General features: G+C 73.4%; 52 protein-coding genes (1 of these 52 running past the window's edge). 19 read left to right on the top strand and 33 right to left on the bottom strand.

Going from position 1 to position 56,298, the window contains the following annotated elements; genetic code table 11:
- Positions 1–672 carry the 5' end (the start) of an FHA domain-containing protein gene (locus tag ACIQ87_RS13945; RefSeq protein ID WP_402405785.1) on the bottom strand. Its footprint begins 1,944 nt before the window's first position, so only the first 672 of its 2,616 coding nucleotides appear in the window; it begins with the start codon at positions 670–672; the stop codon falls past the left edge of the window.
- Positions 673–895: 223 nt separating this feature from the next.
- Between ACIQ87_RS13945 and serB the strand changes: the two genes are divergently transcribed.
- Complete coding sequence (gene serB, locus ACIQ87_RS13940; RefSeq protein WP_402405783.1) at positions 896–2,152, top strand: phosphoserine phosphatase SerB; 1,257 nt, start codon at positions 896–898, stop codon at positions 2,150–2,152.
- 126 nt (positions 2,153–2,278) lie between these two features.
- On the opposite strand, the gene ACIQ87_RS13935 is transcribed toward serB, so the two are convergent.
- The 3 genes from ACIQ87_RS13935 to ACIQ87_RS13925 form a co-directional block, all read right to left on the bottom strand.
- A complete protein-coding gene (locus tag ACIQ87_RS13935) occupies positions 2,279–2,806 on the bottom strand; it encodes a SixA phosphatase family protein (RefSeq protein WP_402405781.1) in 528 nt (175 codons plus the stop codon).
- A 123-nt stretch (positions 2,807–2,929) separates the two neighbouring features.
- Positions 2,930–3,052, bottom strand: a complete 123-nt coding sequence (locus tag ACIQ87_RS13930) for an SGM_5486 family transporter-associated protein (protein ID WP_402405779.1) — start codon at positions 3,050–3,052, stop codon at positions 2,930–2,932.
- A gap of 279 nt (positions 3,053–3,331) precedes the next feature.
- Complete coding sequence (locus ACIQ87_RS13925) at positions 3,332–4,618, bottom strand: CynX/NimT family MFS transporter (RefSeq protein ID WP_402405777.1); 1,287 nt, start codon at positions 4,616–4,618, stop codon at positions 3,332–3,334.
- Positions 4,619–4,741: 123 nt separating this feature from the next.
- On the opposite strand from ACIQ87_RS13925, the gene ACIQ87_RS13920 reads away from it, so the two are divergent.
- On the top strand, positions 4,742–5,419 hold the full coding sequence (locus ACIQ87_RS13920) for a FadR/GntR family transcriptional regulator (protein WP_402405775.1): 678 nt from the start codon (positions 4,742–4,744) through the stop codon (positions 5,417–5,419).
- Positions 5,420–5,593: 174 nt separating this feature from the next.
- Here the strand turns inward: ACIQ87_RS13920 and fabI are convergent, their stop codons facing one another.
- Entirely contained in the window at positions 5,594–6,361 is a 768-nt protein-coding gene (fabI, locus tag ACIQ87_RS13915) for an enoyl-ACP reductase FabI (protein ID WP_402405773.1), read from the bottom strand.
- Positions 6,362–6,363: 2 nt separating this feature from the next.
- Entirely contained in the window at positions 6,364–7,083 is a 720-nt protein-coding gene (gene fabG / locus ACIQ87_RS13910; protein ID WP_402405772.1) for a 3-oxoacyl-[acyl-carrier-protein] reductase, read from the bottom strand.
- Positions 7,084–7,395: 312 nt separating this feature from the next.
- Between fabG and ACIQ87_RS13905 the strand changes: the two genes are divergently transcribed.
- The 6 genes from ACIQ87_RS13905 to ACIQ87_RS13880 all read left to right on the top strand — a co-directional run bounded on the left by ACIQ87_RS13905 (position 7,396) and on the right by ACIQ87_RS13880 (position 13,482).
- On the top strand, positions 7,396–8,541 hold the full coding sequence (locus ACIQ87_RS13905) for an MBL fold metallo-hydrolase (RefSeq protein WP_402405770.1): 1,146 nt from the start codon (positions 7,396–7,398) through the stop codon (positions 8,539–8,541).
- Between the two features lie 287 nt (positions 8,542–8,828).
- On the top strand, positions 8,829–10,391 hold the full coding sequence (locus ACIQ87_RS13900) for a TldD/PmbA family protein (RefSeq protein ID WP_402405769.1): 1,563 nt from the start codon (positions 8,829–8,831) through the stop codon (positions 10,389–10,391).
- A complete protein-coding gene (locus ACIQ87_RS13895) occupies positions 10,391–11,788 on the top strand; it encodes a metallopeptidase TldD-related protein (RefSeq protein WP_402405767.1) in 1,398 nt (465 codons plus the stop codon). The genes ACIQ87_RS13900 and ACIQ87_RS13895 overlap by 1 nt, the downstream gene beginning before the upstream one ends.
- Before the next feature lie 31 nt (positions 11,789–11,819).
- Positions 11,820–12,368 (top strand): RNA 2'-phosphotransferase, encoded by a 549-nt coding sequence (locus ACIQ87_RS13890; protein ID WP_402405815.1) that lies wholly within the window; start codon positions 11,820–11,822, stop codon positions 12,366–12,368.
- A gap of 186 nt (positions 12,369–12,554) precedes the next feature.
- Positions 12,555–12,956, top strand: coding sequence for a DUF3099 domain-containing protein (locus tag ACIQ87_RS13885; RefSeq protein ID WP_392913950.1), 402 nt, complete (start codon positions 12,555–12,557; stop codon positions 12,954–12,956).
- Positions 12,957–13,224: 268 nt separating this feature from the next.
- On the top strand, positions 13,225–13,482 hold the full coding sequence (locus tag ACIQ87_RS13880) for a hypothetical protein (RefSeq protein WP_402405766.1): 258 nt from the start codon (positions 13,225–13,227) through the stop codon (positions 13,480–13,482).
- On the opposite strand, the gene moaA is transcribed toward ACIQ87_RS13880, so the two are convergent.
- The 4 genes from moaA to ACIQ87_RS13860 form a co-directional block, all read right to left on the bottom strand.
- Positions 13,479–14,468: a GTP 3',8-cyclase MoaA gene (moaA, locus tag ACIQ87_RS13875; protein ID WP_402405813.1), complete on the bottom strand. Its 990-nt coding sequence runs from the start codon at positions 14,466–14,468 to the stop codon at positions 13,479–13,481. The genes ACIQ87_RS13880 and moaA overlap by 4 nt on opposite strands.
- 76 nt (positions 14,469–14,544) lie before the next feature.
- Positions 14,545–16,152, bottom strand: coding sequence for a cation acetate symporter (locus tag ACIQ87_RS13870; RefSeq protein WP_402405764.1), 1,608 nt, complete (start codon positions 16,150–16,152; stop codon positions 14,545–14,547).
- Positions 16,149–16,505: a DUF485 domain-containing protein gene (locus ACIQ87_RS13865; protein WP_402405762.1), complete on the bottom strand. Its 357-nt coding sequence runs from the start codon at positions 16,503–16,505 to the stop codon at positions 16,149–16,151. The genes ACIQ87_RS13870 and ACIQ87_RS13865 overlap by 4 nt, the downstream gene beginning before the upstream one ends.
- 283 nt (positions 16,506–16,788) lie before the next feature.
- Positions 16,789–17,832, bottom strand: coding sequence for a zinc-dependent alcohol dehydrogenase family protein (locus tag ACIQ87_RS13860; protein WP_402405760.1), 1,044 nt, complete (start codon positions 17,830–17,832; stop codon positions 16,789–16,791).
- 125 nt (positions 17,833–17,957) lie between these two features.
- On the opposite strand from ACIQ87_RS13860, the gene ACIQ87_RS13855 reads away from it, so the two are divergent.
- Together ACIQ87_RS13855 and ACIQ87_RS13850 are read left to right on the top strand one after the other, a co-directional pair.
- A complete protein-coding gene (locus ACIQ87_RS13855) occupies positions 17,958–18,953 on the top strand; it encodes a DEDDh family exonuclease (protein ID WP_402405758.1) in 996 nt (331 codons plus the stop codon).
- A gap of 31 nt (positions 18,954–18,984) precedes the next feature.
- Positions 18,985–19,782, top strand: coding sequence for an SURF1 family protein (locus ACIQ87_RS13850; protein ID WP_392878277.1), 798 nt, complete (start codon positions 18,985–18,987; stop codon positions 19,780–19,782).
- On the opposite strand, the gene trxA is transcribed toward ACIQ87_RS13850, so the two are convergent.
- Together trxA and ACIQ87_RS13840 are read right to left on the bottom strand one after the other, a co-directional pair.
- A complete protein-coding gene (trxA, locus tag ACIQ87_RS13845; RefSeq protein ID WP_392878278.1) occupies positions 19,779–20,111 on the bottom strand; it encodes a thioredoxin in 333 nt (110 codons plus the stop codon). The two genes, ACIQ87_RS13850 and trxA, sit on opposite strands and share 4 nt — an antisense overlap.
- A 3-nt stretch (positions 20,112–20,114) precedes the next feature.
- Positions 20,115–20,522, bottom strand: a complete 408-nt coding sequence (locus ACIQ87_RS13840; RefSeq protein WP_402405812.1) for a MerR family transcriptional regulator — start codon at positions 20,520–20,522, stop codon at positions 20,115–20,117.
- Between the two features lie 134 nt (positions 20,523–20,656).
- Between ACIQ87_RS13840 and ACIQ87_RS13835 the strand changes: the two genes are divergently transcribed.
- Positions 20,657–21,418: an SDR family oxidoreductase gene (locus ACIQ87_RS13835; RefSeq protein ID WP_402405756.1), complete on the top strand. Its 762-nt coding sequence runs from the start codon at positions 20,657–20,659 to the stop codon at positions 21,416–21,418.
- A 74-nt stretch (positions 21,419–21,492) separates the two neighbouring features.
- Here the strand turns inward: ACIQ87_RS13835 and ACIQ87_RS13830 are convergent, their stop codons facing one another.
- The 9 genes from ACIQ87_RS13830 to ACIQ87_RS13790 form a co-directional block, all read right to left on the bottom strand.
- Entirely contained in the window at positions 21,493–22,140 is a 648-nt protein-coding gene (locus tag ACIQ87_RS13830) for an alkaline shock response membrane anchor protein AmaP (protein ID WP_402405755.1), read from the bottom strand.
- The gene (locus ACIQ87_RS13825; protein ID WP_402405753.1) at positions 22,137–22,841 is read right to left on the bottom strand and encodes a DUF6286 domain-containing protein; all 705 of its coding nucleotides are present in this window, start codon (positions 22,839–22,841) and stop codon (positions 22,137–22,139) included. The genes ACIQ87_RS13830 and ACIQ87_RS13825 overlap by 4 nt, the downstream gene beginning before the upstream one ends.
- Positions 22,838–23,164, bottom strand: a complete 327-nt coding sequence (locus ACIQ87_RS13820; protein WP_402405751.1) for a hypothetical protein — start codon at positions 23,162–23,164, stop codon at positions 22,838–22,840. The genes ACIQ87_RS13825 and ACIQ87_RS13820 overlap by 4 nt, the downstream gene beginning before the upstream one ends.
- Positions 23,165–23,253: 89 nt before the next feature.
- Positions 23,254–23,445, bottom strand: a complete 192-nt coding sequence (locus tag ACIQ87_RS13815) for a hypothetical protein (RefSeq protein ID WP_402405749.1) — start codon at positions 23,443–23,445, stop codon at positions 23,254–23,256.
- Between the two features lie 110 nt (positions 23,446–23,555).
- The gene (locus ACIQ87_RS13810; RefSeq protein ID WP_402405748.1) at positions 23,556–24,071 is read right to left on the bottom strand and encodes an Asp23/Gls24 family envelope stress response protein; all 516 of its coding nucleotides are present in this window, start codon (positions 24,069–24,071) and stop codon (positions 23,556–23,558) included.
- 188 nt (positions 24,072–24,259) lie between these two features.
- Positions 24,260–25,066 (bottom strand): enoyl-CoA hydratase/isomerase family protein, encoded by an 807-nt coding sequence (locus tag ACIQ87_RS13805; RefSeq protein ID WP_402405747.1) that lies wholly within the window; start codon positions 25,064–25,066, stop codon positions 24,260–24,262.
- Between the two features lie 322 nt (positions 25,067–25,388).
- Positions 25,389–25,622, bottom strand: coding sequence for a helix-turn-helix domain-containing protein (locus ACIQ87_RS13800; protein ID WP_030059940.1), 234 nt, complete (start codon positions 25,620–25,622; stop codon positions 25,389–25,391).
- Positions 25,623–25,949: 327 nt separating this feature from the next.
- Positions 25,950–27,548: a ribosomal protection-like ABC-F family protein gene (gene abc-f / locus ACIQ87_RS13795; protein ID WP_402405745.1), complete on the bottom strand. Its 1,599-nt coding sequence runs from the start codon at positions 27,546–27,548 to the stop codon at positions 25,950–25,952.
- Between the two features lie 329 nt (positions 27,549–27,877).
- Positions 27,878–28,906, bottom strand: coding sequence for a hypothetical protein (locus ACIQ87_RS13790; protein WP_402405743.1), 1,029 nt, complete (start codon positions 28,904–28,906; stop codon positions 27,878–27,880).
- 370 nt (positions 28,907–29,276) lie between these two features.
- On the opposite strand from ACIQ87_RS13790, the gene ACIQ87_RS13785 reads away from it, so the two are divergent.
- The gene (locus ACIQ87_RS13785; protein ID WP_402405741.1) at positions 29,277–30,497 is read left to right on the top strand and encodes a glycoside hydrolase family 26 protein; all 1,221 of its coding nucleotides are present in this window, start codon (positions 29,277–29,279) and stop codon (positions 30,495–30,497) included.
- A 4-nt stretch (positions 30,498–30,501) separates the two neighbouring features.
- Here the strand turns inward: ACIQ87_RS13785 and ACIQ87_RS13780 are convergent, their stop codons facing one another.
- The 9 genes from ACIQ87_RS13780 to ACIQ87_RS13740 all read right to left on the bottom strand — a co-directional run bounded on the left by ACIQ87_RS13780 (position 30,502) and on the right by ACIQ87_RS13740 (position 41,729).
- Positions 30,502–31,662 (bottom strand): GNAT family N-acetyltransferase, encoded by a 1,161-nt coding sequence (locus ACIQ87_RS13780; protein WP_402405739.1) that lies wholly within the window; start codon positions 31,660–31,662, stop codon positions 30,502–30,504.
- Positions 31,659–32,753: a Wzz/FepE/Etk N-terminal domain-containing protein gene (locus ACIQ87_RS13775; RefSeq protein WP_402405738.1), complete on the bottom strand. Its 1,095-nt coding sequence runs from the start codon at positions 32,751–32,753 to the stop codon at positions 31,659–31,661. Before ACIQ87_RS13775 ends, ACIQ87_RS13780 begins: the two co-directional genes overlap by 4 nt.
- Positions 32,754–32,802: 49 nt before the next feature.
- On the bottom strand, positions 32,803–33,918 hold the full coding sequence (locus ACIQ87_RS13770; RefSeq protein WP_402405736.1) for a glycosyltransferase: 1,116 nt from the start codon (positions 33,916–33,918) through the stop codon (positions 32,803–32,805).
- Positions 33,915–34,766, bottom strand: coding sequence for a polysaccharide deacetylase family protein (locus ACIQ87_RS13765; protein ID WP_402405735.1), 852 nt, complete (start codon positions 34,764–34,766; stop codon positions 33,915–33,917). The genes ACIQ87_RS13770 and ACIQ87_RS13765 overlap by 4 nt, the downstream gene beginning before the upstream one ends.
- Entirely contained in the window at positions 34,756–36,501 is a 1,746-nt protein-coding gene (murJ, locus tag ACIQ87_RS13760; RefSeq protein ID WP_402405733.1) for a murein biosynthesis integral membrane protein MurJ, read from the bottom strand. Before murJ ends, ACIQ87_RS13765 begins: the two co-directional genes overlap by 11 nt.
- Positions 36,498–37,919: an O-antigen ligase family protein gene (locus ACIQ87_RS13755; protein WP_402405731.1), complete on the bottom strand. Its 1,422-nt coding sequence runs from the start codon at positions 37,917–37,919 to the stop codon at positions 36,498–36,500. The genes murJ and ACIQ87_RS13755 overlap by 4 nt, the downstream gene beginning before the upstream one ends.
- 6 nt (positions 37,920–37,925) lie before the next feature.
- Positions 37,926–39,440, bottom strand: coding sequence for an exopolysaccharide biosynthesis polyprenyl glycosylphosphotransferase (locus ACIQ87_RS13750; RefSeq protein WP_402405729.1), 1,515 nt, complete (start codon positions 39,438–39,440; stop codon positions 37,926–37,928).
- Positions 39,441–39,836: 396 nt separating this feature from the next.
- Complete coding sequence (locus ACIQ87_RS13745; RefSeq protein WP_402405728.1) at positions 39,837–40,991, bottom strand: glycosyltransferase; 1,155 nt, start codon at positions 40,989–40,991, stop codon at positions 39,837–39,839.
- A gap of 297 nt (positions 40,992–41,288) precedes the next feature.
- On the bottom strand, positions 41,289–41,729 hold the full coding sequence (locus ACIQ87_RS13740; RefSeq protein WP_402405726.1) for an SRPBCC family protein: 441 nt from the start codon (positions 41,727–41,729) through the stop codon (positions 41,289–41,291).
- A 91-nt stretch (positions 41,730–41,820) separates the two neighbouring features.
- On the opposite strand from ACIQ87_RS13740, the gene ACIQ87_RS13735 reads away from it, so the two are divergent.
- Positions 41,821–42,720, top strand: coding sequence for a HipA family kinase (locus ACIQ87_RS13735; RefSeq protein WP_402405724.1), 900 nt, complete (start codon positions 41,821–41,823; stop codon positions 42,718–42,720).
- 309 nt (positions 42,721–43,029) lie between these two features.
- Here the strand turns inward: ACIQ87_RS13735 and ACIQ87_RS13730 are convergent, their stop codons facing one another.
- The 3 genes from ACIQ87_RS13730 to ACIQ87_RS13720 all read right to left on the bottom strand — a co-directional run bounded on the left by ACIQ87_RS13730 (position 43,030) and on the right by ACIQ87_RS13720 (position 47,354).
- The gene (locus ACIQ87_RS13730) at positions 43,030–44,514 is read right to left on the bottom strand and encodes a S8 family peptidase (RefSeq protein ID WP_402405722.1); all 1,485 of its coding nucleotides are present in this window, start codon (positions 44,512–44,514) and stop codon (positions 43,030–43,032) included.
- A gap of 254 nt (positions 44,515–44,768) precedes the next feature.
- Positions 44,769–45,887: an amidohydrolase family protein gene (locus ACIQ87_RS13725; protein WP_402405721.1), complete on the bottom strand. Its 1,119-nt coding sequence runs from the start codon at positions 45,885–45,887 to the stop codon at positions 44,769–44,771.
- Positions 45,888–45,890: 3 nt separating this feature from the next.
- Positions 45,891–47,354 (bottom strand): glutamine synthetase, encoded by a 1,464-nt coding sequence (locus ACIQ87_RS13720; RefSeq protein ID WP_402405719.1) that lies wholly within the window; start codon positions 47,352–47,354, stop codon positions 45,891–45,893.
- 538 nt (positions 47,355–47,892) lie between these two features.
- Here ACIQ87_RS13720 and ACIQ87_RS13715 point away from each other — a divergent pair.
- The 6 genes from ACIQ87_RS13715 (at position 47,893) to ACIQ87_RS13690 (ending at position 56,105) form a co-directional block, all read left to right on the top strand.
- A complete protein-coding gene (locus tag ACIQ87_RS13715; protein WP_402405717.1) occupies positions 47,893–49,668 on the top strand; it encodes a 3-hydroxyacyl-CoA dehydrogenase family protein in 1,776 nt (591 codons plus the stop codon).
- A gap of 257 nt (positions 49,669–49,925) precedes the next feature.
- Entirely contained in the window at positions 49,926–50,849 is a 924-nt protein-coding gene (locus ACIQ87_RS13710; RefSeq protein WP_402405715.1) for a TetR family transcriptional regulator, read from the top strand.
- A gap of 368 nt (positions 50,850–51,217) precedes the next feature.
- Entirely contained in the window at positions 51,218–52,555 is a 1,338-nt protein-coding gene (gene ccrA, locus ACIQ87_RS13705; protein WP_402405713.1) for a crotonyl-CoA carboxylase/reductase, read from the top strand.
- Positions 52,555–54,585, top strand: coding sequence for a protein meaA (locus ACIQ87_RS13700; RefSeq protein ID WP_402405711.1), 2,031 nt, complete (start codon positions 52,555–52,557; stop codon positions 54,583–54,585). The genes ccrA and ACIQ87_RS13700 overlap by 1 nt, the downstream gene beginning before the upstream one ends.
- Before the next feature lie 42 nt (positions 54,586–54,627).
- Positions 54,628–55,590 carry an HpcH/HpaI aldolase/citrate lyase family protein gene (locus tag ACIQ87_RS13695; RefSeq protein ID WP_392878332.1) on the top strand — a complete coding sequence of 321 codons (963 nt, stop codon included), beginning with the start codon at positions 54,628–54,630 and terminating at the stop codon, positions 55,588–55,590.
- An 11-nt stretch (positions 55,591–55,601) separates the two neighbouring features.
- The gene (locus ACIQ87_RS13690) at positions 55,602–56,105 is read left to right on the top strand and encodes a MaoC family dehydratase (protein ID WP_402405709.1); all 504 of its coding nucleotides are present in this window, start codon (positions 55,602–55,604) and stop codon (positions 56,103–56,105) included.
- The last annotated feature ends 193 nt before the right edge of the window (positions 56,106–56,298 follow it).

The raw sequence follows: 56,298 nt of genomic DNA, 5'->3' as shown, positions 1-56,298 counted from the left end.
CACGACGTCGTTGTCGAGCGCACGGCCGATCCGGACGGTGCGCATCGCCGACGTCAGGTTGCGGATGATGGTCGGCTGCGGCCCGCCGTCGTGCTGCGGCGGGGCCGGAAAGCCCTGCTGGGGGAAGCCACCGTGCTGGGGCTGGAGCTGCTGCGGGGCCGGCTGCGCCTGCGGCGGCCCGTACTGCTGCTGCGGGAACGCCGGCTGGGCCTGCACCTGCCCCTGCCAGGCCTGCTGCTGCGGCTGCTGGTACGGGTCGTGCTGCGGCCAGCCCTGCTGCGGAGCGGGCTGCTGGGGCGTGGGCGCCGGGCCGCGGCTGGTGGCGGCCTCGTGCACCGGGGCGGCCTGCGGGGCCGGGGCCTGCGGCGCCGCGGCGTGCGCGGGTGCGGAGAAGCCGAGCCGGGGGCCGTTCTCCGGGTTGCCCAGGTTGACCACGGCACCGGGGAACAGTTGGGCCTGCATGGTGCGGGCGCCGGCCACGTACGTTCCGTTGGTGCTGCCGTGGTCGTCCAGCTGCCAACCGCTGCCGTTGAAGCTGATGGTCCCGTGTTGCCAGGAGACCCTGGCGTCGTCGAACGTGAAGTCCGACTGCGGGTTGCGCCCGATGGTGTAGGACCGCCCGGGCTCCAGAGTCCGCTGCTGTCCGTTGATCTCGATGACGAGTTGCGGCACTGCTCGCCTGCCCCGCTCTCTCGGTTCCCCCGAATTGTGGCCCCCGGCCGGGGCTGCGATGTTCCTGTGACTGACGGGGGGAATCATTCCAGCCTGCCGACCGCCGGTGAAAGTCAGCCCTGGCGACTGTGACCAGGCTGCTACCGAGCCCTGACCCGCGGCGTCCCGCGAGGTGGGACGGGTGCTCCCGGGCCCTCGGCCGCCCGGTAGCGTGGGAGGCACCATGAACGCATCGCCCCTGGCCGCTGAGCCCCTCCCCGCCGCCCAGCACCGGACCGCGGACGAGCGCACCCTGCTCGTCAAGGTGTTCGGCAAGGACCGCCCCGGCATCACCGCCGGCCTCTTCGCGACGCTGGCCGGCTTCGGCGTCGACGTCATCGACATCGAGCAGGTCGTCACCCGTGGCCGCATCACGCTGTGCGCCCTGGTCACCCCGCCTCCCACACCCGGTGCCGAGGGTGGGCTGCGGGCCACCGTCCACCGCTGGGCCGACGAGCAGAAGCTCCAGGCCGAGATCCTCTCCGGCATCGGTGACAACCGGCCGCGCCGTGAGGGCCGTTCGCACGTCACGGTGCTCGGCAACCCGCTGACCGCCGCCGCCGTCTCCGCGCTCACCTCCCGGATCACCGCCTCGGGCGGCAACATCGACCGTGTCTTCCGGCTCGCCAAGTACCCGGTGACGGCCGTCGAGCTGGCCGTCTCCGGCGTGGCCACCGACGAGCTGCGGGCCGCCCTGGCCCAGGAGGCGGCCACCCAGCGGGTGGACGTCGCGGTGGTCGCCGCCGGGCTGGAGCGCCGCGCCAAGCGCCTGGTGGTCATGGACGTCGACTCGACGCTCATCCAGGACGAGGTGATCGAACTGTTCGCCGCCCACGCGGGCTGCGAGGAGGAGGTCGCCGAGGTGACGGCGGCGGCGATGCGCGGCGAGCTGGACTTCGCCGAGTCGCTGCGGGCCCGGGTGGCGCTGCTGGCCGGGCTGGACGCCTCGGTGACCGAGAAGGTCCGCGCCGAGGTCCGCTTCACGCCGGGCGCGCGCACTCTGATCCGTACGCTGCAGCGCCTCGGCTACCAGGTCGCGGTGGTATCCGGTGGCTTCACCCAGGTCACCGACCACCTGGTGGAGCAGCTGGGGCTGGACTTCGCGGCCGCGAACACCTTGGAGGTGGTGGACGGCAGGTTCACCGGCCGGGTGGTCGGCGAGATCGTGGACCGGGCGGGCAAGGCCCGCTGGCTGGCTCGCTTCGCCGAGCAGGCGAAGGTGCCGCTGGAGCAGACGGTGGCGATCGGCGACGGCGCCAACGACCTGGACATGCTGAACGCGGCCGGCCTCGGGGTGGCGTTCAACGCCAAGCCGGTGGTGCGCGAGGCCGCCGACACCGCGGTGAACGTGCCGTTCCTGGACACCGTGCTGTACCTGCTGGGCATCACCCGCGAGGAGGTCGAGGCGGCCGACGCGCTGCACGGCACCCCGACCGAATAGGCGCGGGCCCGGCGACGACCGATGGAGTGAGGCCCGCCCAGGAGCGCCCGCGGTCTGCGTCCCGCAGCCGCGGACACACGAGGGGCGCGCGGATCAGCCCGCGCGCCCCTCACGTACATTCCGGGGTCAGTCCTGCGGCGTGTGGTACGAGACCAGCTCGGCCACGCCCGGCTCGACGCCCTTCCAGGAGCCGCTGAAGCTGAGCACCGCGATCGCCGCCGTCGGGAAGCCCCCGAGCCGCAACCGCTCCAGCGCGTCCCGGTCGCCCGCGTCCCCGGCCAGCACCTGGGTCAGGCCCAGCACTCCCGGGTTGTGGCCGACCAGCACCACGTCCGAGTACTCCTCCGGGGTCTCCTGGAGCACCGCGATGATCTCGCCGGGGCTGGCCTCGTAGACCCGCTCCTCGTAGACGGTCTTGAGGGGCCGCTGCGGCAGCTCGTGCACGGCCAGCTTCCAGGTCTCGCGGGCGCGCAGTGCGGTGGAGCAGACCACGTAGTCGGGGCTGATGCCGGAGTCCACCAGCCAGCGGCCGGCGTCCGGGGCCTGGTGACGGCCCCGGTCGGCCAGCGGCCGGTCGTGGTCGTCCACGCCGTTCGGCCAATCGGCCTTGGCATGGCGGAGAACGATGATCCTGCGGGGCGTGTCGGCGCTCATACCCAGCAAGCTTGGCAGAAAAGCGGCTCGGCGGCGCGATGCTCCCGGATGCCGCCACTCCGAGGGACGACGAGTGTCATCATGCCCCGTTCACCGGGGCGTCGGATGGCGTACGGGCGTCCGTCAGCCCATGGTGGCCGCGACGGTGGCGATGACCGCCACCAGCACCACGATGGCGCCGAAGGCGAGGGCGATGCGGCCGAGCTGCTTGCGGCCGTCGGTGGGATTGGGATCGAGAACGGGCATGTCCGGAAGTCTCGCATCCCGAACACGCCCGTCCTCCGCTGGCCCCTCCCCCTTGGCCGGACCTTGACCTTCCCCACCAGGCCCGGCCTTCCCCACCAGGCCCGGCCTTCCTCACCAGGCCCGGCCTTCACCGCCGCGTCCGACCGCCTCTCAGCCTCACGCGCCCCGCCACGGCGTCACACGCCCGTCCACTGCCATACGCGCCCCACCATGGCGTCACGCGCTCCTCCGAGCCATCGCACGCCCTGCGCGAGGCATCGCACGCCCTGCCTGGGGGCGTCACGCCTTGGCCTGCTCCGCCGGGTGCACCGCCTCGTCCTCGATGTGCCGGGCCCGCGCCGCGCGCAGACCGAACAGCATCTGCGGCACCAGCAGCAGCGCCAGGAATCCCAGCGGCCAGTACCACTGGCCGGTGATGTCGTAGATCCGGCCGATCAGGATCAGGCCGGGAACGGAGATCAGGTAGCCGACGCCCTGGGCGAAGGCGGACAGCTGCGCCACCCCGCCCGCCGTCCTGGCACGCAGTCCGATCATCGTCAGCACCAGCGGGAAGGCGCAGTTGGACAGACCCACCAGCACGGCCCAGACCCACGCCCCGCCGGCCGGGGCGAACGCCAGCCCGGCGTACCCGGCGATGCCGCAGGAGGCCAGCACGACCACGAACGGCCGCTGGTCTCCGCGGCGGGCGGCCAGGTTGGGCAGCACGAAGGAGACCGGCACGCCGATCACCATGGTGACCGCGAGCAGCACCCCGGACGTGCCCTTGTCGACGCCGGCGTCCTGGAAGATCTTCGGCAGCCAGCCCATCACCACGTAAGCGCCGGTGGCCTGGAGGCCGAAGAAGCAGGCCAGCGCCCAGGCCGTACGGCTGCGGGTGATGGGCAGCCGGGCGAGGGCGGCGCCGTCGGCGCGCTCACCGCGCTCGCGCTTGGCGATCAGCACCGGCAGCCAGAGCACCAGGGCGAGCGCGCCCAGCGCGGCCCAGACGCCCAGTCCATGGCGCCAGTCACCGCCGAGCGCGTTGGTCAGCGGCACGCTGACCAACGCGGCCAGCGCGGTGCCGGCGGACAGCGCCATGGAGTACAGGCCGATCATCGGACCGACCTTCTCCGGGAAGTACCGCTTGATGACCACCGGCAGCAGCACGTTGGAGACCGCCACACCGGCCATGGCGAGCGCGGTGAGCAGCAGGAACACCGCCGTGCCGCCGGCGAAGGAGCGGGCCAGTACGCCGGCCGTGATCGCGCCCATCCCGGCCGTGACCACCGCGATCGGGCCGATCCGGCGGGCCGCGGCCGGTGCGGCGAAGCCGAACAGCGCGAAGCACAGCGACGGGACGGCGGTGAGCAGTCCGGCGAGCGTCGGGTTCATCCCGAGGTCGTCGCGGACCTGGTCGAGCAGCGGCCCGAGGCTGGTGACCACGGGGCGCAGGTTGAAGGCGGCGGCGGCGATCGCGATGGCGAACAGCCAGCCCAGGTACTTGTCGGAGCCGGAGGTGGCGGACCGCTCGGCGGCCGGCGTCCGGCTCTCGGTCCGGGCGGAAACGGTGGTGTCTGCTGCGGGCATGGAGAGCATCATAGAATGATGGGATGAATTGATGCACCTCGTTGTTGGCATGATGTGCCGACCGTTCATCCGCCGGCCATCTCCCACCCAGGCCCCACCGAGCCGTAGTCGCAAGGAGTCCCCGTGGCGCTGTCCTCGCCGAGGCGCACCCCGCTGTCCGACCAGGTGATCGCACAGCTGCGTGCCCAGATCACTTCCGGGGAATGGCCGGTCGGCTCCCGCATCCCCACCGAGGCCGCCCTGGTCGAACAGCTCGGTGTCGCCCGCAACACCGTCCGCGAGGCCGTCCGCGCCCTCGCCCACAACGGGCTGCTCGACATCAGACAGGGCTCCGGAACGTACGTCCTGGCCACCAGCGAGCTGGCCGGCGTGATGCACCGCCGCTTCGCCGACGCCGACCAGGCCCAGGTCGCGGAGCTGCGGGCGGCGCTGGAGACCTCGGCCGCGGCTCTCGCCGCCACCCGCCGCACCGCGCGCGACCTGGAGCTGCTGGACGGCGCCATGGCCCGCCGGGAGGCCGCCTGGCTCTCCGGCGACGCCGAGGACTTTGTCCAGGCCGACGCCGCCTTCCACCAGGCCGTGGTGGAGGCCGCCCACAACGACGTCCTGCTCGCCGTCTACGCCGACCTCGGCGAGGCCACCCGCGAACTCCTGCGGCACGACATCGGCCCCGAGCTGATCCCCGAGCGCTACATCGGGCACCAGGCCATCCTGGAGGCCATCAGGGACGGCGACGCCCAGCGCGCGTCCGTCGAGGCCGGCCGCGCCGCCCCCGGCCCCTGCGCCACCATCGAGGCCTGACCGCCCGCACACCGGCCTCCGACGCCACCCCACCCCCCGCCCACGGCTCCGGCTGCCCCGTCCCTCGGCCCCGGCCCCCATCCAGAAGCACCCCGGGCCGCACCGAACAAGAACAGAACGCCGCTGCCCGGCACCCCCACGAGGGGTGCCGGGCAGCGGCGTACGGGCGGAGCGTCAGGCGCCGATGGCGTGCAGACCGCCGTCGACGTGGATGATCTCGCCGGTGGTCTTCGGGAACCAGTCCGACAGCAGCGCGACAATGCCGCGGCCGGCCGGCTCCGGGTCGCTCAGGTCCCACTTCAGCGGGGAGCGGTGGTTCCAGGTGTCGGCCAGGTCGCCGAAGCCCGGGATGGACTTGGCGGCCATCGAGCCGATCGGACCGGCCGAGATCAGGTTGCAGCGGATGTCCCGCTCGCCCAGGTAGCGCGCCAGGTAGCGGTTGGTCGACTCCAGGGCGGCCTTGGCCGGGCCCATCCAGTCGTACTGCGGCCAGGCGAACTGCGCGTCGAAGGTCAGGCCGACCACCGAGCCGCCGTCCTGCATCAGCGGCAGCAGCGCCGTGGTCAGCGACTTCAGCGAGTACGCCGAGACGTTCATCGCGGTGGCCACGGACTCCCACGGGGTGTCCAGGAAGTTGCCGCCCAGCGCGTCCTGCGGGGCGAAGCCGATCGAGTGGACGATGCCGTCCAGGGTCGGCAGGTGCTCGCGGACCTGGTCGGCGATGCCGGCCAGCTGCTCCGGGTTCGAGACGTCCAGCTCCAGCACCTTGACCGGGTGCGGCAGCTTCTTGGCGATCCGCTCGGTCAGGCTCGGGCGCGGGAAGGCGGTGAGGATGATCTCCGCGCCCTGCTCCTGCGCGAGCTTGGCGGTGTGGAAGGCGATGGAGGACTCCATCAGCACACCGGTGATCAGGATCCGCTTGCCCTCGAGGATTCCGCTCATGATCAGTGACCCATGCCCAATCCGCCGTCGACGGGAATGACGGCTCCAGTGATGTACGCGGCCTCGTCCGACCCGAGGAACCGCACGGTGGAGGCGACCTCGGCGGGCGCCGCGTAGCGGCCCAGCGGCACGCCCGAGACGATCTCCGCGCGGCGCTCGTCACTGAGCACGGCGGTCATGTCGGTGTCGACGAAGCCGGGGGCGACCACGTTGACGGTGATGTTGCGCGGGCCGAGCTCGCGCGCCAGCGACCGGGCGAAACCGACCAGGCCGGCCTTGGAGGCGGCGTAGTTGGCCTGGCCCGGGGAGCCGGACAGGCCCACCACGGACGAGATGAGCACGACACGGCCCTTCTTGGCACGCATCATCAGCTTGGACGCGCGCTTGACCACCCGGAAGGTGCCGGTCAGGTTGGTGTCCACGACGGAGGTGAAGTCCTCCTCCGACATGCGCAGCAGCAGGGTGTCGTGGGTGATGCCCGCGTTGGCGACCAGTACCTCGACCGCGCCGTGCTTCTGCTCGATCTCGGTGAAGGCGGCGTCGACCTGCGCGGCGTCCGTGATGTCGCAGCGGACCGCGAGGACGTCGTACTTGGCCAGCGCCTCGGGCACCTCACCCGCGCGACTGGTGATGGCCACCTTGTCGCCCGCCTCGGCGAAGGCCTGGGCGATCGCGAGGCCGATGCCCCGGTTTCCTCCGGTGACGAGAACCGAGCGGCTCAACGATCCACCTCTCTCCGTGTGTGAGCGCGTACGTCGGAATGCGCACGCAATGTGACGCTATCGGGCGGTCGGCGGCGGCGGCGCATCGGTCTCCCACAGCGCGACCCCGGCGGATCTGTCGCAATCCGACAATCCGCACCCGCTCACGCCGCCCCGGCGACGGACATCGCCCAGGCCGGGGCGCTGCCCGGATCGGGGCGACTGTACGGGAACAACACGGGCGGGCGCACCCGTTGCCCCCGTGGTGCGGGCCGGCCCGGGACCTGCCGTACCGATCCCCGACCATCCCGGTGAGCGACGAAGGCAGAGCGGATGACCAAGGCACGGCCCGGGAGCACCCACCGACGCGGACGACTGCTGGCCCTCACCGCCCTGGCGGCCGGCCTGGGGGCGGCAGCCTGGTCTCTGCGCGACCTCCCGGCGGCGTTCGGGCGGCGGCCGGACGGCGAGCGCGAGGAGCGGGTGCGCAACTCCCCGCAGTACCGCGACGGCGTCTTCCACAACGCCCCCTCCACGCTCGCCCGCGCCGCCGGCGCCCCCGGCTTCGACGGCGCCACCGCCCGCCGGATGCTGTTCGAGCGGGCCGGCCGCGTCCCCTCCCGTCCGGTGCCGACGGTCCGCCCCGCGATCCCGGCCGGGCCGGCCGCCGAGGGCGTGGAGGTCGTCTGGTACGGGCACGCCTCCGCGCTGGTGGAGATCGAGGGCTTCAGGGTGCTGTTCGACCCGATCTGGAGCGACCGCTGCTCCCCCGCCGCGCACGTCGGTCCCAAGCGGCTGCACCCGGTGCCGGTCGAGTTGGAGGAGCTGCCGCAGGTCGACGCGGTGCTGATCTCGCACGACCACTACGACCACCTGGACATGGCGACGGTCAAGCGTCTGGTGCGCAGCCAGTCCGCGCCGTTCGCGGTGCCGCTCGGCATCGGCGCCCACCTGCGCCGCTGGGGCGTCCCCGAGCACCGGATCATCGAACTGGACTGGGACGAGACCTGCACCCTGGGCGACCTGGTACTCACCCTCACCGCGGCGCACCACTTCTCCGGCCGCGGGCTGACCCGCAACACCACCCTGTGGGGCTCCTGGGTGGTCGCCGGCCCGAACCGCAAGGTCTTCTACACCGGCGACTCCGGCTACTTCGAGGGCTACGCCCGGATCGGTGCGCAGCACGGGCCGTTCGACGCCGCTCTGGTCCAGATCGGCGCCTACGACGCGGCCTGGGCGGACATCCACATGACCCCGGAGGACGCCGTCCTCGCGCACCGGGACCTGGCCGCCGGCCTGCTGGTGCCCGTCCACTGGTGCACCTTCAACCTGGGCCTGCACCCGTGGTCCGAGCCGGTCGAACGGCTGGTGAAGGCCGCCAAGGAGCAGGCCGTCCCGCTGGCCGTGCCGCGGCCCGGCGAGCGGGTCGACGTCGACAACCCGCCGGAGCTGGACGGCTGGTGGGAGAGCGTCGGCTGACGGCCCGCACCCACCGGCCGGGGGCACCGGCCCCGCCGGTCGGACAAGGCCGCCTGCCGACCGGCGCCGCCGACCATCCGGGCACCACCGGTCGGACGGCCCCACCGATCGGACGGCGCGCTGGTCAGACGGCCCCACCGGTCGGACGGCGCCGGTTTCGGACGGCGCCGTCCGAAACCGGCACAGCGGTCGTAATGCGCTGGCCGGAAACCGGGTGGACGGGAAATGATGCGGTGCGGGCGCCCCTGTGGCGCCACACCGCCACCCTCCGCGACCTGGGAGCCCGATTGCCTCCGATTCCTCCGGCCGATCGCTCCGGCGCCCCGCACGGGCGCGCCGTCGACCCGCTGTTCCTCGCCCTGCCGCTGCGGCCCCTCGCCGACGCCGCCCTCACCCGGGCCCGCGAACTGGGCGTGAGCCACGCCGACTTCCGGCTGGAGCGGATCCGCAGCGCCTACTGGCGGCTGCGTGACGCGCGTCCCGCCGGCACTTCCGACAGCGTGCAGCTCGGTTACGCCGTCCGGGTGCTGCTGGACGGCGCCTGGGGCTTCGCCGCCGGCGTCGACCTGACCCCCGACGCGGCGGCCAGGGTCGCCGAGCAGGCCGTCGCGGTGGCCCGCCTGTCCGGCGGGATCAGCCGGGCGGCCGGCACCGCCGAGCGGGTCGAGCTGGCCGACGAGCCGGTGTACCGCGACGTCACCTGGGTCTCCGCGTACGAGGTCAACCCCTTCGAGGTGCCGGACGCCGAGAAGACGGCGCTGCTCGCCGAGCGCAGCTCCCGGCTGCTGGCGGCCGAGGGCGTCTCGCACGTCCAGGCGGCCCTGCGCACCGTCCAGGAGAACAAGTTCTACGCGGACACCGCCGGAACGGTGACGACCCAGCAGCGGATCCGGGTGCACTCGGACCTGGAGGCCACCTCGGTCGACGAGCGCACCGGCGCCTTCGACTCGATGCAGACCCTCGCCCCGCCGGTCGGCCGCGGCTACGAGTACGTCACGGGCACCGGCTGGGACTGGGACGCCGAGCTCGCCGAACTGCCCGTCCTGCTGGCCGAGAAGATGCGGGCCCCGAGCGTCGAGGCGGGCCGCTACGACCTGGTGATCGACCCGACCAACCTCTGGCTGACCATCCACGAGTCGATCGGCCACGCCACCGAGCTGGACCGCGCGCTCGGGTACGAGGCCGCCTACGCCGGCACCTCCTTCGCCACCTTCGACCAGCTCGGCTCGCTGAAGTACGGCTCCGAGCTGATGCACGTCACCGGCGACCGCACCGCCGAGCACGGCCTGTCCACCATCGGCTACGACGACGAGGGCGTGGCCACCCAGTCCTGGGACCTGGTCAGGGACGGCATCCTGGTCGGCTACCAGCTGGACCGTGGCATCGCCGGGTTGAAGGGCTTCGAACGCTCCAACGGCTGCGCGTTCGCCGACTCCCCTTCGCACGTCCCGGTGCAGCGGATGGCCAACGTCTCGCTGCAGCCCGCCGCCGACGGCCCGGACACCGAGGGCCTGTTCGCCCAGGTCGAGAACGGTCTCTACATCGTCGGCGACCGTTCGTGGTCGATCGACCAGCAGAGGTACAACTTCCAGTTCACGGGGCAGCGCGCCTACGCGATCAAGGACGGCGAGCTCGCCGGCCAGGTCAAGGACTTCGCCTACCAGGCCACCACCACCGACTTCTGGGGCTCGATGGCGGCGGTCGGCGGACCGCAGACCTACCTCCTGGGCGGTGCCTTCAACTGCGGCAAGGCGCAGCCCGGTCAGATCGCGGCGGTCAGCCACGGCTGCCCGTCGGCGCTGTTCCGCAACGTCAACGTGCTCAACACCCAGCAGGAGGCGGGTCACTGATGACCGCGAAGCAGCCCCACGAACTCGTCGAGCTGGCGCTCGGTCTCTCCCGCGCCGACGGCTGCGTGGTGATCGCCGACGAGGAGTCCACCGCCAACCTGCGCTGGGCCGGCAACGCGCTGACCACCAACGGCGTCACCCGCGGCCGCCGCCTCACCGTGATCGCCACCGTGGCGGGCGCCGAGGGCACGGCCTCCGGCGTGGTCTCCCGCGAGGCCGTCACCGCGGAGGAGGTGGAGGGCCTGGTGCGGGCCGCCGAGGAGGCCGCCCGCGCGGCCGGACCGGCCGAGGACGCCCAGCCGCTGATCGCCGACCAGCCCTCCTCGCCGGACTTCACGCAGCCGCCGGCGCTCACCTCCATCGAGGTGTTCGACGCCTTCGGCCCGGCCCTCGGCGAGGCCTTCGCCCGCGCCGCCGCCCAGGGCGAACTGCTGTACGGCTTCGCCCGGCACGAGATGACCTCCAGCTACCTGGGCAGCTCCACCGGCCTGCGGCTGCGCCACGACCAGCCCACCGGCATGGTCGAGATCAACGCCAAGACCGCCGACCTCTCCGGCTCGGCCTGGGTGGGCGCCGCCACCCGGGACTTCGCCGACATCGACCTCACCGCCCTGCACACCGAGCTGACCAGGCGGCTCGGCTGGGGCGCCCGCAAGGTGGCCCTGCCGGCCGGCCGGTACGAGACGCTGCTGCCGCCCTCGGCCGTCGCCGACCTGCTGGTCGTCCTCAACTGGAACGCCGGCGGCCGGGACGCCCAGGAGGGCCGGACGGTCTTCTCCAAGCCCGGCGGCGGCACCCGGCTCGGCGACAAGCTCAGCTCCCTGCCGCTGACGCTGCGCTCGGATCCGCGCGAGCCCGGCCTGGAGGCCGCGCCGTTCGTGCTGACCCACTCCACCGGCGGGGACTTCTCGGTCTTCGACAACGGCCAGCCGATCGCCGCCACCGAGTGGATCCGCGACGGCGTGCTGAACGACCTGATCACCAGCCGCCACGCGGCCGCCCTCACCGGCCTGCCGCTGCGCCCGGCGATCGACAACCTGGTGCTGGAGACGGCCGACCAGGAGTCGGCGCCGACGCTGGACGAGATGATCGCCCGCACCGAGCGCGGCCTGCTGCTCACCTGCCTCTGGTACATCCGCGAGGTGGACCCGGCGACGCTGCTGCTCACCGGCCTCACCCGGGACGGCGTCTACCTGGTGGAGAACGGCGAGGTCGTCGGCGAGGTCAACAACTTCCGGTTCAACGAGTCCCCGGTGGACCTGCTGGACCGGATCACCGAGGTGGGCCGCACCGAACGCTGCCTGCCCCGCGAGTGGAGCGACGTCGTCACCCGCACCGCGATGCCACCCGTGCGTGTCACGGACTTCAACATGAGTTCGGTCAGCCAGGCCTCTTAGCCACTGACCTACGGGGGATACGAGAGACATGATGGACGAGAAGCGCCTGGTCAGGTCGAGCAAGATGCTGTCGCGCATCCTGCGGCACGAGCCCGGGCTGGTGGGGATCACGCTGGACGGGGCCGGCTGGGTCCGGGTCGACGAGTTGCTCACCGCGCTCGCGGCCCGGGGCAGGCCGCTCACCCGGGCCGAGCTGGACCACGTCGTGGCGACCAACAACAAGCGCCGCTTCGGCTACTCACCGGACGGTCTCTCGATCCGCGCCAACCAGGGCCACACGGTGGTGGTCGACCTCGGTCTGGCCGCCGCGGTTCCGCCGCCCGTGCTCTACCACGGCACCGCCGGCCGGCACCTGGCGGCGATCTTCCACGAGGGGCTGCGCCCGATGGCCCGCCAGGACGTCCACCTCTCGGCGGACACCGAGACGGCGACCAGGGTCGGCGCCCGGCACGGCCGTCCGGTGGTGCTGACCGTGAACGCGGCGGCGATGGCGGCGGCCGGCCACGAGTTCCGGCTCAGCGAGAACGGCGTCTGGCTCACCGACGCCGTGCCCCCGCAGTTCCTCTCCCGGCGCTCGTAGCCGACCGGGCCGCGCCGCCTCGCCGGCGCCCCGACCGAAGGGCCTGTCCGCTCCGCCGGACAGGCCCTTCGCGTACCCGACCGGGTGGGTCCGGCCCACCCGGTCTCGTCGCCGCCCGTGCCCGGGCGTACCGTGAGGAGGCCGCGCGGCCAGGCGCGCGGGTGCGCGACGAGGGCGGTAGGACACATGGGCAAGAGCGCCGACGACGGGCAGGTCTTCCGGATCACCGGGGCGCGCAGCAGCCTCACCGAGGACGTCCGGGGACGCCAGCGCCGCTACGTCATCTCGATGCTGGTCCGTACGGCCTGCGTGCTGCTCGCCGTGGTGCTGTGGGACGTCCAGCGGATCCTGGCGTTCGCCGCGCTGGCGGGCGCCGTGCTGCTGCCGTACTTCGCGGTGCTGATCGCCAACGCGGGCCGGGAACGGGCCCCGGGGCTGCCGAGCACCTTCGACATCCCGCTCGACACCCCGCTGATGCTCGGCCCCGGCGGGAGGGGTGGGACGGGTGGGATGGGTGGAGCGGCTGCGAAGGCCGGTACAGGAGAGGCAAAGGCCGCTCCCACCGATCCTTCACAGGACGTGGACTGACCGTCCGTTTCATGCCGCTTCACCCTTGTCCGGCCCGGAGAAAGCTCAAAAGAAGCTCAGATTAATCATGCAAGACCTCCCCATCCCCGGGTCTTCGCGTGACATACTGCGTACGCGCTCCGCATCCCCCGTCGGAGCGACGGACCGACGCCGGGCAGCTCCCCCCGTGGCTGCCCGGCGTCGCCATGCCCGGACGGATCCGTTCGGCCCGGGCGGGCGTGACAGACTGGCGGCGCAGACGTACCCGCCAATCGTTGAGGACGGCCCGATGGAAACCCCGCAGACGCCGATCTGCTCCGCCAAGGGCTGCCGGGCGGACGCCGGCTGGGTGCTGGTGTGGAACAACCCCAAGCTGCACACCCCGGACCGCCGCAAGACCTGGCTCGCCTGCGACGAACACCGCGAGCACCTGTCCCAGTTCCTCGGGGTGCGCGGCTTCCTCAAGGAGGTCGTCGCCTTCGCCGAGTGGACCCCCGAGGCCTCCGAGAACACCGCGAGCACCGAGGATTCCGGGAAGCCCGCCTAGCCGCCGATCGCGGACATCGGCCGCTCGGGCTGGAGGAACTCCGGGTCGTCGATCCCGGCCCCGGCCTTCTTGCCCCACATCGCCGCCCGCCACAGCGCGGCCAGTTCGGCGTCGTCCGCGCCCGAGCGCAGCGCGGCGCGCAGGTCGGTCTCACCGGTCGCGAACAGGCAGTTGCGCACCTGGCCGTCGGCGGTCAGCCGGGTGCGGTCGCAGGCCCGGCAGAACGGCCGGGTGACCGAGGCGATCACGCCCACCCGGCCCGGGCCGCCGTCCACCAGCCAGCGCTCGGCGGGCGCCGCGCCCCGGTGGGCGGACGGCTCGGGGGTGAGCGTGAAGCGGGCCCGCAGCAGGTCCAGGATCTCCGTCGCGGTGACCATCGACGCGCGGTCCCAGCCGTGCTGGGCGTCCAGCGGCATCTGCTCGATGAAGCGCAGCTCGTAGCCCCGCTCCAGGCACCAGGCCAGCAGGTCGGCCGCCTCGTGGTCGTTGACCCCGCGCATCAGCACCGCGTTGAGCTTCACCGGCGCCAGCCCGGCGGCCTCGGCGGCGGCCAGCCCGTCCAGCACGTCCTGGTGACGGTGGCGGCGGGTGAGGGTGTGGAACACCTCGGGGTCGAGGGTGTCCAGCGAGACGTTGACCCGGTCGAGGCCGGCCTCGCGCAGCGCCGTGGCGGTGCGGGCCAGCCCGATGCCGTTGGTCGTCAGCGAGAGTTCCGGGCGCGGCTCCAGCTCCGAGCAGGCGGCGACGACGGCGACCAGCCCGGGGCGCAGCAGCGGCTCGCCGCCGGTGAAGCGGACCTCGCGCACGCCCAGGTCGCGCACGGCGACGGTGACCAGCCGGACGATCTCCTCGTCGGTCAGCAGGTCCGGCTTGGCCAGCCACTGCAGGCCCTCCTCCGGCATGCAGTAGGTGCAGCGGAGGTTGCACCGGTCCGTGAGGGAGACCCGCAGGTCGACGGCCTGGCGTCCGAAGGTGTCGAGCAGCACGTGCGTCCTTCCCCGAGATGCGGCCGGCCCGGCCACCGTCACGGCGGGCCGGGCCAGCATAGTCATCGCGGGACGATCAGTGGGCGCCCAGCCCGGTCAGTGAGCGGACTTCCAGTTCAGCGTACTTCGCCGGATCGGGGCGTTCCCTGGACAGCAGCGTGCCGAGCCAGCCGGCCAGGAAGCCGACCGGGATGGAGACCAGGCCGGGGTTCTCCAGCGGGAACCAGTGGAAGTCGGAGTGCGGGAAGAGCGAGGTCTTCGCGCCGGAGACCACCGGCGAGAAGACCACCAGCACCACCGAGGTGACCAGGCCGGCGTAGACCGAGCTGACGGCGCCGACGGTGGTGAACCGCTTCCAGAACAGCGAGTAGAGCAGGGTGGGCAGGTTCGCCGAGGCGGCGACCGCGAAGGCCAGGGCGACCAGGGCGGCGGTGTTGAGCTTGTCCGCGAAGAGGCTGAGCACGATCGCCACCGCGCCGATCGCGACCGCGGCCCACTTCGCCGACAGCACCTCCTCCCGCTCGCTCGCCTTCCCGCGCCGGATCACGTTGGCGTAGAGGTCGTGGGCGAAGGAGGCCGAGGAGGCGAGCGTGAGCCCGGCGACGACGGCCAGGATGGTGGCGAAGGCGACGGCCGAGATCACCGCGAGCAGGATCGCGCCGCCGGTGGTCCCGACGCCTCCGCCGAGCGCCTCGGCCAGTTGCGGGGCCGCGGTGTTGCCCGCCGCGTTGGCCGCCTTGATCGCCTTGGAGCCGACCAGCGCGGCCGCGCCGAAGCCGAGCGCCAGGGTCATCAGGTAGAAGACGCCGATGATGCCGATCGCCCAGAGCACCGACTTCCGGGCCGCCTTGGCGGTGGGCACGGTGTAGAAGCGGACCAGGATGTGCGGCAGGCCGGCGGTGCCGAGCACCAGCGCGATACCCAGGCTGATGAAGTCGAGCTTGGCGGTGCCGGTGCCGTACTTCTGCCCCGGTTGGAGGAAGGCCTCGCCCTTGCCGCTCGCGCTCGCCGCCGCGCCGAGCAGTTCGGAGGGGTTGAAGTGGTACTTGGCCAGCACCAGGACGGTCATCAGCGCGGCGCCGACGATCAGCAGCACCGCCTTGACGATCTGCACCCAGGTGGTGCCCTTCATCCCGCCTATCACCACATAGACGATCATCAGCGCGCCGACCCCGACGATGGTCCAGCGCTTGGCGGCACTGCCCTCGGCCCCCAGCAGCAGGGCCACCAGGGTGCCGGCCCCGACCATCTGGGCGAGCAGGTAGAAGATCGACACCACGATGGTGGAGACGCCCGCCGCGGTGCGCACCGGGCGCTGGCGCATCCGGAACGCGAGCACGTCCGCCATCGTGAAGCGGCCGGAGTTGCGCAGCGGTTCGGCGATCAGCAGCAGGGCGACCAGCCAGGCGACCAGGAAGCCGATCGAGTAGAGGAAGCCGTCGTAGCCGCTGAGCGCGATGGTCCCGGCGATGCCGAGGAAGGAGGCGGCGGACATGTAGTCGCCGGAGATGGCCAGGCCGTTCTGGAAGCCGGTGAAGCCGCGGCCGCCCGCGTAGAAGTCGGAGGCGCTCCTGGTCTGCCGCCCGGCCCAGACGGTGATGCCGAGGGTGGCCAGGACGAACACGCCGAACAGGGCCATCGTCAGGCCGCGGTGCTCGGTGGCGGAGCTGGCGAGCAGAGTCATTCGGCGGACTCCCGGGGGGCGTGGACGACGGCGCCGTGCGCCTCGCGGATCGCCGCGGCGGCGGGGTCGATCCGCCGGTCCGCGTAGCGGGCGTACCAGGCGGCGATGGCGAAGGTGGTCGCGAACTGCAGCAGCCCGAGCACCAGGGCCACGTTGACGTGCCCGAGGACCTTGGCGCGCATCAGTCCCGGGGCGTAGCAGGAGAGCAGAACGTAGAGCAGGTACCAGAGCACGAAGCCGATCGTGACCGGGAAGGCGAAGCTTCGGAACGAGCGCCGCAGGGTGCGGAACTCCTCGCTTTCGTCGATGAGTTGGGCTTCCGTGGCGGCGGTGGTGAGCGGCGGCGATTCCACGCTGTCTCCTCACTCCTTCGGCGTATTTGTCACACGGGGGAACGGTCGAGCGTGAGGGGCGTCACAGGTCTGGTGCGCGCCGCGCAATGCTAGGAGCGTCCTGCCCACCCCGGAAGGGGTTGGCCGCGATCAGTCGACCGTTCGCCCCCTCGCACCATCCGATTGGCCGAAAAACAGCCCATCCCAGTGATGCCACACCCCTCCAGCCCCACCCGGAACACGGCACCGGCCCGTGCCGCACCCCATACGGGGCGGCACGGGCCGGTGCCGGGAGGCCGAGGACTCAGAACGCGATCCGCACCTTCAGGGCCGAGCGGTCGTCCATCGCGCGGTAGCCGTCCGGAACGCCGTCCAGGCCGACGGTGCGGTCGAAGACCAGACCCGGCTCGATGGCGCCCGAGAGCACGTCCGGCAGCAGCTCGGGGATGTACGCGCGGGCCGGGGCGACACCGCCGTTCAGTGAAACGTTTCGGCCGAACATCTGACCGATGTCGACGCCCGCGCTGCCGCCGTGCGGTACCCCGACGTAGCCCACCGCGCCGCCGTCCCGGGCGATCGAGACGGCCGTCCGCATCGACTCCTCGGTGCCGACCGCCTCCAGAACGGCGTGCGCGCCCTGACCGCCGGTCAGCTCCTTCACCGCCTCGACCGCGGCCTCGCCGCGCTCCGCCACCACGTCCGTCGCGCCGAAGCGGCGGGCCAGCTCGGTACGGGCCGTGTGCCGGCCCAGCGCGATGATCCGGCCCGCGCCCAGCCGGTGCGCCGCCAGGACGCCGCACAGACCCACCGCACCGTCGCCGACCACCGCGACCGTCGCGCCGGGCCGCACCCGCGCCGAGACCGCCGCGTGGTGCCCGGTCGACATCACGTCGGACAGCGCCAGCAGCCCGGGCAGCAGCTTCTCGTCACCCGCCGCCTCCTTCGGCAGCTTCACCAGCGTCCCGTCCGCGAACGGCACCCGCACCGCCTCGCCCTGGCCGCCGTCCGAACCGACCTGCCCCCAGAACCCGCCGTGCGGGCAGGACGTCTGGAGGCCTTCGAGACAGAAGTCACACGTCCCGTCCGACCAGACGAACGGTGCCACCACCAGGTCGCCCTTGGCGAAGCCGCGCACCTCGGCGCCGGCCTCCTCGACCACCCCGAGGAACTCGTGCCCGATCCGCTGGCCGGCCACCCGGTGCGCCACACCGCGGTAGGCCCACAGGTCGCTGCCGCAGATACAGGCGTTCACCACCCGGAGCACCACGTCCGTCGGGTACTGGATCACCGGGTCCGGGACTTCCTCGATCCGGATGTCATTGGGGCCGTGAATCACAGTGGCACGCATGCGCTGTTCCTTAGCTGAACGGTTTCGACCAGGTGTACGACGCCCCCGGCGACCACTCTATTCCTGCCGGTCCATCGGATCATTCCGGCCGGAACCCCCCGCCCGGCCCCTTATCCTGTTGGACCATGCAACCGATCCAGCCCGAGACGTACGGAGTGCCGCGGACCGCACCGGTCCCCGCGCAGCGCTCCGCCGACCCCTCCCGGGGCTTCGCGGTCGTCGACGTCGAGACCACCGGTCTCGGCCGCTCCGACCGCGTCATCTCGGCGGGCGTCTACCAGCTGGACCCGGACGGCGACGTCGTCGACCACTGGTACACCCTGGTCAACCCCGGACGGGACCCGGGCCCGGTCTGGATCCACGGCCTCACCGCCGAACTGCTCTCCACCGCCCCGACCTTCCCGCAGATCGCCGACGAGTTCGCCGCGCGTCTGCGCGACCGCGTCCTGGTCGCGCACAACGCGCTCTTCGACTGGAACATGATCTCCCGCGAGTTCTCCCGGGCCGGCCTGCGCGCCCCGGTCGAGCAGCGGCTGTGCACCATGGTCCTCTCCCGCGACCTGCGGCTGCCGCTGCCCAACGGCAAGCTGTCCTCGCTCGCCGCCCACTTCGGCGTCCGGCAGCGCCACGCCCACAACGCCCTGGACGACGCCCGGGTACTCGCCGAGGCCTTCCGCCCCAGCCTGCACCTCGCCCGTGACGGCGGCGTGCCACTGCCGCTGCAGAACTGCGTCGCGGTCACCGACCTCGGCGAGGAGGAGCCCGCCAACCCGGGCCGCGCCGGCTGGACCGGCGCCACGTACCGCCAGGCCAAGAAGCGACCGCCCTGCCCGTACCCCAACCCGGGGCGCTGGGAGGACGGCAAGCCGCTGGTCCAGGGCATGCGGGTGGCCATCACCGGCGACACCGCCACCGACCGCGAGATCCTGGAGGACCGCGCGGTCGAGGCCGGACTGCACATCGCCACCTCCGTGAGCCGCCTCACCAGCCTGCTGGTCACCAACGAACCGGACGGCTGGAGCGGCAAGGCCCGCAAGGCCCGCGAGGTCGGCACCCCCGTCGTCGGCGAGGACGCCTTCCTCCAGCTGCTGCGCGAGGTCGCCCCGCACCCCGGTGCGTGAGCCCGTTGTGAGGTCGGCGTACCGTTCCCATGTGTACCGTTTTCTGCTGACCCGACAGTGGCTGATCACCATGTTGATCGCACTGCTGCTGATCCCCGCGACGATCAAGCTGGGCTTCTGGCAGCTGCACCGCCACGAGGCACGGGTGGCCCGGAACGAGCTGATCGGCCAGGCCCTCACGGCCGCGCCGGTCCCCTTCGACACCCTGTCGCCGACCCCCGGCTTCGCGGTCCCCAAGGACCTCACCTGGCGCGCGGCGACCGCCACCGGTCAGTACGACCCGGCACACGAGTTCGTGGTCCGCAAGCGGACCGACTCCAGCGGGACCATCGGCTACTTCGTCGTGACCCCGTTCCAGCTCGCCGACGGCAAGGGCACCGTCCTGGTCAACCGCGGCTGGGTCGCCTCCGGCGACGGGGCCACCGAGTACCCCCCCGTCCCGGCCGCCCCCGCCGGCGAGGTCTCCCTCACCGGCCGCCTGCGCGCCGAGGAGACGTACGGCGCCAGCGGCATCAAGGACCGCACCGGCCTGCCGGACCGCCAGTTCAACCTGATCAACACCGACGAGCAGGCCAAGCGGACCGGCGTCCCCCTCCTCGGCGGCTACCTCGAACTCACCGGCACCACCCCGGCCCCGGCCGACCAGCCCCAGCTGATCCCCGAGCCCAACCACTCCGACATCGGCCCGCACATGGCCTACGCGATCCAGTGGTGGCTGTTCACCGCGATGATCCCGGTCGGCGTCTGGGTCCTCGCCCGCCGCGAGGCCAAGGACCGCGCCAAGCAGGCCGCCGAAGCCGAGGTCCCGCTCGAGGCCGTCCCCGCCTAGAGCACGTCGTCCAGCTCCCGCAGCAACCGCGCCTTCGCCCGCGCCCCCACCACCGACCGCACCGGCTGACCGCCCCGGAACACCATCAGCGTCGGCATCGACAGCACCCCGTACGCCGCCTGCGTCCGCGGGTTGCGGTCCACGTCCACGCTCACCACCCGCAACCGGTGCGCCTCCTCCCGCGCGATGTCCGCCAGCACCGGCGCCATCATCCGGCACGGCGGGCACCAGTCCGCCGTGAAATCCACCAGCACCGGTCCCTCGGCCGCCAGCACCTCCGCGGCGAACGTGTCGTCCGTCACCGCCGGCACACCCGTGATCTCCACCACCGTCTACTCCTTCACCAGTTCACAGAGAGGCGGCTCCCGGTCGGCGGCCAGCTCGTCCCGTGCCCGCACGGCCCGATCGAACTGCCCCGCCACCTGCGCCCGAACCTCCTGGAGCCGGGCGATGCACTCGTCCAGCTCCCCCAACTTCCGCCGGTACACCTCCAGAGAGGCCGGACACGAGTCCCCCTCCGGGTGCCCCGCCCTCAGGCACTCCACGAACGGCCTGGTCTCCTCCAGCCCGAACCCGAAGTCCTGCAACATCCGGATCTCCCGCAGCAACCGCAGATCCCCCTCGTCGTACGCCCGGTACCCGTTGCCCGCCCGCCGGGCCGGCAACAACCCCAACTGCTCGTAGTACCGCAACGCCCGCGTGGTCGTCCCCGCCCGCTCCGCCAACTCCCCGATCCGCACGCCGAACCACTCCTCCCGCACTTCCGGCAACGACCGTAAACCTTCCCCCCGACGTCAACGCCAGCCCTGCCCCACCCCCGCGATCCCGAGAACCCACCCCCCAGACCCCAACCCCCACCGGGCACTATGTCCCCATGGATCTCGGACTGAAAGACAAGGCCTACATCGTCACCGGCGCCACCCGAGGCCTCGGCCTCGCCGGCGCCCGCGAACTCGCCGCCGACGGCGCCCGCGTGCTCATCAGCGGCCGCACCCAGCAGGCCGTCGACACCGCCGTCGCCGAACTCGGGACCCTCGGCACCGCCCGGGGCCTCGTCGCCGACAACGCCGACCCCGACACCCCCGAGCGCCTCATCGCCGAGGCCCGGCACCACTTCGGCCGTCTCGACGGCATCCTGATCAGCGTCGGCGGCCCCCAGGCGGGCCCCGTCGAGACCACCCCCGAGGACGCCTGGCGCGACGCCTTCGAGTCCGTCTTCCTCGGTGCCCTCCGGCTGGCCCGCGCCACCGCCGCCGTGCTCCCCGAGGGCGGCGTGATCGCCTTCGTGCTCTCCAGCTCGGTCCGCCAGCCGATCCCCGGCCTCGGCATCTCCAACGGCCTGCGCCCGGGTCTCGCCATGGCCGCCAAGTCCCTCGCCGACGAGCTCGGCCCCCGCGGCATCCGTGTGCTCGGCCTGCTACCGGGCCGGATCGACACCGACCGGGTCCGTGAGCTCGACGGCCTCGCCCCCGACCCCGATGCCGCTCGCGCCAAGGCCGCCGCCACCATCCCGCTGGGCCGGTACGGCACCCCCGAGGAGTTCGGCAAGGTCGCCGCCTTCCTGCTCTCCCCCGCCGCCTCCTTCCTGACCGGCCTCATGGTCCCCGTCGACGGCGGCGCCCTCCGCACCCTCTGACGCCCTCGCATCTCTCAATCGCTCATTCCTGACCAATCGATCCCGATCAGTCAGTCCCGACCAATCCGTTCCGACTACTCCACCCTCGGCTGCCTACGCCCCCGCCGCCCCCGCCCGTGCCGCGGCTCGGCGGGGGCCGCCTGCAGGACCCGGATCCGCAGATCGGCCGGCAACTCCGCCAGCCGCAGGCTCCCGCACGCGTCCGCCCGGGGCCCGTACTCGAAGTGCTCCACCAGCGCGGCCGGATCCCCGCCCGGCCGCAACCGCACCGCACCACGCAACCGCGGATGCCTCGGTGCCCGCACCAGCCGCACCCCGGCCCGCTCGACCTCCGGCAGCACCGCCGTCCCGTTCTCCAGCGCCTCTTCCAGCGCCCGCGCACCGACCCGCAGTCGAAGCCCGCTCACGCCCGGCGTCGGCACCGCGATGCTCGGCAGCCCGCTGCGCCTCAGCTGCGCGACCAGCCACCACGCCATCCCGGCCACCAGCACGGTCAACCCGCCGATCACCGTCGGCCACCACCACGCCGACGCCACCCACTGCCCCCGCGAACGCGCGCTCACCACCGGCTGGTCGGGCGAGGTGAGCGGCCACCAGTGCGGCGGATGGACGCCCAGTCGCCGGTACAGATCGAGCCCGCCCGCCAGCACCAGCACCCCGACGCCCAACAGCACCGCACCCACCAGCCCCAGCAGCACCCGATTGACGACCGTCCTCCTCACCCCGCCACCCCCTCGCCGCCACCCGCCCCGGCACCCGTCCCCGCACTCGTCCCAGCCCCCGCGCCGCCTCCCGTCCCCGCACCGGTCCCCGCGCCGAAGTCCTCCCCCACCGCGCCGGCGGCCCCTCGTGCCATCCGCACGTCCAGCCGCAACGGCCGCCCCAGCCCCACCCGCTCCAGCTCGTCCCGCAGCTGCCGCTGCACCAACGCCGGATCCGCCACCCCCGCCAACGAGATCCGGACCCGCCGCCGACCGACCCGGATCCGCAGGTGGTCGATGCCGTCCAGGCCCGCCGCCCGGTCCGCCAACAGGTGCCCGACCCCGGCCCGGTCGATGGCCGCCGACGTCCCTCCGTACGGACGCAGCACGAGCCACCGCCGCAGCCCGGGCGCGAGGGCCAGCCACAGCAACCACCCGCCGAGCGCGGTCACCACTCCGGCCCCCACCAGCACTCCCAGGTCGTCGAGGTGGCGTGTCGCCAGCTCGTCCGCGATCTGCGCCCGCCAACGCCGTGCCGGCTGCCCCAGCCGCACCGCGATCACGTCGTACAGCAGTGCCCCCGCCACCACCAGCACCCCGGTCGCCACCAGCGCCGCCGCGGCCGTACGCGGTGCCCGCAGCCGTCTCACCTTCCGCGGCCGGGACTGCGGCGCCGCCCCTGCCATGCCCGCCGTCGCGGAATCCTCCGCGTTCACGCTCACGAGGCGCCCCCCGTCACCAACTTCTCGACCACGACGACCACCTCCGACACCCTGGTCCCGGTGAGCCCCGTCACCCGCTCGGCGATCCGCTGCCGCACCGCCCCGGCCAGCGCCGCGATGTCCGAGGGGAACGGCAGCTCGAGCTCCACCCGGACCGTCACGGTGCTGCCCGGTACGGTCACCGAGACATGCGGCGGTGCCCCCTTCGCCCGCCCGGCGGGCCAGGCGTCGGCGACCACCTCCCCGGCGGCCCTGGCCGCGATCCGGGCGTACACCCGGTCGGCGACCCGGAGCCGCCCCCGACGGCCCGGCAGTGATCCCACGGCGGAACCCGCCCCGGGGACCGCCGGGGAACCCGCACCGGAACGGGAAGAGACCGCGACCGGCCCCGGACCGGGCGCAACGCCCGCCATCAGTGACGCCGGTCGCGGCCGCGGAGCAGGTCCCCGAGGTCGCCCAGCTCGATGTCCCCCTCCAGGAGGCGCCCGACCACGAAGCCGACCAGCCCGAGCGCGGCCACCAGCAGGAAGGCCGCGAATCCGCCGAAGTACCCGGCGAAGCCGAGGGCCATACCCGCCGCCAGGCCGACGATGGCCAGGTTCATCCGCTACTCCCTCGTCTCCAGCTACCTCGTCCGGCCCTGATCCGCCCCGCCGCCGGCCCACCGCCGAGCCGCCGACAACCCACCGCCGCCCCGCCGCTCCGCCGAACGCGCTACTTGAGCTTCGGCCGCTGCCCGGGCGGCGTCTCCGGCACCTCTTCCTCCTCGTACTCCGGTTCGTCCGGGAGGTGGACGTCGTTGACCGCGATGTTGACCTCGACGACTTCCAGGCCGGTCATCCGTTCGACCGCGTTGATGATGTTCTCCCGCACCTGGCGGGCGAGTTCGGGAATGACCACGCCGTACTCGACCACCAGGGCGATGTCGATCGCGGTCTGCTTCTCGCCGACCTCGGCCTTGATGCCCCGCCCGACGCTGGGCTTGCCGCCGGGCACCCGGTCCCGCATCGCGCCGAAGGTACGGGCGAGCCCTGAGCCGAGCGCGTGGATCCCGGCGACCTCGCGGGCGGCCATCCCGGCGATCTTCTCCACCACGCCGACGGCCAGCGCGGTGCGGCCGCGCTCGCCGGCCGGCTTGGCAACGCCGCCGGCCCCCGGCGGGCCGGCTGTCGCGGCGCTGCCGCCGCCGGGGTGCTTGTGCATGGTCGCGGGCGTCGGAGTGTCAGGCATGGGTGCTTCTCCTGTCGTGCGGCTCCAGCTATATCGCAAACCTCCCTAACTCTGGCATTTCGCCACGAACCCCGCCCGCTGAGCGTCGGCGGCCGGCGCCCCGCGCGGAAGCTCCCACCCCGCGCAAGGGAAAGGGCCCGACCCCGGGAGATCCTCCCGGGGCCGGGCCCTGCGTCGTCACCTCGCGGTCAGTCGCCGATCCCGGCGAGTTCCCGAAGCCGACGGGCCTGCGCCGCCCGTTCGGCCGAACGCTGCTCGTCGAAGGAGCGCCCGGCAGCCCCCTGCAGCAGGGCCTTGGTCTCGATCACGGCCCCGCGCGGAGCGGCCAGCAGGGCCGCCGCGAGGTCGCGGGCGGCGCCGTCCAGCTCCTCGCCCGGCACCGCCAGGTTGGCCAGCCCGATCGCGGTGGCCTCCTCGGCACCCACCCAGCGGCCGGTCGCACAGATCTCCAGTGCCCGCGCGTAGCCGACGAGGTCGGTGAGCGGCTTGGTGCCGGCCAGGTCCGGGACGAGGCCCAGCGAGGTCTCCTTCATCGCGAACCGGACGTCCTCGGCGACCACCCGCAGGTCGCAGCCGAGGGCCAGCTGGAAGCCCGCACCGACGGCGTGGCCCTGGACCGCCGCGATGGAGATCAGGTCCGGGCGGCGCCACCAGGTGAAGGCCTCCTGGTACGAGGCGATGGCGTCGTCCAGCTCCTGGTCGCCGGAGGCGGCGAGCTGGAGGAAGGTGGGCTCGCCCGGGATGCCCTCGGGGGTGAACATGGCCCGGTCCAGCCCGGCGGAGAAGGAGACGCCCTCCGCGCGCAGCAGCACCACCCGGACGCTGCCGGGCAGCTCGCGGCCGGCCGCGGTGAGGGCGCGCCAGAGCGCGGGCGACTGGGCGTTGCGCCGCTTGGGCAGGCACAGGGTGACGACGGCGAGTTCACCGTCGATCTCCAGGCGGACGCCGTCGCGCTCCCAGCTCGGGGCCTGCGGGTCGGTGGCGGGAGCGGTCATGCGGGAACCTCCGGTGGCGAGGGACTTGGCTACCGGAGAGTAACAAAACTCGAGACGCGAGGGCAGGGGCCCCGACCCGAAAAGATCGACGGGGCCCACGGCGCTCGACGAAACGCGAAAGCGGAGCGAAGCGAAGCGAAGCGAAGCGAAGCGCGAAAGGAAAACGAACGGACATGAGGAACGGGGGGCGGACGACACCCCGGACATGACGATCGGCGGCCGGTCCACACGACCCGAGGGCGGACGCCCAGCTGGTGGTCAGCTGCCGTCTCCTCGGCCGGCGCCCTGCCGCCGCGTCATCCAGCCGGTGGCTGACGAACCGTCAGGACCCGGCCCCGGCAGTTGCCTTGTTCTTGCCCCGCGTGGCACCGCCGCGGCCCCGGAGAATGACTCCGGATTCGCTCAGCATCCGGTGCACGAAGCCGTACGAACGACCGGTCTCCTCCGCGAGAGCGCGAATGCTCGCCCCGGAGTCGTACTTCTTCTTGAGATCGGCCGCGAGCTTCTCACGCGCGGCACCGGTCACCCGGCTGCCCTTTTTCAGAGTCTCGGCCACCCGTGCCTCCTCGTAGCGTTGCTCGGTCAGATTCCCATGATCACCCATCCATCGCGTCCTGGCCACCCATTCGACAAGGTCGATGTCGGAAATGCGTGGTCCTACGGTGGTGATCCGAGCGCATCAGGGCGCTCACGCAGAGTGCACGCCCCCAGGTGGAAGTCGCCGTTCGCCGAGAAATAGCTGATCAGCAGCGTCGGCCCGACCACGATCGAGTGGCGGGCCGACGGAAAGTCCTTAAACGGAATCCGGGTCTACTTCATTCCCGGACACGCCGAAAGGACTAGATATTCTCATCCGAAAAGCGGATCTCGCGTCTACTTCCGGTCAGGCCAAGGAGACCAGATCGGCGTAGGACGGGTTCCAGAGGTCCTCCACGCCGTCCGGCAGCAGAATGATCCGCTCCGGGTCGAGCGCCTCGACCGCGCCCTCGTCGTGGGTGACCAGGACGACCGCCCCGGAGAACTCGCGCAGCGCGCCCAGGATCTCCTCGCGGCTGGCCGGGTCGAGGTTGTTGGTGGGCTCGTCGAGCAGCAGCACGTTGGCGGAGGAGACCACCAGGGTGGCGAGCGCCAGTCGGGTCTTCTCGCCACCGGAGAGCACCCCGGCCGGCTTGTCGACGTCGTCGCCGGAGAACAGGAAGGAGCCGAGGATCTTGCGGATCTGCACCAGGTCGGTGTCCGGCGCGGCCGAGCGCATGTTCTCCAGCACGCTGCGGTCCGGGTCGAGCGTCTCGTGCTCCTGGGCGTAGTAGCCGATCTTCAGGCCGTGGCCCGGGATCACCTCGCCGGTGTCCGGCTGCTCCACCCCGGCCAGCATCCGCAGCAGGGTGGTCTTGCCGGCGCCGTTGAAGCCGAGCACGACGACCCGCGAACCGCGGTCGATCGCCAGGTCGACGTCGGTGAAGATCTCCAGCGAGCCGTAGGACTTGGACAGGCCGCTGGCGGTCAGCGGGGTCTTGCCGCACGGGGCCGGCTCCGGGAAGCGCAGCTTGGCGACCTTGTCGCTCTGGCGCACCTGCTCCAGGCCGGAGAGCAGCTTGTCGGCGCGGCGGGCCATGTTCTGCGCGGCCACCGTCTTGGTCGCCTTGGCGCGCATCTTGTCGGCCTGGGCGTTGAGGGTCGCGGCCTTCTTCTCGGCGTTGGCCCGCTCGCGCTTGCGGCGCTTCTCGTCGTCCTCGCGCTGCTGCTGGTACTGCTTCCAGCCCATGTTGTAGACGTCGATGCAGGAGCGGTTGGCGTCCAGGTAGAACACCTTGTTGACGACCGTCTCGACCAGGTCGACGTCGTGCGAGATGACGATGAAGCCGCCCTTGTACGTCTTCAGGAAGTCCCGCAGCCAGACGATCGAGTCGGCGTCCAGGTGGTTGGTGGGCTCGTCGAGCAGCAGCACGTCGGAGTCCGAGAAGAGGATCCGGGCCAGCTCGACGCGGCGGCGCTGACCGCCGGAGAGGGTGTGCAGCGGCTGGTTGAGGATGCGGTCCGGCAGGCCCAGCGCGGCGGCGATGGTGGCGGCCTCGGCCTCGGCGGCGTACCCGCCCTTGGTGAGGAACTCGGTCTCCAGCCGGGCGTACTTCTTCATCGCGTTGTCCCGGGTGGCGCCCTTGCCGTTGGCCATCCGTTCCTCGTTCTCGCGCATCTTCTTCAGCACGGTGTCGAGGCCGCGGGCGGACAGGATGCGGTCCTTGGCGAGGACGTCCAGGTCACCGGTGCGCGGGTCCTGCGGGAGGTAGCCGACCTCGCCCGACCGGGTGACGGCGCCGGCGGCGGGCAGGCCCTCACCGGCCAGCACCTTGGTGAGCGTGGTCTTGCCGGCGCCGTTGCGGCCGACCAGGCCGATCCGGTCGCCGGCGGCGACCTTGAAACTCGCGGACTCGATCAGGATCCGGGCACCGGCACGCAGTTCGAGGGCGTTGGCGGAAATCATGGCTGCGGACTACTCCTGGGACGTGGGCGGGCGGCCGGGTACGACGGACCCGGGGCCGGGTTGGCGTGAGGGGGGCTTCAACGGCGGTCGGCGCGGCCCTCGTGGCGCCGCCGCCCGCTATTGCCCGGAGAAGATAGCCATGGCGGCAAGTCTACCGGGCCCCGTGTGTCGCCTCCGGAGAAGTACCGGCCTGGGGTATCCACCGGGCACCGGGGCCCGCGCGGTCCCGGCCGAGGGCCGCCCGGACGGCTGCCGGAGGTTCCTCCCGCAGCACCCGTGGCTCCACCGGTTGCCGCGACCGGAGACGACCGCGGCCGCGGCTACCTCGACTACTGCGGCTGGCCGGTCGGCTGGTCCCCAGCGGGCGCCGCAGGGTCCGCCGTCGGGGCGTCCGGGGCGGTGCCGGCGGCCGCCGGGTCGCCCGCGGCCGGGAGGAGCGCCGACGGGTCCGCCGCGCAGCCGCCCTGCGGACGGACCGCGGCGAACGGCGCGTCCACGCTGCCGCAGGGCGTCTCGGGCGCCGCCGCCTTGGTGTCGAACACCTTGGGCGGGACGATCGGGCCGTCGGTGATCTCCACCCGGCTGCGGTCCAGCACCTTGACCGTGGCGTTCGGGCCGGTGCTCGTCGCCCAGCCGTTGCTGTCCAGCCGGTAGCCGGTGATGCCGCCGGACACGGCCTGCCCGCTGCTGTTGGTGCAGGTGCGCGGGATGAGCACGGCGTAGTCGGTGTGGACGGCGCGCAGCGGGTCGTAGACGCAGCCGCCGGAGGGCTTGTCGTTGTAGCGCAGGTCGCCGTCGGCGTCGCGCAGGCCCATGGTCAGGTTCGGCGTGACCAGGGCCAGCCAGGGCGAGCCGTCCCGCTGGACGGTGTGCAGCGCGCCCGCGGCCCGCTGCATGGCGAGCGCCTTGCGCTGGGCGTCGGTCCGCTTGTCGGCGCCGGGTTCGCCGTCGCCGTGCAGCCAGTCGGCCAGGCCGGGCACCGCGCGGTGCCAGCGCACCTCGTGGTCGCCGGGGCGCACCGAGGTCACCATGCCGTCGTCCCAGACCACGATGGCGTTGTCGCCGGCCATCGCCAGGTAGAGCGCCTCGGCGCCCTCGCGGCGGTAGGACCAGGCGTGCTCGCCGGTCTGCTTGTGGAAGGCCTCCAGGCCCGGGCCCACCCGCAGGTCGAGGTCGGCCGAGCTGAGCGACTCGGAGTTGACCGGGGTCGCCCCCGCGTCACCCGGTCCCGCCACCCGGTCGCCGAACGGCACCGGCTTGTTCGCGTGTGCCGCCGCTCCGGCCGCAAGGACCAGCACCACCGCCGAGGCAGGCAGGATCGAGCGGGGGGTCAGTACACGCAGCGGCTTCCAGGACACGGCCGGAGCGTACCTTTCACCGGGCACGCGAGTCAGCCCGGTTCCGCCGCCGACACCTCCCGCCCGGCGTCCGCCCGGCCCTGCGCGCCCTCCCCGCACGTCCGCCCGCCCACCTGCGCCGGAGCAGGCCACAGCCGCTCCGGCGGACGCGCCGGAGCGGGCCGCAGCGGCCCGGCGGGACCGTTACAGAGCTGATACATGACCGCCGGCCGCCGGCCGCCGTGGCAGCCGACGTTCGATCGGCGCCCACTTTGGGGTGACATTCGGCCCCTTCGTCCCTCTTCGGGCCTACTGTCAGCGAGCGGGGCGCCACGGTCCGTCCACGCCGTGACCGTGGCGCCCCGCCCACGAGACTCCGGAGGAGAGCACCATGCGAATCGGCCGCCTGACGCTGGCCGCCGCCACCCTGCTGCTGATGGCCACGGCCAGCGTCCCGGCCGGGACGCCGTTCAGCCAGACCGAACGGCACACCCTCTCCTCGGACGCCGTCGAGCCGCGCGGCCCGGCCCCGCGCCCACCGGTCCAGCGGCCGAACCACGAGCCGCCGTTCGGCGCGTTCGTCGGCTCCTGGGACGACTACATCCCGCAGATCGGCCGGTACGCGCAGTGGCTGGGCGACGCGAACATCCAGGTCGGCCACACCTACCTGGCGGGCAACGGCTGGAGCGACATCGAGGGCGAGCCGATGGTGCTCGGCCTCTGGTCGCAGTGGCGGCAGGCCGACCCGTCGCGGCTGCTGGTGCTCGGTGTGCCGATGCTGGTGCCCAGCGAGGCGAAGGTGTCGGACGACGAGGTCGCCGAACTGCTCGCCCAGGGGGCGCGCGGTGACTTCGACGGGCACTTCCTCAAGCTCGCGCGCCGACTGGTCGCGCTGGGCAGTTCGGACACCGTGCTCACGCTCGGCTGGGAGATGAACGGCACCACCTACACCCACCGCTGCAAGCCCGACCCGTCGGCGTGGAAGACGTACTGGCGGCGGATCGTCGAGGTGATGCGCTCGGTGCCCGGGCAGCACTTCCGCTTCGACTTCGCCCCCAGCCGCGGCCTGGACGCCATCCCCTGGACCAAGTGCTACCCCGGCGACGACGTGGTCGACATCATCGGCATGGACAACTACGACCAGCCCGCCGGCGGCACCTTCGACGACTACGTGCGCGAGCCGTACGGCCTCCAGGACCAGGTGGAGTTCGCCGCCAAGCGCGGCAAGCCGGTCTCGTACCCGGAGTGGGGGCTGTTCCGCAACGGCGACAACCCCGAGTTCGTGCAGCGGATGGTCGACTGGATCCGCACCCATGACACCGCCTACCAGACCGTCACCGACTACTGTCCGCACGGCTTCTTCCAGTGCGAGCGCAATCCGCGCTCGGCGGCGACGTTCAAGGGGCTGATGGCCGGGTCGAAGGGGGCGCCGGCGGCCCCCGCCGCGGCGGCGCCGGGCGTGCCCGCGGCGCCGGGCCCGGCCGGCCCGGTGGACTCGCCGGCCGCGCCCGGGGGCGGCGCCGCGCCGAGTGCGACGCCGCACCCGGCGGCCCGTCCGACGACTCCCAAGGCGACGGCCGCCCCGACGGGCACGAAGCACGCCCGGCACTGAGCGGTCAGCCGCGGCGGCGGGCCAGCAGCGCCTCCTTGAGCCGGGGGAAGCGGGTGCGCAGCTGGTGCGCCGCCGCCTGCCGGGCGCGCACCGCCCCGGCCCGGAGGGCGGCCGCCGGTGCCGCCCCGGCGGGGCCGAGCAGCAGCCGGTGGTTGGACAGCTGGTCCGGCCGCCAGCGCTGCTTGTACGGTTCCTGCCCGCGCAGCAGGCCGAGCACCGGGACACCCGCGTCGACCGTCTCGTCCAGGGCCGCGCTGAACAGCAGCCCGGCGATGTCCAGGCGCTCGCGCAGCACCGGATGGGCGCCGTACATGTACAGCCCCCCGAAGGACGGGCAGAGCAGTAGCAGGTTCACCGCGACCAGCTGGCCGTCCAGGTGGAACTGGTGGACGGCGGCCCTGCCCGCGGCGACCAGTCCGGTGGTGGACTCGGTCAGGTGCCGGGCGAACCGGTCGGTGCGGTGCTCCGGCGTGACGCCGCGCGCCTGCCACTGCAGGAAGTGCAGCCGCAGCAGCCCGTCCAGCGCCTGCGGCACCTCGGCCACCGGGGTCGTGCGGACCTTCACGCCGGCCTCGGCGATCTTGCGGAGCTTCACCCGGCTGCGCTGGGCGGTCTTGCCGGACACCCGTTTGAGCAGCCGGTCCATCGGGACGGCCGGCAGGTACTGGCAGAGCGAGTCGCGGTAGCGGCGGCGGCTGCCGCGCCAGTGCCCGTACACCCGGTGCACCGCCGCGTCGGGGTGCACCTCGCGCAGCTCCAGCCAGTGCCACGGGCGGGTGAGCGGGAGGGCGGCGGCGAGTTCGGCGGCGGCCCGGTCGGCGTACTCGTCGTCGAGCAGGACGTCGGTGTAGTCGGCCAGCCCGACGCCGAGACCGGTCAGGCCACCGAACGGTCCGCCGCGGCGCACGAAGGCGCCGGCGCCGACCAGCCGGCCGTCGCGGCGGACCAGCACCACGAGCAGGCCGCCGGGGCGGCCGTAGTGGCGCCACCAGGAGCGCTGCCAGTCGGCGGCCTGGAAGAAGGTGGCGGTCCGGCAGCGGGCGGCCAGGTCGTCCCACTCCTGGGCGAGGACGTCCAGGGCGTCGTCCTCGCCGCGCAGTTCGGTGGTCCAGGCCGGCGCCGTCGCCTGGGCGGGCAGGCCGCTTCCGCGGGTGCGGGTGCTCACCGGCCGCTCCCGGCCGGGGCCTTCTTCCGGGCGGGGGTCTGGTTCCCGGGGGCCGGGGCCTGTCCCCCGGCGGCGGGGGCCTGCCCCCCGGCGGCGGGGGCCTGCCCCCCGGCGGCGGGGGCCTGCTCCTCGGCCGGGGGCTGCTCCTCGGCTAGGGGCTGCTCCGTCGCGGGCTGCTCGGCAGTGGGCTGTTCGGCGGCTGCGGGCTCGGCGGCCGCGGACTCGGTGCCGGTCTGCTTGTCGGCCTTGTCGCCGGTCCTGGCGTCAGTCTTCTTCTCGGCCTTCGGGCTCTCCTTCTTCACTCTCGTGGTCCTGGCGCTCTCCTTCTTCGGGCTCGCGGCCTTCGCCCCCTCAACCTCAGGGGCGGCGACAGCCTCGGGCCCGGCCGCGACCGGCTCCTCGCGACGCGGGCGCGGCTGCGTCGGGACCGCCACCGACACGGCGGCGGCGGGGACAGCGGTGGCGGCGGGGACCTCCGGTGCCTGCTCGGCCCGCGGCGCTTCGGGGCTCGCGTCGGCCTCGGGCGTTCCCGCGCCGCCCCGACGGCGGGTCATCATCACCAACGCGCCCAGCAGCAGCCCGGCGGAGCCGCCGACCGCGACGTCCAGCTTCCCGGAGGGCGTGGTCGGCCTGTCCGGCGCGGCGGCAGGGGCCAGCGTCACCAGCCGGACGTTGGTGTCCTTGCTGCTGGTGTTGGCGAAGGCGACCAGCGAGCGGGCCACCGCGTCGGCGGTCCCGGCCGCGTCCTGGGGGCGCCGCCCGGTGCCGGTGATCTCGATCATCGGGGCGTCCGGCGAGGTCGTCCCGTGCACCAGGGTCTCCAGCTCGGTCCGGGTGTGGCCGGTCTCGTCGGCCGCCACGGCGAGCACCTGCGGCTGGCCGGCCAGCCGCCCGTACGCCTGGGCGAAGTTGGTCGCGATCGCGGCCTCCCCGGGGTTCTGCGCGACCACGAGGACGTAGGCGTTCGCGGAGTACGACGGGTGCGCGACGACGGCGTACCCGGCGCCGGCCGCGGCGCCCAGCGGAACCGCGAGCACCACCGGCCACCAGCGGCGGACCAGGCGGCGGGCGCTTCGGCGCGGTGTGGTCATGGGTGTTGCTCCTTGGGTCTGGTACGGCGGTTCCGGCGGTGGCGGGCGATCAGACGCGGGCCAGCCGGTCATAGAGGGCGCCCAGGTCGGAGGCGACCCGGGCGATGTCGTAGTGGCCGATGGCCGGGGGGTGCGGCAGCGGGTCGGCGATGTGCCCGCTGAGCGGCCGCAGGTCGCGCAGCGCGGCGGCGTAGGCGGCCGGTTCGGAGGGGACGCGGCGGGCCTGCGGGGCGGCACTGGGCGGGAGTTCGTCGAGTGCCGGGCAGGCGCTGTGCCGCACCGGCAGCCCGGCCGCGAGGCCCTCCAGGACGCCGAGGCCGAAGGTCTCCGCGGTCGAGGGGGCGGCCAACACGTCCAGGGCGGCCAGCAGTTCGGGCACGTCGTCGCGCTCACCGGCGAGCACAAGACGGTCCCGCACGCCGGCCTCGTCGGCCCGGCGCTCCAGCGCGGCGCGCTCCGGGCCCTCGCCGACCAGCACCAGCCGGGTGGCCGGGTCGAGCTCGGCGAGCGCCTCGACCAGCACCTCGAAGCGCTTGCCCGGCACCAGCCGGCCCACCCCGCCGACCACCCAACTCCCGTGCGGCAGCCCGAGCTCGGCCCGCAGCCGACGGCGGACGGCGGCCCGTTCGGCGGGCGGGAGGCGGTAGCGGGAGGCGTCGATGCCGTTCGGGATCAGCTCGATCCTGGCCGGCGGGACACCCCAGGAGCGCAGCGTCTGGGCGACCTGGCGGGAGACGGCGACGGTGGTGCTGCCGAGCCGTTCGGCCCCCAGGTAGAGGCCCTTGACGCCCCGGGTGACCGGGCGGCCCTCGATCACCCCGGCGTGCAGCGAGTGCTCGGTGGAGACCACCGCGCGCACCCCGGCCAGCCGGGCGGCAAGCCGGCCGTACAGCTGCGCCCGGTAGAGGTGGGTGTGCACCAGGTCGTAGCGGCCGGCCCGGACCAGCCGGACCAGCCGGGGCAGTGCCCGCAGGTCCCGGTTGCCGCGCATGCCGAGGTGGTGGACGGTGACGCCGTCGGCGCGCAGCGCGGCGGCGACCGTGCCGGGCTCGGTCAGGGCGAGCACCTCGCACTGCTGGTGCGCCGGCAGGTGCCGCAGCAGCAGGTGGAGTTGGCGCTCGGCACCGCCGGCGGCCAGTCCGGTCACGATGTGCAGCACCCTCATGGCCGGGGCTCCCGGCGGGCGTGGCGCAGCTCGGTGACGGCGTCGCGCAGCCGCTGCCGGACCCTCTTGGCCCGCAGCCGCCAGGCGCCGTCGCGGGCGCCGACGTAGCAGCGGGGCAGGGCGAAGCGGCCGGTGAGCGGGGAGTGCCCGATGGCGCAGGCGTAGTCGTACCCGGCGTCGCGCACGGCCAGGGCGGCGGGAAGGTCGACGGCACCGTACGGGTAGCAGAATCCGGTGACCGGTCCGTCGACGGCCTCCTCCAGCAGGCGCCGGCTCTCCCGGGCCTGGACGGCGAGGGCCTCGGCGGGCAGGCCGGGCAGCGCCTGGTGGCCGAGGCCGTGCGAGCCGATCTCCCAGCCGGCGGCGGCGAGTTCGGTGACCTCCTGGACGGTGAGCAGCTGCTTGCGCGGGCCCTCGGTGTCCCAGTCGTTGTCCCGGCCGAGCAGGTCGGCGACCACGTACGCGGTGGCGGTGAAGCCGTACGCCTGGAGGATCGGCACCGCGTACCGGGCGAAGTCGGCGTAGCCGTCGTCGAAGGTCAGGCCGACCAGGCCGTCGTCCCGGCCGAGGGCCCGGGCCCTCATCAGCTCGCGGACACTGACGCCGCGCAGGCCGCGCCGGTACAGCCAGGCGATCTGTTCGACGAACCGCTCGGGGCTGACGGTGAGCCGGTAGGGGTCTTCCTTCTCGACCGCCACCGAGTGGTACATCAGGATCCATGGCGAGGCGGAGCCGGGGACCGGTGGTTCACCGAGCGGGAGGCGGCTCCCGGGCACTGGTGCCCGGTGCGGCGGGGCGCTGCCGACGCCCGCCCGGGCCGAGCGGACGGCTCCCCGTTCATCGTCCATGGGGACGCTTCCCTTCTTCGGCGACGGTTGGCGGGTTCCGCCCGGGCCCCAGGGCCCGGGCTGCGGCGAGGACGGGGCCGCGCACCTCGCGGGCGCCGAGCCCGGTGCCGAGGGCGGCGAAGGCCAGCGCCACGGTGAGGCCTCCGAGGAGGGTCGAGAGCAGCGGGTCGGCGGCCAGGGCGGCGGCGGCGGTGCCGAGCACGGTGGCCCCGGCGGCGGCGGCCACCAGCCGGCCGTGTCCACCGAGCACCCGGTGCAGCCGCAGCGGGATTCCGCGCAGCACCAGTCCGTGCAGCAGCAGCGCGGCGGTGGTGGTGATGCCGGCGGCGTTGCCGGCGGCCAGCCCCAGGGCGCCGAAGCGGGGTGTGGCGAGCAGGCCGGTGGTGACGGTGACGCCGAGGCCGAGCAGCATGACGGCGACCGGGTACCAGTCCAGGAGCCGGCTGCGCCCGTCCTCGGTGCCCGGGTCGTCGGCCCGGCGGACCACCGGGCGCAGCGAGAAGTACGGGCGGATCATCACACCGATCAGTGCCTGGGCGGGCAGGCCGAAGCTGTAGACCCGGATGACGTCGGCGGTGGCGGCCGTGTCGTGCGGGCCGAAGGCGCCGCGCTCGAACAGCAGCGAGACCACCGAGGGGGCGCAGGCCATCAGGAAGGCGGTGCCGAGCAGGACGACGGCCGCCGCCTGGCCGAGGTCCTTCTCCACCCGGTCGCGGGCGGCGGTGAGGTCCCCGGCGGCGAGGGCCCGGGCGACCAGCGGGAAGGTGACGGTGCAGATCAGGATGCCCGCCGTCATGGCGAGCTGGGAGACCTTGGCGGCGTAGTTGAGGTGCGAGATGGTGCCGGGCGGCAGGGCCGAGCCGAGGTAGCGCTCGACGAAGACCTGGGACTGGCGGGTGAGGGTGAAGGCGGCCACCGGCAGCAGGGCGAGCGGCATCAGCACCAGGGTGCGGCGCGAGCGGCGGCCGCGGCCGGTGCCGGGCGGGCCCTGGCGCAGCCGGCGCAGGAACGGGCCGACCAGCAGGCCGGCCATCAGCAGGCTGCCGGCCGCGACGCCGAGGGCGGCGGAGCGCACCCCGAGGTGGGAGTGGAGGCAGAGCAGGACGGCGAGGATGCCGAGGTTGTGGGCGACGTAGATGCCGGCCGGGGCGGTGAAGCGGTGGTGGGCGCGCAGCGCGGCGGCCAGGTAGCCGGCCACCCCGAAGGGCAGCACGGTGATCGCGGTGATCCGGGTGCAGGTGACGGCCAGGCCCGGGTCGGTGAGACCGGGGGCGAGCAGTGCGACCAGTTCCGGGGCGCCGAGCGCGGCGGCCAGGGCGAGGCCGCCGAGCGCAAGCAGCAGCCACGGCAGGGAGGCGCGGACGAGTTGGCGGACCGGGTCGGGGGCGTCCGGGTCCTCCTCGCGGAGCACCAGGGCGAGGGCGAAGGCGGGCACCATGAGGAAGGACATGGCGTCCTCGATCAGCAGCGGTGCGGCCGTCTCGGGGACGGTCCAGGCGACCAGGAAGGCGTCGGTGCCCTGGTTGGCGCCGAAGTAGCGGGCCAGCAGGAGGTCGCGCAGCAGGCCGAGGCCGGAGCCGGCGGCGCTGAGGACGGCGGTGATGCCGAAGGCCTTGGCGAGGAAGCCGCGCCGGGGGCCCGGGAGGGGCTCGGCGGCGGGGTCCTCGCCGGTGGCGCCGCGGGGTGCCGGAAGGGCGGAGGGCGCGACGGCGGCGGCCGGCTGGTCGATGGTCACCGGGCCGCTCCGGCGGCGGGATGCCCGGTGACGGGGTGCCCGGTAACGGGGTGCTCGGGGCGGTGGGTGGCCGCGTGGGCGGCGAGGCCGAGGACGACGGAGGTCAGCACGGTGGTGGTGCCGCCGATGTCGGCGTACAGGAAGTCGACCAGGACCCAGGTGAGCAGGGCGAGTGCGGCGAGCCCGGGGCCGTGGCGATGGCGCAGGCAGCCGAGCAGCAGGGCGAGGAAGAGCGCGGCGTAGGCGGTGATGCCGATCAGGCCCTGCTCGCTGAGCACCAGGAAGTACATGTTGTGCGGGGAGAGCAGCGGTTCGCGCTGGAAGCCGATGGTGGCGTCGGCGGCGTCGCTGCCGGAGGACAGCCGCAACGGGGCGTGGCTGTCCCGCAGTTGCTGGAAGGCCTTGGGCCCGGCGCCGTGCACGGGGTGGTCCTGCCAGATCCGTCCGGCGGTGGACCACAGGTCGTACCGGTCGGAGACGGACTGGTCGGGGGCGGCCGAGACCGAGCCGATCGAGCTGAGCCGCTGGGTGACGCCGGAGCCGCCGAGCCCGAGGCCGCCGACCAGGACGACGACGGCGGCCAGGCCGATGACGGCGCCGCGCACCAGCAGCCGGGCGTCGGCGCGCAGCAGCAGCACGGTGGCGGCGAGGCCGGTGGCGATCCAGCTGCCGCGGCTGAAGGAGACGGCCAGCGGGAAGACGAGGAAGGCGGCGGCGGCGAACATCGCGCGGCGCAGGCGGGGGTTGCCGTCGGGGCGCGGCGCCGGACTCCCGTCCGCCGCCCGGCGGGCGGGGGTGCGCCGCCCGGCCCTTCGTCCGCGCTCGGCGAGGGCCAGGGCGAGGGCGGCGAGCAGGCCGTAGCTGACCACGCTGGACATCGCCATGACGTCGAGTGCGCCGAAGGTGCCGACGGCCCGGATCGGCTGGCCGGTGTAGGAGGCGCCGGTGTGGGTGAGGTACTGCTTGGCGCCGACCGCGCCCTGGATCAGCGCGGCGAGCACGAAGGAGCCGAGGACCAGGCGCTGGTCGGTGCGGTCGCGCAGCGAGCAGAGGACGGCGGCGGGGACCAGGACGAACACCTGGGTGAGCCGGACGAAGCCGGTGACGCCGGCGGCCGGGTCGATCGAGCCGACGGTGGCGACGGCGGCGGCCACGACGATCCCGCCGAACAGCGCGCAGGTGGTGCGGCTGATCGCGGGCAGCCGTCCGCGCAGCAGGTCGAGCGCGGTGAGGGCGACCAGGACCAGCGAGGCGAGGTCGGCGGCGGTGATGTGGACGGCCGCGGCGACGTCCTTCTGCCCGGTGGGCACGCAGACCAGCAGGACGGTGGCCGCGGCCAGCGGGCTGGTGCGCTCCGTGAGTACGGGCAGGGCCTTCCGTAAGACGGGGTGGGGGAAGGCGGGGAGGGTCAGGGCCACGCGGGGTCAGCTCCCGTCCGGGTGGAGCATCAGGGCCGCGGTGCGGCACAGGATCTTGACGTCCTGCCAGAGGCTCCAGCTCTCGATGTAGCGGTTGTCGAAGCGGGCCCGGTCCTCGATGGAGGTGTCCCCGCGCAGGCCGTTGACCTGGGCCAGGCCGGTGAGGCCGACCGGGACCCGGTGGCGGTCGGCGTACTCGGGGTAGGCCTGGCCGAACCTCATGACGAAGTACGGCCGTTCGGGGCGGGGGCCGACCAGGCTCATGTCTCCGCGCAGGACGTTCCACAGCTGGGGCAGCTCGTCCAGCGAGCTCTTGCGCAGCAGCCGGCCGACGGCGCCCATCCGGTGGTCCTGGGCGATGTTCCAGCGGGTGGCGGACTCGTGCTCGTTGCTCGGGCGCAGGGTGCGGAACTTGAGGAGGGTGAAGACCCGGCCGTCCAGGCCGGTGCGCTGCTGGCGGAAGAGCACGCCGGGGCCGGTGTCGAAGCGGACGGCGAGGGCGCAGAGCGCCAGGACGGGGGCGAGCAGCAGCAGGCCGACCGCGGCGGCGGTGAGGTCCAGGGTGCGCTTGGCGATCCAGCCGGGGCGGCGGCGGGCGGGGCGGCCGACCCGCAGGCAGGGGAAACCCCACAGGTGGTCGCCACCGGTGACCGGGGTGACGGGCAGCGAGCCGTACTCCCGCAGGGCGGGCACCAGCCAGGCCTGGCAGCCGAGCCGCGTGGCCTCGCGCAGGGCGGCGGCGGTCTCGGCCTCGTCGGCGCCGCCGGCGGTGGCGATCACGTGCTGGACGCCGTGCCGGCGCACCTCGCGCTCCAGCGCCTCGCGGCCGCCGAGCACGGGCAGGTCGGTGTCGCCGGGCAGCAGCGGCGGGGCGGCGTCGAGGAAGCCGACCGGGCGCATCCCGTACTCGCCGTGCTCGCGCAGGACGGCGGCGACCCGGTGGCCGAGCCGGCCGGCGCCGAGCACCAGGACGGGGCTGGGGCGGCTGCGGCGGATCCGCCGGGCCAGGTGGTACAGGACGGCGCGGCCGGCGGCGGCGATCAGCAGCTGGGCGCCGAGCAGGAGGGTGAGCCTGGCCGGGCCGCAGTCGGGCCAGCGGCCGCCGAGGCAGCCGGACAGGGTGACGGCGAGGGCGGTGGCGATCACGGCCCTGGCGGCCAGTGCGGGCAGTTCGTCCAGGACGGAGAGGGTGAGGCGGGAGCGGTAGAGGCCGCCGGTGAGGTTGAGCAGGAGCAGCAGGGGCAGGACGGCGGGAACGCCGAGCAGCGGGTCGAGCGGGCCGGCCGGGTCGATGACGCGGCCGGCGATGCCGCCGGCGGAGCAGAGCGCGATGACGTCGGCCTGGACCAGGGCGAGCGACAGGGCCGGCCGGGGTCGGACCGTGCCACGGGACCGGCGCGGCGTGGGGACCGCCCGGTGGTGTGCCGCTCCCGCCGGACGGTCGAGCAGCCCGGTGCCGGGCCGGCGGGGGCCGGACAGGGGTCCGGCGGATCGCGGCAGACTGTCGTGGTCAATGGTCATCAGCGCACGATCTCCCCTGCTGTGTGCCCGGGGTGACGGTGCCCCGGCACCGGCTGGCGCGGGGCGGCCGTCCCGGCCCGGTGGGCGCGGTCCTGACAGCGCCTGCTGCCGCTGACGGCTTTCGGACGTCCGGTGGCGGGGCCGATCGCCGAGGGACCAATCACGAGGGAATCGGTCGCGCGGGGCTCTGCCGTGAATTCCCGGCATGGAATCTGAACGAAGCAGGCAAAATCCGACAATACAGAACCTGGCCTTACCGGACGGAAGTTGACTTGCCGTTTCATTCCAGCCGCCCAGTAATAGGTATTTCGGATTTGACTCCTCGCCTCCATATCCGGCCGAAGGCGCGAATACGACAACGCCGGAAACGACGGGCATTCACGGCATGTGAAACGATCAGATCCGCTCTGGGACACGGGCCCGGCGCCGCCCCGACGCCGGACCGGCACCCAGCAGGTGGCGGTAGAGGACGTCCACCTGTTCGACCACGGTGCGCACGTCGTGCCGGCCGACCACGTGGTCGCGCAGCCGCGCACCGCGCCGCTCGCATTCGATCGGATCCGACAGCGCGTCCCCCATTCGGGTGGCGAGGGCCCGCACGTCCTCGGACGGGACCACCGCGTGCGCGAGCTCGGACGGCGGCAGGCACTCCCGGGCCCCGGACACGTCGGTCAGCAGCACCGGGCGGGCGGCCGCCATCGCCTCCAGCGGGGCCAGCGCCATCCCCTCCCAGCGCGAGGGCAGCACCACCAGGTCGGCCGCCGCCAGCCACGGGCGGGGGTCCGGCACGTCCCCGACCAGCCGGACCCGGGCGGGCTCGGCGGTCCGCCTGACCAGCTCCGCGACCCGCTGCTCCTCCGGCCCGCCGCCGACCAGCGCCAGCCGGGCCCGCGGCACCCGGCGCAGCACCTCCGGCCAGGCGGCCAGCAGCACGTCCTGGCCCTTCTGCCGACACAGCCGCCCCACGCACACCGCGAGCGGGGCGTCCAGGTCCAGGCCGAGCGCGATCCGGGCGGCGCGGCGGTCGGCGGGCACGAAGTGGCGCACGTCCACGCCGTTGGGCACCACCGCCCAGTCGGCGTGCACCCCGGCCGCCACGCCGTCGGCCCGCTCCTGGACGCTGACGCACAGCAGCCGGTGCGACCAGCGGGCCGCGAAGCGCTCCCAGCGCAGGGTGGCGGCGGCGAGCGCGCCGTCGACGGCGGCGAAGGACCAGGCGTGCGGTTGGAAGACGGTCGGCACCGTGCCGCGCACCGCGAGCCGCCCGGCCAGTCCGGCCTTGGCGCTGTGCAGGTGGACCACGTCGGGCGCGGCGGCCCGGACGATCCGGCGCAGCCGCCAGGCCTCGGCGGGGGTGCCCGGGCCGGGCGAGCGCCGCGCGGGCCAGTCCTGGACCAGCGCGCCCACCGCGCCGGCCTCCTCGGCCAGCCGCCCGCCGCGCGGGCAGGCGACCATGACCCGGTGCCCGGCCTCCCGCTGGCCCCGGACCAGATCGGCGACGACGCGGGCGACCCCGCCGTCCACCGGTTGCGAAATGTGAAGGATCGTCATATGCACGGCGGCGAGCCTAGGGTGGCTCCCCGGTGCCGGGCGGCCCTCGTCACCCGCAGGTGGTGGTTCGGCCACCCGTACGGCTTTCGGCTCGTACGGGAGACCGAACCGCTCGAATTCCCGGGCGATTCGAGCGGTTCGATGGATCTAACCGCGCGAATCGCGCGGTTGGCGATTCCGCGGCCCCGGCGGACCGCGGACGATTCGACGGGCTCCAGTGGCCCCGATGGCCCCAGTGGGCCGTGGCGGCCGTGGCGGCCGTGGCGGCCTCGGTGGCCCCAGTGGGCCGCGGATGCCTCAGCGGACCTCGGCGGCGAGGTTGGCGAGCACCTGGTCGTGGATCCGGTTCAGGCCCTTCGGCGCGAAGGTGCGCTCGAAGAAGCCGCCGATGCCGGTCGCGCCCTGCCAGGTGGCCGTCACGGTGACCTTGGAGCGGCCCTCGCCGACGGCCGAGACGATCCAGGTGATCACCATGCTGGAGTTGGCGTCCTTCTCCACCAGCTGGTCCGGGGCGGGCGCTGAGACGGTGAACAGGCAGTCGCGCACCCGCTTCTCGGTGGCCTGGAGCCTCCAGTGCACCTGGGTGCCGGCGCCGGTGCCGCCGACCCGCACCTCGTACTCGCTGTACTGCGCGGGCAGCAGCTTCGGGCGGGTCACCTGGTAGTCGGCCAACGCCTCGTACACCCGCTCGGGGGCCGCGTCGTAGACCCGCTCGGTGGTGGCCTGCACCTGTCCCATGACCGTGCTCTCCTCGTGTGGTGGGAACCGCTCTGTCCGGCAAGCCAATCACAGGCTCACGGCCGCGACGCGGCGGGATAGGGTGGCCGGTGTGCTCGATCTGGTGACTGCTGTGCGCTATGTCGACCCGCTGCGGGCCGGAGGCTCCGTCCCCGGCGTGGTGGAGACCGACGACCTGGGAACGTACGTGGTCAAGTTCACCGGGGCCGCGCAGGGCCGCAAGGCGCTGATCGCCGAGGTGATCGTCGGCGAGCTGGCGCGGCGGCTGGGCCTGCGGGTGCCGGAGCTGCGGCTGGTGGACTTCGACCCGGCCGTCGCCGCGGACGAGCCGGACACCGAGATCCAGGACATGCTCAAGGCCAGCGCCGGCCTCAACCTCGGGATGGACCTGCTGCCCGGCGCGCGGGACTTCCGGCCGGGGATGATCACGGTGGACTCCGCCGAGGCCGGGCGGGTGGTCTGGCTGGACGCGCTGACCGGCAACGTCGACCGCACCGTCCACAACCCCAACCTGGTGGTCTGGCACGGGCGGCTCTGGCTGATCGACAACGGCGCCGCGCTGATCTTCCACCACCGCTGGGCAGGGGCCGAGGCGGCGGTCGGCAAGCGGTACGACCTCAGCGCCCACGCGCTGGGCGGCTCGGCCCCGGACGTCCGGCTGGCCGACGAGGAGCTCGGGCCGCTGGTCACCGTGCCGCTGCTGGAGGAGGTCGTGGCGCTGGTCCCGGACGAGTGGCTGGCCGGCGAGCCCGGCTTCGACTCGATGGATGCCGTCCGGCACGCCTACGTCACCCATCTGGCCGCCCGGGTGGTGCTCTCCGAGGCGTGGCTGCCGGAGGGGTTCGCCACGCCCGAGCAGCTGCTCGAGGCGGAGCGGCGGCGGGCGGCCCGGACCAGGGCGGGGCGGCCGGCCTGGCTGCAGGAGGTGCCGGACCTGCACGGCAAGCCGTCGGTGGAGACGGTCTGGGAGCACCACTTCGACGAGGGTTAGCCGGGCGCGGGCGGCCGGAGCGGCCCCGGGCGGCCGATGCGGCCCGGGTGTGGCGCGGGCGTGGCCCATGTATGGCGCGGGTGTGGCCCATGTGTGGCGCGGTCCGGGAGCGGTCGGAGCGTCGGTGATCGGTTGCGATCGGTCGACGATCCTGTCCGGCCGGTCAGCGGTCGGGTGCGAGCGGCCGGTCGGCGGTCGGGTGCGAGCGGCCGGTGCGGGAACGCGACCGGGGAGCGGGACCGTGTGGTCCCGCTCCCCGGTTCTACTGTTCGGAGTCGTCCGCGATCAGCGTGTCAGCGCGTCAGCGCGTCAGCGCCACCACTGGACCGCCTTCTCGGCGTTGATCAGGCCCGCGCCGTAGAAGCCGTTGTCGTCCGCGCCGCCCTCGCAGGTGGCCTTCCAGGTGCCGGCGCCACCCGGGTTGAACTCGCCGGTCGGGCACGGGACGGACTCGGCGTGGGTGGTCAGCAGCTCGGTCAGCTCGTCCGGGCTGGCCCACGGGAAGGTGCTGGCGAGCAGCGCGACCACGCCGGCGACGTGCGGGGTGGCCATCGAGGTGCCCTGCATGTAGCCGTACTTGCCACCGGGGATGGTGGACAGGATGCGGCCGTCCTTGTCCGGGGTGTTCGGGAACTGGAAGCGGCGGTCGCCACCCGGCGCGGTGACGGAGACGACGCCCTTGCCGTAGCTGGAGTAGTACGACTTCACGCCGTCGGAGCCCACCGCGGAGACGGCGATGACGCCGGGCAGCTCGGTCGGCAGCGACAGGCAGTCGTTGGTGACCGGGCGGGAGCCGGGGGTGGTGTCGTCCGGGCTGGCCACGTCGACGGTCTTGTGCGCCAGGTCGAGGTTCTCGTTGCCGGCGGCGGCGACGTTGAGGACGCCCTTGCGCTGCGAGAAGGCGACGGCCTTGCGGACGGCCTCGGAGATCGCGGCCTGGTCCTTGTCCGTCTTGCAGTTGAACATCCACGGGTCGACGAAGTAGCTGTTGTTCGTCACCTTGAAGCCGTGCTCGCCGGCCCAGACGAAGCCGCAGACCGCGTTCTCCGGGTAGATGAACCCGCCGTCGTCGACGACCTTGACGGCGGCCAGCTTCACGTTCGGCGCGACGCCGACGACGCCCTTGCCGTTCTTGGCGGCGGCGATGGTGCCGGCCACGTGGGTGCCGTGGTCGCTGGTGGTCGGCTGCCAGGCCTTCCAGTCGGTGTTCGTCTTGCCGTCGATGCAGGAGACCGACTGCGAGGCGTCCACGTTGGCGGCCAGGTCCTCGTGGGTGGCGTCGATGCCGGAGTCCAGCACGCCGACGGTGACGTTGCGGCTGCCCAGCGAGATCTTGTGGGCCTTGTCGGCACCGATCTGACGCATGTCCCACTGGTAGGCGTCGTAGGGCTCCTGGCCCGGGGCGGCCGCGGCGGCCGGCTCGGCGGCGACGTCGGCCTTGCCCTGGTCGGCGGCCTGGATGCCCTTGGTGCGGCTGGCGCCGACCGAGTCGACGCCCTTGGCCAGGCGCAGCTTCTCGGCGAACTTGGTGTCGTTCGAGCGGGCGACGACGACGCCGACCTGCTCGTACGACTGGACCACGGTGCCGCCGAGGCCGGTGATGGCCTTCTCGACCTTCTGCACCTGGCCGTGGTTGGCCTTGGTGTTGACGACGTAGCTCATCAGCGGACCGGTCGTCGAGTCGGCCGTGGGGGCCGCGACGGCGGTGCCGGCCGGCAGCGCGAGGGCGCCGGCGGTGGCGAGCACGACGCCCACCGCCGCATACCGGGTACGACTGATCCGAGGAACACGCATGAGGGTTGGCCTCCCGAGTCGTCAGGCGGCAGCTGCGATGGGCAGGTGCGCTTGGGAATGACCGGGACGCTAATGAATATTTGGTTATAAGCGCAAGGGGTAGTCATCTAATCGTCACATCTTGACCAGGAACCGGGGTTAAGCGCGCCCGGCGATCAACACAGGCAACAGAGGTCAAGAGTGTTAAAAAGTGATGGTTCGCCGACGTGCCGCCACACCCACCGCGACCTCGGCCACCAGCACGGATCGCACCCCTACAACGCGTACAACCGACGCGCGTTGCCGGACGCGACCGACCGCGCCAGCCGCTCGGCGTCGGCCGCGGAGCAGGCGCCGTCGGCCCGCCACTCCCCGAGCACCGCGGCCAGTCCGTACCGGAACTGACAGGTGCCCACCAAATAGAGCTCGGGCAGCCCGTACGCGTCGGTGGAGAACAGCAATTTTCCGAACGGGGCCAGTTCCAGCATCTCGCCCAGCACCGCGGCCACCCGCGGCCCGGTGTACGAGGCCGTCAGCCCGAGGTCGGTGTACACCGTCGGGAAGGCCTGGGCCAGCCAGGCGGCCTGCCGGTGGTACGGGTACCCGTGCAGCAGCACCAGCGGGACACCGCTGGGCTCGGCGGCCCGCACGAAGTCCGTCAGCAGGGACGGGTCCGCCCGGTGCAGGGTGAGGTCGGGATCGCCGAAGCCGGTGTGGAGTTGGAGTGGCAGGCCGAGCTCGGCGCAGACGTCCACCGCCGTCCAGAGCAGGTGGTGCAGCAGCACCCGGTCCGTCAGCCGGCCGCCCCCGCCGCGCAGGTGGGCGCCGGCCGCGGCCACCACGGCCGCGGTGGTTGGGCGTTCGGCGGGGGCGGCCAGGCCTCGCCGGTACGCGAGCACCGACTTGACCGCGACGGCCCCGGCGGCGGCCGAAGCGAGCGCCCCCGCGACGGCCCGCGGCCAGTCCTCGGCACCGCCCGCCACCGTCTCGGCGACCGACTCCAACCGGACCACCTCGCGCACCGACGCCCCGGTGGCCGCGGCGAGTTCGGGCAGCGGCAGCAGCGCGTGGCCCGCCGCGGTGGCCAGCCCGGTGTCCACCAGGCAGGTGTCCAGCCCGGCCGCCGCGAGCAGCCGCCCGGTGGCCTCGGCCGCGCCCAACTCCCGCCGCCGGGCCAGGTAGTCGGCGGCCGGGGCGTGCGCCGGCAGGCCGAGCGCGGGCGGGCACCAGCGCCGCACCGCGAGGCCCAGAGCGCTGTCGAAGGGCGAACAGCCGGGCGCGGGCGGGCGGTCCGACTCGGTGAGCAGCCCGGCCAGGGCGTCATCGGTGAGCTCGGCCGCCACCACGCTGTGGCAGTGGTGGTCGACCAGCGCGGGCCCCTCCGGCCGGGGCACCGCTCAGTACCGCCAGCGGGTGGCCGCGACCAGCTCCTCCGGCGTGGCGGCCGCGTACCGCTCCCGCTCCGCCCGGCGCACTGCCAGCACCGCCTGGTAGAGCGGCTCGCCGAGCGCCTCGCGCAGCACCGCGGAGCGCTCGTAGGCGGCGATGGCCTCGGCCGGGCTCGTCGGCAGCCTCGGCACCGTGCCGGGATCGGCGGCCGCTGGGTCCCCGGTGAACTCCGGTGGCAGCGCGCGGCGCTGGTCCAGCCCGGCGAGGCCGGCCGCGATCACGCCGCCGACCGCCAGGTACGGGTTGGCGCTCGCGTCGAAGCACTTGACCTCGGCGTTGGCGGCGGCGGACCGCTCCCCGGTGGAGCCCGTCACCAGGCGCAGCGCGGCCTCCCGGTTCTCCAGGCCCCAGCACTGGTAGGCGCCGGCCCAGTGCGAGGGCACCAGCCTCAGGTACCCGGCGGGGCTGGAGCAGCCCAGCACCAGCAGTTCGGGCAGCGCGTCGAGCACCCCGGCGAGGAAGCCCTCGGCCTCGGCGGTCAGGCCGTGCGGGCCGGGGCCACCGTGGCCGAGGTTGTGCCCGTCCCGCCAGAGGCTGATGTGCAGGTGCCCGCCGTTGCCGACGCCGCCGGTCTCGACCACCGGGGCGAAGGAGGCCCGCAGCCCGTGCCTGGCGGAGACGGCCCGGACGGTGTGCCGGACCAGGACGGAGGTGTCGGCGGCGGCGACCGGGTCCTCGGGGGCGACCGAGACCTCGAACTGGCCCGGGGAGTACTCGGGGTGGATCTGGAGGACGCTCAGCCCCTGTCGGCCGAGGGCGCGCAGGACGTCGCGCAGGTAGTCCGAGAGGTCGGTGAGGCGGTGCATCCCGTACGCCGGGCCGTGCGTCGGGTACTGCGGGTCCTCCTGTGGGGTGCCGGCCAGGGCGACCGTCCACTCCACCTCGATCCCCGCCTTGAGGCTCAGGCCGCGCGCGGCCGCCACGGCCCTGGCCCGGCGGGCGAACAGCCGCTGGCAGCCGGGGTGCGGGGTGCCGGCCTGGGTGTACCTGTCTCCCGGGGCCCAGGCCCAGCCGGGCTGGGCGGCCAGCGGCACGATCCGGTCGAGGTCCGGGTAGAGCCTGAGGTCCCCGGTGGGGCCGCCGATGATCGCACTGGTGGTGATCGTGTCGTCGGCGAGGAACACGTCGAAGCAGGGCGCGGTGCCGACGCCCCACTGCGCGGCGTGCACCAGGCCGCCGAGGGGCACGGCCTTGACCCGGGTGATGCCGGCGTTGTCCACCCAGGTGACGGCCACCGCCTCGACGGCGTCGGTGCGCAGCCGGTCGGCGGCCGCCTCGGCGCGCTCCGCCCGCTCGTCTCGCGGTGGCAGCGCGACGGCCGCCGTGGCGGCGGCGGCGAGCCGTTCGGCCGTGGCGGGCGGCTCGGCGGGGCCGGGCGCGGTGGGGCCGGCGGCGGCGGTTCGGGTGGTCATGTCCTCATGCTGCCCCGCCGACCGGGGTCGGGTAACTCCCCTATCGGGTGGTCCCGTTGGCAGCCGTGTTCGCCCGTTCACCCGTTCGGGGCGAGCCCGGCGACCGCCCCCCACGACTCCGGCGGGTTTCGCGGCTCCGAAGGGTTTTCCGCCCACGCCCTCTTCCTACTCGCGAGTAGCTTCGCTACAGTGGCCGGACACGCACCACCGCCGGGCTTCGGGAGCCGCACCGGCGGCAGGCCGCGGTCGCCGCTTCTCCGGCGCCCGCCCGGTGCGCTTTCACCGGCCGGTGCCGCGGACCGCGGCAGGCCGGGTTCTCCTCGTATCAGAGCCGCTTCCTTCACCTTCGAGCGCCTGAGCACCACGGCACATCCGCAGTTCGGCCGGAGCGGACCGGCCGCTGCCCGATGCGCCGACCCCGTCATCTCCCCAGCCCCGCGCGCGGACCCTCCTCCGGCGGCGGCCGCCCCGGCGTACCGGCACGGCGGCGTGCCCGCCGGAGCGCGCACGGGCCCTTCATGACTAGGAGTCAGGACAGATGGAGCGTCCCTTCCCCACTGTCGCCGTCGTCGGCCTCGGCACGATGGGTGCCGGCGTCGCGGTGGCGGTCGCCAAGAGCGGCCGCCGGGTGATCGGCATCGAGGCCACCGAGGACTCGGCCGCCCGGGCACTGGCCCGGATCGAGGAGGCCACCGCGCACGCGGTGGACCGGGAGCGGCTGACCGCCGAGGAGCGCACCGGGCTGCTGGCCCGGATCTCGGTCGGCCACGAGCTGGCGGCCGCCGCCGGGGCGGATCTGGTGATCGAGGAGGTTCCCGAGCAGCTGGAGCTGAAGCGGGAGGTCTTCGCCGAGCTGGACCGGATCTGCCCCGAGGACACGGTCCTGGCCACCGGCACCACCGCGCTGTCGGTAACCAGGATCGCCGCGGCGACCGCCCGTCCGGAGCGGGTGCTCGGCCTGCACTTCTTCAACCCGGTGCACGGGATGAAGCTGGTCGAGGTGGTTCGCACGGTGCTGACCTCCCCGCGGACCGCCGAGGACGCCGCCGAGTTCGCCCGCGACCTCGGCAAGGAGCCGGTGGCGGCCGGCGACCGGGCCGGCTTCGTGGTGAACGGCCTGCTGTTCGCCTACCTGAACCAGGCCGCCGCGATGTTCGAGTCCAAGTACGCCTCGCGGGAGGACATCGACGCCGCGATGCGGCTCGGCTGCGGCCTGCCGATGGGCCCGCTGGCGCTGCTCGACCTGATCGGCATCGACACCGCGCGCACCGTGCTGGAGGCGATGTACGAGCAGTCCCGGGACCGTCTGCACGCGCCCGCCCCGATCCTCGGCCAGCTGGTCGCGGCCGGGCTGCTGGGCCGCAAGACCGGGCGCGGCTTCTACACCTACGAGGCACCGGGCTCCTCCCGGGCGGTGGACGCGGCGACCGGGCCGGCCAGGCCCGGGGTGCCGGGGCGGCAGGTGCGCACCGTCGGCGTCTGCGGCTCGGGGACGATGGCCACCGGGATCGCCGAGGTGTTCGCCAAGGCCGGGCACCCGGTGCTGCTGGCGGCCCGCAGCCAGGAGAAGGCCGAGGCGGCCAAGGCGCAGCTGGCGAAGTCGCTGGAGCGTTCGGTGGCCAAGGGCCGGCTGTCCGCCGAGGCGCGGGACGCCGCACTGGCGCTGGTCACCCCGGTCGGGCAGTACGCCGAGCTGGCCGAGGTGGACCTGGTGGTCGAGGCGGTCGCCGAGGACCTGGCGGTCAAGCGGGAGCTGTTCGCCACCCTGGACAAGATCGTCCGGCCGGGCGCGGTGCTCGCCACCACCACCTCCTCGCTGCCGGTGATCAGCTGCGCGACCGCCACCTCACGGCCGCAGGACGTGATCGGCATGCACTTCTTCAACCCGGCCCCGGCGATGAAGCTGGTCGAGGTGGTCTCCACCGTGCTGACCGCGCCGGACGTCACCGCGACCGTGCTGGAGCTGACCGCCGCGGTCCGCAAGCACCCGGTGGAGTGCGGCGACCGGGCCGGCTTCATCGTCAACGCGCTGCTCTTCCCCTACCTGAACGACGCGGTGCGGATGCTCCAGGAGCACTACGCGACGGTGGACGACATCGACACCGCGATGAAGCTCGGCTGCGGCTACCCGATGGGCCCGTTCGAGCTGCTGGACGTGGTGGGCCTGGACGTCTCGCTGACCATCGAGCGGGTGCTGCACCAGGAGTTCCGCGAACCCGGCCTGGCCGCCGCGCCACTGCTGGAGCACCTGGTCGCGGCGGGCTGCCTGGGCCGCAAGACCGGCCGCGGCTTCCGCGACCACGCGCGCCGGTGACCACGCCGCAGGCCGGGGGCGGCCCGTACGAGACGCCGTACGGGGCCCCGCCGGCCGGACCGCTCGCCGCGCAGCCGTACGGGGCGCCGCCGCACGGATCCGCGGCCACCACGCCCTCCGCGGCGTCCGCGCGCCCCGGCTGGAGCCCCGGGACGGTGTCCTCGCACTGGCCCCGCCCGGCCGTGACCGGCCCGGTCGCGCCGGTGCGACGGGGAAGGGCCGCGGCCGCGCCGTCCGGGCCGTGTAGCGTTCCGGACATGGATCGGGTTCAGTCAACCTCCCCGCAGCACCCCACCGGGCCGCACGGCGGCGCCGACCGGACCGCCTCCTCGACCGGGGGCACCGGGCCGGAGGGCGGGCCGGGCAGCCGCCGGGCGGCGGCACAGCGCCAGCAGATGCGCCAGGACCTGGCCACGGCGGCGATGGAGCTGTTCGCCTCGCAGGGCTACGAGGAGACCACGGTCGACCAGATCGCGGCCGCCGCCGGGGTGGCCCGGCGCACCTTCTTCCGGTACTTCCGGTCCAAGGAGGAGGCGATCTTCCCGGACCACGACGACACCCTGGTCCGGGTGGCCGACCTGCTGGCCAGCGCGGAGCCGGAGGAGCACCCGCTGGACGTGGTCTGCCGCGGCATCAAGGAGGTGCTGCGGATGTACGCCTCCACCCCGGGGGTGTCGGTGGCGCGGTACCAGCTGATCCGTCAGGTCCCGGCGCTGCGCGAGCGGGAGATCGCCGTGGTGGCCCGCTACGAGCGGCTGTTCACCCGCTACCTGCTGGGGCGCTTCGACACCGGCGAGTCCATCCCGTCCGGCTGGCAGCGGGGCGGCGAGGACGACTCGATGCTGGCCGAGGTCTCGGCGGCGGCGGTGGTCGCGGCGCACAACCACGTGCTGCGGCGCTGGCTGCGGGCCGGTGGCCGGGGCGACGTGGAGGCGCAGCTGGACCACTCCTTCGAGGTGATCCGGCGGACCTTCTGGGCCTCCAGCGCACCGGGTGCCAGACGCCGGGGCTCACTGGTGGCACCGGGTGCCAATGGGACCTCCGGGGACACCGGGGCACAGAGCGCACTGAGTGCCAGCCCCGGGGGTGAGGTGCTCATCACAGTCGCCCGGACGGACGCTCCACTGGACGTCGTGGTGGACAGCATCCGGGCCGCGCTGAGTGGCGCCCGGGAGTCGTAGACGCGGTATTCACGCAGGTCAGAGCTCTACACCGGGCCCGCGCCGACCGATCGGCGCGGGCCCTTCGCATGCCCGCTCAACGCGCGTCACGCAGCTCCGAAGGCCGCCCGAATTCGTGACACCCGGTGTCTTTACGAGTGGCACAGGGTGCCACTACCTTGTTACCCACCAGTCGCGGCGCCGCGGCTCCCCACCTCGGCGCGCCGTCGTCCGGCGTTCCCACACCCCGGGAGCAGAGCCAGCACGGCCCGGTCCACCCGGGCGCCCAGCCTGACCCGCCCACCACCCACCTCAGCGAAGCCGGTGTCCGCTCCCGGCTCCCCCAGACGCCCTGTGCCCCTCACACAGGTACGCCTTCGGAGGCAGCCATGCAGGAAATCCTCGACGCGATCCTCAGCACCGACAGCACGTCGGCGGACTTCGCGGCGATCAAGCTCCCCGAGTCCTACCGAGCGGTGACGCTCCACAAGGACGAGGAGCAGCTGTTCGCCGGCCTCGACAGCCGCGACAAGGACCCCCGCAAGTCCCTTCACCTCGACGAGGTGGCCCTGCCCGAGCTGGGCCCCGGCGAGGCCCTGGTCGCCGTCATGGCCAGTGCGGTGAACTACAACACCGTCTGGAGCTCGATCTTCGAACCGGTCTCCACCTTCGGCTTCCTGGAGCGCTACGGCCGGCTGTCGCCGCTGACGAAGCGCCACGACCTGCCGTACCACGTCGTCGGCTCCGACCTCGCCGGCGTGGTGCTGCGCACCGGCGCCGGGGTCAACGCCTGGAAGCCGGGCGACGAGGTCGTCGCGCACTGCCTCTCGGTCGAGCTGGAGTCCGCGGACGGCCACAACGACACGATGATGGACCCGGAGCAGCGCATCTGGGGCTTCGAGACCAACTTCGGCGGCCTGGCCCAGCTGGCCCTGGTGAAGACCAACCAGCTGCTGCCCAAGCCCAAGCACCTCACCTGGGAGGAGGCCGCCTCCCCGGGCCTGGTCAACTCCACCGCCTACCGCCAGCTGGTCTCGCGCAACGGCGCCGGCATGAAGCAGGGCGACAACGTGCTGATCTGGGGCGCCAGCGGCGGCCTCGGCTCGTACGCCACCCAGTACGCGCTGGCCGGCGGCGCCACCCCGATCTGCGTGGTCTCCAGCGACCAGAAGGCCGAGATCTGCCGCGCCATGGGCGCCGAGGCGATCATCGACCGCTCCGCCGAGGGCTACCGGTTCTGGAAGGACGAGAACACCCAGGACCCGCGCGAGTGGAAGCGCCTGGGCTCGAAGATCCGCGAGTTCACCGGCGGCGAGGACGTGGACATCGTCTTCGAGCACCCGGGCCGGGAGACGTTCGGCGCCTCGGTGTACGTCACCCGCAAGGGTGGCACCATCGTCACCTGCGCCTCCACCTCCGGCTACATGCACCAGTACGACAACCGGTACCTGTGGATGTCGCTCAAGCGGATCGTCGGCTCGCACTTCGCCAACTACCGCGAGGCCTTCGAGGCCAACCGCCTGATCGCCAAGGGCAGGATCCACCCGACCCTCTCCAAGGTCTACTCCCTGGAGGAGACCGGCCAGGCCGCCCTGGACGTGCACCACAACAAGCACCAGGGCAAGGTCGGCGTGCTCTGCCTGTCCCCCGAGGAGGGCCTGGGCGTGACCGACCACGAGCTGCGGGAGAAGCACCTGCCCGCCATCAACCGCTTCAGGAACGTCTGATGACCGAGCCCCAGAAGCGCGACCGCCCCTGGCTGATGCGCACCTACGCCGGCCACTCCACCGCGAGCGACTCCAACGCCCTCTACCGGCGGAACCTGGCGAAGGGCCAGACCGGCCTGTCCGTCGCCTTCGACCTGCCGACCCAGACCGGCTACGACTCCGACCACGTCCTCGCCCGCGGCGAGGTCGGCCGGGTCGGCGTCCCGGTGGGCCACGTCGGGGACATGCGCACCCTGTTCGACGGCATCCCGCTCGAACGGACCAACACGTCGATGACGATCAACGCCACCGCCATGTGGCTGCTGGCGCTCTACCAGGTGGTCGCCGAGGAGCAGGGCGCGGACATCGCCACGCTCACCGGCACCACCCAGAACGACATCGTCAAGGAGTACCTGTCGCGCGGGACGCACGTCTTCCCGCCCGGCCCGTCCGTGCGGCTGATCACCGACATGATCGCCTACACGGTCGGCAACATCCCCAAGTGGAACCCGATCAACATCTGCAGCTACCACCTGCAGGAGGCCGGCGCCACCCCCGTCCAGGAGATCGCCTACGCGATGTGCACCGCCATCTCGGTGCTCGACGCGGTGCGCGACTCCGGCCAGGTGCCGGCCGAGCGGATGGGCGAGGTGGTCGCCCGGATCTCCTTCTTCGTGAACGCCGGGGTGCGCTTCGTCGAGGAGATGTGCAAGATGCGCGCCTTCGCCCGGCTGTGGGAGAAGGTCACCCTGGAGCGCTACGGCGTCACCGACCCCAAGCAGCGCCGCTTCCGCTACGGCGTCCAGGTCAACTCGCTTGGCCTGACCGAGGCCCAGCCGGAGAACAACGTCCAGCGGATCGTCCTGGAGATGCTGGCCGTCACCCTCTCCAAGGACGCCCGCGCCCGGGCCGTCCAGCTGCCCGCCTGGAACGAGGCGCTCGGCCTGCCCAGGCCCTGGGACCAGCAGTGGTCGCTGCGCATCCAGCAGGTGCTGGCGTACGAGTCGGACCTCCTGGAGTACGGCGACATCTTCAACGGCTCCGAGGTGGTCGAGGCCAAGACCGAGGAGCTGCTGGCCGGCGCCGAGGCCGAGATCGCCAAGGTGCTGGAGATGGGCGGGGTGATTCCCGCCGTCGAATCCGGCTACCTGAAGTCCAACCTGGTCGCCTCGCACGCCGCCCGCCGGGCCCGGATCGAGTCCGGCGAGGACAAGATCGTCGGGGTGAACTGCTTCGACACCACCGAGCCGAGCCCGCTCACCGCCGACCTCGACAGCGCGATCATGGTGGTCGACCCGGCCTCCGAGCAGTCCGTGCTCGCCGCCCTGGAGGCCTGGCGCGCCGAGCGCGACGAGGCCGCCGTCCAGGAGTCGCTGGCCGAGCTCAAGACCGTCGCCGCCACCGAGGCCAACCTGATGCCGGCCACGCTCGCCTGCGCCCGGGCCGGCGTCACCACCGGCGAGTGGGCCTTCGCCCTGCGCGAGGTGTTCGGCGAGTACCGCGCGCCCACCGGCGTCGGCGGCGCCCCCGTCGCGGTGGCCGCCGAGCCGGGCGGCGAGCTGGAGCAGGTCCGCGCCGCGGTCGCCGCGACCGCCGAGGAGCTGGGCGCCGGCAAGCTGCGCCTGCTGGTCGGCAAGCCCGGCCTGGACGGGCACTCCAACGGCGCCGAGCAGATCGCCGTCCGGGCCCGCGACGCCGGGTTCGAGGTGGTCTACCAGGGCATCCGGCTGACCCCGGAGCAGATCGTCTCCGCCGCCGTCGCGGAGGACGTGCACTGCGTGGGCCTGTCCATCCTCTCCGGCGCGCACAGCGAGCTGGTGCCCGACGTGCTGACGCGGCTGCGCCGCACCGGGGTGGAGGATGTCCCGGTGATCGTGGGTGGCATCATCCCGGCAGCGGACGGCGAGGCCCTCAAGGCCGCCGGCGTCGCCGCCGTGTTCACCCCGAAGGACTTCGGCATCACGACCATCATCGGCCGGATCGTGGACGAGATCCGGCTGGCCAACAAACTCCAGCCGTGGACGCCCGCACCGACCACGGCCACGAACTGACCAGCTGACCAGCTGACCACTGGGAAGGAACCCTCGATTCTTATGACTGCAGTCAACCGTCTGCGCCCGCGCCGCTCCTGCCTCGCGGTGCCCGGCAGCAACCCGCGTTTCCTGGAGAAGGCCCAGGGCCTGCCGGCCGACCAGGTCTTCCTCGACCTGGAGGACGCCTGCGCCCCGCTGGTCAAGGAGAGCGCGCGCCACAACATCGTCGACGCACTCAACAACGGCGACTGGGGCGGCAAGACCCGCGTCGTACGGGTGAACGACTGGACCACGCACTGGACCTACCGCGACGTGATCACCGTCGTCGAGGGCGCCGGCACCAACCTCGACTGCATCATGCTGCCCAAGGTGCAGGACGCCGAGCAGGTCAAGGCGCTCGACCTGCTGCTCACCCAGATCGAGAAGACCATGGGCTTCGAGGTCGGCCGCATCGGCATCGAGGCGCAGATCGAGAACGCCAAGGGCCTGATCAACGTCGACGCCATCGCCGAGGCCTCGCCCCGGCTGGAGACCATCATCTTCGGCCCCGCCGACTTCATGGCCTCCATCAACATGAAGTCGCTGGTCGTCGGTGAGCAGCCGCCCGGCTACGGCGCCGACGCCTACCACTACATCCTGATGCGAATCCTGATGGCCGCCCGCGCCAACGACCTCCAGGCGATCGACGGCCCCTACCTCCAGATCCGCAACCAGGAGGGCTACCGCGAGGTCGCCCGCCGCTCGGCCGCCCTCGGCTTCGACGGCAAGTGGGTGCTCCACCCGGACCAGGTCTCCGCCGCGAACGAGATCTACTCGCCCGCCCAGGAGGACTACGACCACGCCGAGCTGATCCTCGACGCGTACGACTACTGCACCTCCGAGGCGGGCGGCGCCAAGGGCTCCGCGATGCTCGGCGACGAGATGATCGACGAGGCCAGCCGCAAGATGGCGCTCGTCATCGCCGGCAAGGGCCGGGCCGCGGGCATGCAGCGCACCACCAAGTTCGAGATCCCGGAAAGCTGAGGACCCACGCCATGCAGTTCGGACGGACCTACGAGGAGTTCAAGGTCGGCGCGGTCTACAAGCACTGGCCCGGCAAGACGGTCACCGAGTACGACGACCACCTCTTCTGCCTGCTCACCATGAACCACCACCCGCTCCACATGGACACCAACTATGCGGAGAAGACGACGGACTTCGGCAAGAACGTCGTGGTGGGCAACTACATCTACTCGCTGCTGCTCGGCATGTCCGTCCCGGACGTCTCAGGCAAGGCGATCGCCAACCTGGAGATCGAGTCGCTGCGCCACGTCGCGCCGACCTTCCACGGCGACACCATCTACGGCGAGACCACCGTGCTCGACAAGTGGCCGTCCAAGTCCAAGGACGACCGCGGCATCGTGTACGTCGAGACCAAGGGGTACAAGCAGGACGGCACGGTCGTCTGCGTCTTCCGCCGCAAGGTGATGGTGCCGACCGAGACGTACACCAAGGAGCGCGGCGGCGAGCAGCCCGGCCGTCCGACCCCGCTCGCCTGAGCCGCTCCCCCTTCCCTGGTCCACCTCTCCCCTTTATAGGGGGCCCTCCTTCCGGGGCGGGCTCCCTCGAGAGACCCCGGACGGGCAGGCCGCCGTCATCGGCCGCGCCCCACCCGGTACGGGGGCCCTGCTGCCGCAGCCACGCCGGCAGGGCCCCCGCAATCCCCCCCCCCGGGGATTCCCCGACTTTCCG

The sequence above is a fragment of the Kitasatospora sp. NPDC096204 genome (assembly GCF_044763205.1).
GTDB lineage: Bacteria > Actinomycetota > Actinomycetes > Streptomycetales > Streptomycetaceae > Kitasatospora.
Note: the sequence above shows the minus strand (reverse complement) of the source record. Positions and strands in the feature narration are given on the sequence as shown.

What these genes read in the sequence shown, in the direction of transcription:
- ACIQ87_RS13785 (WP_402405741.1), top strand. Translation starts at nt 29,277, where the DNA reads ATGCGAATCGGCCGCCTGACGCTGGCCGCCGCCACCCTGCTGCTGATG.
- ACIQ87_RS13715 (WP_402405717.1), top strand. Translation starts at nt 47,893, where the DNA reads ATGGAGCGTCCCTTCCCCACTGTCGCCGTCGTCGGCCTCGGCACGATG.
- ACIQ87_RS13700 (WP_402405711.1), top strand. Translation starts at nt 52,555, where the DNA reads ATGACCGAGCCCCAGAAGCGCGACCGCCCCTGGCTGATGCGCACCTAC.
- ACIQ87_RS13695 (WP_392878332.1), top strand. Translation starts at nt 54,628, where the DNA reads ATGACTGCAGTCAACCGTCTGCGCCCGCGCCGCTCCTGCCTCGCGGTG.
- ACIQ87_RS13835 (WP_402405756.1), top strand. Translation starts at nt 20,657, where the DNA reads ATGGATCTCGGACTGAAAGACAAGGCCTACATCGTCACCGGCGCCACC.
- ACIQ87_RS13905 (WP_402405770.1), top strand. Translation starts at nt 7,396, where the DNA reads ATGACCAAGGCACGGCCCGGGAGCACCCACCGACGCGGACGACTGCTG.
- ACIQ87_RS13750 (WP_402405729.1), bottom strand. Translation starts at nt 39,440, where the DNA reads ATGACCATTGACCACGACAGTCTGCCGCGATCCGCCGGACCCCTGTCC.
- ACIQ87_RS13690 (WP_402405709.1), top strand. Translation starts at nt 55,602, where the DNA reads ATGCAGTTCGGACGGACCTACGAGGAGTTCAAGGTCGGCGCGGTCTAC.
- ACIQ87_RS13855 (WP_402405758.1), top strand. Translation starts at nt 17,958, where the DNA reads ATGCAACCGATCCAGCCCGAGACGTACGGAGTGCCGCGGACCGCACCG.
- abc-f (WP_402405745.1), bottom strand. Translation starts at nt 27,548, where the DNA reads ATGATTTCCGCCAACGCCCTCGAACTGCGTGCCGGTGCCCGGATCCTG.
- ACIQ87_RS13765 (WP_402405735.1), bottom strand. Translation starts at nt 34,766, where the DNA reads ATGGACGATGAACGGGGAGCCGTCCGCTCGGCCCGGGCGGGCGTCGGC.
- ACIQ87_RS13880 (WP_402405766.1), top strand. Translation starts at nt 13,225, where the DNA reads ATGGAAACCCCGCAGACGCCGATCTGCTCCGCCAAGGGCTGCCGGGCG.
- ACIQ87_RS13860 (WP_402405760.1), bottom strand. Translation starts at nt 17,832, where the DNA reads ATGCGTGCCACTGTGATTCACGGCCCCAATGACATCCGGATCGAGGAA.
- ACIQ87_RS13815 (WP_402405749.1), bottom strand. Translation starts at nt 23,445, where the DNA reads ATGAACCTGGCCATCGTCGGCCTGGCGGCGGGTATGGCCCTCGGCTTC.
- ACIQ87_RS13870 (WP_402405764.1), bottom strand. Translation starts at nt 16,152, where the DNA reads ATGACTCTGCTCGCCAGCTCCGCCACCGAGCACCGCGGCCTGACGATG.
- ACIQ87_RS13925 (WP_402405777.1), bottom strand. Translation starts at nt 4,618, where the DNA reads ATGCCCGCAGCAGACACCACCGTTTCCGCCCGGACCGAGAGCCGGACG.
- ACIQ87_RS13805 (WP_402405747.1), bottom strand. Translation starts at nt 25,066, where the DNA reads ATGACCGCTCCCGCCACCGACCCGCAGGCCCCGAGCTGGGAGCGCGAC.
- ACIQ87_RS13890 (WP_402405815.1), top strand. Translation starts at nt 11,820, where the DNA reads ATGGACGAGAAGCGCCTGGTCAGGTCGAGCAAGATGCTGTCGCGCATC.
- ACIQ87_RS13775 (WP_402405738.1), bottom strand. Translation starts at nt 32,753, where the DNA reads ATGACCACACCGCGCCGAAGCGCCCGCCGCCTGGTCCGCCGCTGGTGG.
- ACIQ87_RS13740 (WP_402405726.1), bottom strand. Translation starts at nt 41,729, where the DNA reads ATGGGACAGGTGCAGGCCACCACCGAGCGGGTCTACGACGCGGCCCCC.
- ACIQ87_RS13710 (WP_402405715.1), top strand. Translation starts at nt 49,926, where the DNA reads ATGGATCGGGTTCAGTCAACCTCCCCGCAGCACCCCACCGGGCCGCAC.
- ACIQ87_RS13745 (WP_402405728.1), bottom strand. Translation starts at nt 40,991, where the DNA reads ATGACGATCCTTCACATTTCGCAACCGGTGGACGGCGGGGTCGCCCGC.
- ACIQ87_RS13810 (WP_402405748.1), bottom strand. Translation starts at nt 24,071, where the DNA reads ATGCCTGACACTCCGACGCCCGCGACCATGCACAAGCACCCCGGCGGC.
- ccrA (WP_402405713.1), top strand. Translation starts at nt 51,218, where the DNA reads ATGCAGGAAATCCTCGACGCGATCCTCAGCACCGACAGCACGTCGGCG.
- ACIQ87_RS13930 (WP_402405779.1), bottom strand. Translation starts at nt 3,052, where the DNA reads ATGCCCGTTCTCGATCCCAATCCCACCGACGGCCGCAAGCAGCTCGGC.
- ACIQ87_RS13935 (WP_402405781.1), bottom strand. Translation starts at nt 2,806, where the DNA reads ATGAGCGCCGACACGCCCCGCAGGATCATCGTTCTCCGCCATGCCAAG.
- ACIQ87_RS13720 (WP_402405719.1), bottom strand. Translation starts at nt 47,354, where the DNA reads ATGACCACCCGAACCGCCGCCGCCGGCCCCACCGCGCCCGGCCCCGCC.
- serB (WP_402405783.1), top strand. Translation starts at nt 896, where the DNA reads ATGAACGCATCGCCCCTGGCCGCTGAGCCCCTCCCCGCCGCCCAGCAC.
- ACIQ87_RS13730 (WP_402405722.1), bottom strand. Translation starts at nt 44,514, where the DNA reads ATGCGTGTTCCTCGGATCAGTCGTACCCGGTATGCGGCGGTGGGCGTC.
- fabI (WP_402405773.1), bottom strand. Translation starts at nt 6,361, where the DNA reads ATGAGCGGAATCCTCGAGGGCAAGCGGATCCTGATCACCGGTGTGCTG.
- ACIQ87_RS13885 (WP_392913950.1), top strand. Translation starts at nt 12,555, where the DNA reads ATGGGCAAGAGCGCCGACGACGGGCAGGTCTTCCGGATCACCGGGGCG.
- ACIQ87_RS13895 (WP_402405767.1), top strand. Translation starts at nt 10,391, where the DNA reads ATGACCGCGAAGCAGCCCCACGAACTCGTCGAGCTGGCGCTCGGTCTC.
- ACIQ87_RS13770 (WP_402405736.1), bottom strand. Translation starts at nt 33,918, where the DNA reads ATGAGGGTGCTGCACATCGTGACCGGACTGGCCGCCGGCGGTGCCGAG.